Raw genomic sequence first — 53,408 nt, forward strand, 5'->3', positions numbered from 1 at the left:
TATTTCAAATCGAAAATCTTTATCCCTTTTTAAGGAATTGGACCTATTTTTCATCTTTAGTTAACAGATTCTTTATTTTTATTAATTTACTTTATTTACACTCTCCCCAGAAAAATAAAGTTTTAAGTTATTTATTGCTATTTTTAACAATCTTTCTCTTGATTCTTTTGGTGCCCAAGCTATGTGAGGTGTTATTATGCAGTTTTTAGCTTTCAAAAGAATATTCTCATCTAAAATAGGTTCTGTTGAAGCAACATCTGCAGCATAATATCCTATTTTCCCATTTTCTAAATACTTATACACATCACTTTCTTTAGCTAACTCTCCTCTTGAAGTATTAATTAAAATAACTCCATTCTTCATCTTCAAGATATTTTCCTCACGTATAAGTTCTTTAGTTTGAATTGTTAATGGACAATGAAACGTTATTATATCCGATCTCTTTAGTAATTCATCTAACTCTACTCGATATTTTTCTGAATCTTTATTTGAATATCGGTCATAAACTAAAACATTCATTCCAAAAGCCTTAGCTATAGGAATATTTTCTTTCCCTATATTCCCAGCTCCAACAATCCCTAAAGTTTTTCCCTCTAATTCGATTAAAGGATAGTCCCAAAAACAAAAATCTTTTCTTTTTTGCCATTCCCCAGATTTTACCTTCAAACTATGATCCCAAACATGATGAGCTATCTCTAATATTAATGCAAATACAAATTGAACAACAGCCTTTCTACTATACCCAGGTGTATTTGTTACCACAATCCCTTTTTCTCTTGCATACTCTACATCAACAATGTTATATCCAGCTGCTAAAACACCTATATATTTTAAATTTTTACAAGAATCTATAACAGATTTATCTATTCTAGTTTTATTTGTAAATATAATTTTACTGTCCCCTATTCTTTCTAAAACTTCCTCAGGAGAAGTTCTGTCATAAATAACAACCTCTCCCAAAGTTTTCAATTCATCCCAACATAAGTCACCAGGATTCAGTGTATACCCATCTAAAACAACTATTTTCATATATTAACTCCTTTTAAAAAACACATATTAAATCCTCATCTATATTTATGTGATGACCACTGTAAACTCCTGGAATTGTCTTTTTACACTCTTTGGCAACTTTAAGTAATTTTTTAAAATCAATTCCTGTATCTATATTCACTTTGTCTAGCATATAAACAAAATCTTCTGTTGATAAATTTCCAGATGCTCCTGGGGCAAACGGACATCCACCCATCCCTCCTATCGAAGCTTGAATGTGCTTAATTCCACTTTCTATTGCAACATAAGAGTTCAGCATCCCCATATTTCTTGTATCGTGAATATGTATATGAAACTCTATATTTGGAAACTTCTCTAATAAATTTTCTACAACATTTTTCACTTGAGTCGGATTTGCAACTCCAATTGTGTCACATAAATTTATTGTTGTTATTCCTATTTTTACAGCTTTTTCTACATATTTTTCAAGTTGCTCATAAGTAACCTCTCCATCAAATGGACATCCAAATACTGTAGCTGCGTCTAAATTTACATACATCTCTGGAAACTCTTCAATAATTTGTTTTAACTCTTCAAAAGATTCATCCACACTTCTATTTACATTGGCTTTATTATGTCCCTCCGAAACAGAAATTACATAAGTTATTTCTCTCAAGCCTATATCAAAAGCTCTCTTTGCTCCTCTATAATTAGGAACCAACGCAAAAAATCTAATATCTTTATATTTCTCTAAAAAGTATTTAACAATCTCTTCAGCATCTTGCATTTGTGGTATATGTTTTGGAGAAACAAAAGATGTTAGCTGCATTCTTCTCATTCCTGCATCTATTAATTTTTCAATTATCTCTTTCTTTTTATTTGTTGCTATAAATTCTGTTACATTTTGAAATCCATCTCTCGGACCTATCTCTATTATCTCTACTTCATTTCTGTAATTCATTGTCACTCTCCCTAAATAAAAAACTTAAAGTATTCCTAAAAAAATTCCGAATAATACCATCACAAAAGATATTATAAGTAGATATTTTAAGCTGAATTTTATATGATCTTTCAACTCTACTCCAGCTAAACCAATCGCTAAAAAAGTTGTTGGTACGCATGGATTTATTACTGTTCCAACGTTTTGTCCTATCAACATGGCTAACGCTATATTCTTTGGACTAATTCTGAAGTTTCCAACTGATTCTATTACAACCGGAACAAACGAATAATAATATAAATCTGAACTGAAAGCGATTCCAATCGCACTTCCTAAACTTCCCAAAACTCTACCTATTTGAGGTAAGAGAATTGTCGGAAATATATATATCAAAATATCTGCTAACGATTTAGTCATTCCACTTTCTTTAAATATTCCTAAAAATACTCCTGCTGCTAAAAATGTCCCCGCTGTGTTAAATGCTACAGCTGCATTTTTTTCTATGACTCTAACTTGATCCTTTCCATCGCTAAAATTCAACAATAAAGCCATACCGGTAGCAATTAAAAATATAAAATAGCTAGGTATTTTTGAAAATCTAATCATTAACAATATCGTAATTACTGTTAGACAAAAATTTTTACCCCAAGATAACCAATTGATTTTGTAAATATTACTTGACCCTTGACTTTCCTCATCTGCAACAGTTTTTAAACTCTCTATTCTTTTTTCTTTATTACCAAAATATATCGCAAATATAATTACCACAAGACTTCCAACTATTTGAAGTGGTAAAACCTCTTTCCACAACTCTTGAGGGGTTACCTCCACTCCAAAGCTTTGTAAAACTACAGAGGTTCTTATAACCGTTCCACCCCAAGGAATCATATTCCAAACTCCTGTTATTCCTCCAATTATTGTCAACATCGATAAAATATTCATTTTAAATTTTTTATAAATAGGTAACATAACTGGAATAGTTACTAAATATGTTGTTGCTGTAGCTCCATCTAATTGACCCACAAGAGCAATCAATGCTGTTGAGATATAAATCAAAATTTTATTTTTTCCTGAATATTTAACTAAAAAACTTATTATTGGATCGAACAATCCTTTCTCATTCATAATTCCAAAATAAATTATAGAAAACATAAATAAAATAGCGTTATTCATTGTCAATTTAACACCGTTTGTTGCCCAATTGACAACTTCAACCACTTGATAGCTCTTGCTTCCTAAAGAGACAAAAGTATCTGTAAACAAAACTACTCCTAAAACAGCTATAAAAGGAAATATTATAAACGCTACAATTGGAGAAGTTTTATTTTTTAATAGGCAAATAGTCATTACTACTAACATCAAAAATGCAACTATGGATAAAATCATTTTTTTCCCCTCTTCTTAGAAAACTTTTTCTTCTTTCAGTTTTAAAATTGTCTCCTCATCTAATTTCAAAATATTTTTTAATACTTCATCTAAATGTTCACCAAGAAGTGGAGCAGGCGTCTTTATTACAGCTGGTGTCTCACTAAACTTTAAATGATTTCCAGTTAGCTTCATTTTTCCAGCTATCGGGTGTTCAACTTCAACAAACATCTCTCTTGATAATACATGCGGATCTGCTACAACTTTATCTATCGTATTTATCGGTGCCGCAGGGATTCCTTTTGCCAATAACTTTTCAACTGTTTCATCAATCTCTTTATCTTTTAACCAATTTTCAATTATAGGCTTCAACTGAGCATGATTTTCAACTCTTTTAGAATTTATTACAAATCTTTCATCTGTTTTCAAATCTTCTCTTTTCATTATTTCAGTTAACAATCCAAAAAGTTTATCGTTTCCACAGCCGATTACTAAACTACCATCTTTCGCTTTAAATGAGTCATAAGGATATACAGATTCATATCTATTTCCTATTTTTTCTGGTATTTTCCCGCCAACTAAGTATATTTGTGTAATTATTTCCATAGATGATATAACCGAATCCACTAAAGCAACATCGACTTTTTGTCCTATTCCTGTCTTATTCTTATGATTAAGTGCACCTAAAACTCCAATAGTAACACTTAATCCTGCTAAAACATCTGCCATAGCTGTTCCTGTTCTTGTTGGTTCTCCCCCTGGCCATCCTGTAGTACTCATCAATCCTCCAACAGCTTGCCCTATGATGTCATATCCAGCTCTATTTTTATAAGGTCCTGTATGACCAAAGCCAGAAACACATCCATATACAATTCCAGGGTTTATTTTTTTTAAAGTTTCATACCCTAATCCTAACTTTTCCATTGTTCCAGGTCTAAAATTCTCTAACAAAATATCAGCATCTTTTAAAAGATCAAAAAATATTTGTTTTCCTTTTTCACTTTTTAAGTTTAAAGTTATTCCTTTTTTGTTTCTGTTTAAATTCATGTAATAAGCACTTTCTCCATTTACAAAAGGAGCAAAACTTCTACTATCATCCCCTTTCCCAGGAACCTCTATTTTTATTACTTCAGCTCCCATGTCAGCTAAAAGCATTCCACAATAAGGTCCTGCTAACACTCTTGTTAAATCTAAAACTCTAACTCCACTTAATGCACCCATTTATTACCTCCATTTTATTCTAGTCGACTAGTCGTCTTGATTTTAATATATACTACATAACTGATTCTTTTGTCAAATTTTTTTTATTTGTTGACTAATCATAATTTTAGAATATACTTTAAGTATAATAAATTTAATTTAAGGAGATCTTTCTTATGAAATTACTAGAACCTGAGAAAAATGAAAGTATCAAGCAGAACATTTATAGGAATTTGAAATATAATATTATGTCATTAACATTAAAACCAGGAGAAAAAATAAGCGAAAGCGAATTACAAAAACTATTTAATGCAAGCAAGTCTCCTATCAGAGAAGCCTTAGCTAAACTAAAAGAGGAAAATCTTATTGATGTTATCCCCCAAAAAGGAACTTTTATATCTAAAATTAATCTAAAATTAGTTGAAAGTACACTATTTATAAGAAAAGTTGTCGAAAATGAAGTATTATTTTTAGCAAAAACTTCCAAAAAAGATAAATTAGAATTTATTAAAAATTTAGATAAAAATTTTTTGGAAATGAAATCAATTATTTCTATCTGCAAAAAACCCGAAAACCTTTTAAATCTATTTGATCTTGATAAAGAGTTCCATAAAATTATTTTTAACTTTATTGACAAAGCAGAAGTTTGGGATATAATTTCTTCTTCGAGCACACATTATGAAAGATTTAGAGTTCTTGAAACTCCTGAGCTAAATAACATTTTATTCATCTTAGAACAGCATCAAAGAATTATCGACCTACTAAAAGGTACAAATGATGATAATATATCTTCTATAAGGGATTTACATGTAAAAAACTTTACAAACTCTTTCGAAAACCTAGTACAAAAATATCCAGATTATTTTTTAAAATAAAAAAAGGAGCTAAATCAGCTCCTTTTTTTACTCTTTAAAAAACTATAACCATAACATTTTCATCTGGTCTTTGATCATTTGATTTTCTATTTACTTTTCCGTTGGTTATCCAGTCAAATAAAAATTTAATATGTGCCTCAGAATTTCTAATACATTTTCTAGTTCCTTCAACCGTTCCCAAAGTACCATCTTTCTGCTCTAAGAAAAAATCTCTATTTATATTTTCTTCAAAATCGATAGGGGTTCCATGAATATATCCTCCACCAGAAAATCTGATTGCATATTTCGCTAATCCAGCCAACCTTCCATACTGGTCAGTATAAAACATCTCGTATTTAGCTACCGGAACTATAAAATTTCCTTTTGGCGTTTCAAATCCTAAAGTACTTTCTAATCCAGTTTTATTTAAAGTATAAGATATTAGTTCCCACTCTTCATTTTTATTTTTTTCAAATATTCCTTGATTTTCATTTTCTAAATCTATAACTATAACTTTTTTGAAATTTGAGTTAACCACGGGATTTCTTGACAAAACCCTCTTATGAACTTTTAATGGTTTTTCTGGAATTGAAAAAACATTCACATATGCGTAGTCTCCCTCTAGCGATTCTATCGACATTAAGGATCTATCAGGGATATATATTATTTCATCTCCATACATTCCCACAGCATTCTGATCTGCTGAAACTCCATATTTATCTTTCAATCGATTCATATTTTCATTTTTAGGATTTGGAATATATGTATTCGTTGAAACTAACTCTTTACCTAATTTTGCTTCACTTTTAAGGAAGTTTGATAAATCTTCAACTTTTTTATTCATTTTTTCAAATCTAAATTTTCTTATCGAAACTAAATTAGCAGAAACATAACCTATTACACTTTCTCCTGTCGTAGTTTTTATGGAAACTTTATACCAGTCATTTTTTCCAACTTTTATTTTTTCTAAAACTTTCATTTTGGTATTATATGGTAATCTCATAATTTCTTGAGAATTAATTGATGAATCTTTTCTTATTGGAGCATCTATTGTTTTTACAAATACATAGTTTAAAAACTCTGGTTCTGATTCATTATTTTTTATATTGACCTTTACACCAAGAGGTATTACTTCAGTGTATTTTTCTAACATAAGTTTTGATTCTGCATACAAAGTAGTCATAAAAAAAATATTGATTATTATAAGTTTTAAAATCTTAATCATTTTAACAACCCTAAATTATAAGTTAAAAATCTCTAAATATTTTTCTATAACTTCTTTAGGTTCAGCTCTTTTAGTATAATCGGCATCTATATATGCATAAACAATTTCTCTAGAAGAATTAACTATATATGTAGCTGGTATTGGCAGTATTCTATCCTTATTTCCTTGTGATTCCTCTAAGTCAATTCCAAATCCTTTATATACCTCTTCTATTGTCTCAGTGATATCAAATGCTAAGTTTAATTTTTTAGCAAGCTCATTATTAATATCTGAAAATACTTTAAAATTCAAGTTCGCTGTATCCACTGAACTATCTGGTTTTTCTGGAGATATTGCAATCATATTTACTTCTTTTTTATTTTGAAGTATTTTATTATAAGCTGCAAGCTCTAAATTACAATAAGGACACCATGTTCCTCTATAAAAACTTATTATGCTTGGTTTATTGTCTAAGATTTTTACCAACTCAACCTCTTCACTTAAGCTATTAAGTAATTTCGAATTTTCAATTTTATCCCCAACATTAAACGCTCTTTTTTCTACATCTTCGTTTTTTAAGTTTTGTGTTGCCTTTAACATCTTCGTCAATGTTTCCGGGGCAACTCTCTCTTTTGTTGCTTCTCTTCTTTCAGCTAATTTTTTTTCAAGAATTTCCATTTCAATCACCCCTTTTATAACTCACAAGCTGTTTTTTTTGATTTATTTACAAATTCCTGAATTTTATCTGTTCCAACGTAACTCTTTACCCCATCAATTTTACAAACTGTTACCAATGTTGGAACTGCTCTTACTCCATATTTAATTCCTAACTCTTCATTCTCCTCTATATCTTTAATTAGTAAATCAGAGGTATCTTTTAAAATTTCCTTTGCTGTTATACAGTGCTTACATGTTTTTGAAGTTAATAAAATTTTTTCCATTTTTTGCCTCCTAAGATTTAAATTTGTTATGCTCTTAGGATAATATAAAAAAAAATTAAAAACAACTAGTCACTATTTTGTTACCTAGTTACAATTTAGTTTCTACTTATATTTTCTTCAAATTTACAACCGAAAGCTTTCATGTCTACTAAAATTGGTAAAAGTTCGCTTCCACACTCAGTTAAATAGTAATATGATTCAACACTATTTTCTTTATAAACCTTTCTATTCTCAACAATTTTATGTAAAATAAGAAGATTTAATTGTTCAATAAGAATTTTTTTGCTACATCCCAAAACTCTTTGTAATTCCCCTAATCTCATCTCTCCATCTCTTAATTTAAAAAGTATAGTAGGAATCCATTTTTTGCCTAGAATTAGTGCTGTTAATTCAACAGGACAGTGATCTATTTTTTTTATTTCCATAAAATCTCCCCTCTTGCATCTTAATATTTTTTATTAAATTACTCTAATATTATCCTCATTATAGCCATATATCTCAAGTCTGTCAAAAATAATTTCGAACAGTTACAAAAAAGTAACTAGTTTACATTGTTTCTTAATTTGTGATATGGTAGAATCAAAAAGGAGTTGAGCTTTATGAAAAAAATTTTAATATTTAGTTTTTTAGTTTCTGCTATTTCTTTCGCAAACGAATCTATTGGTATTGGAAAAAACGAAAGATACGGTTATGAAATAAAATTGAAGGTTGAAAAGGATTCAGATGGCAAAATTAAAGATATTCAAGTTTTAGAAAATAATACAAAAAAAAGTATTTCACAAAAAGCGATTCCTGAATTAATCAAACGAGCTAAAACTAATAATTCTGCTGATATCGATTATGTTTCTGGTGCAAGCTATACATCCGATGTCTTTATCAAAGCTTTAAGTGATGCTTTAAAAAAATAGGAGAAAAAATTTATGAGAGAGATAACTTGCCCTTTAGAAGCTGTTTTTTTTATTTTAAGAGGAAAATGGATTCCTATTATCTTGTGGAGAATGAGATTAGGAAATCAACGTTTAACCGATTTAAAAAAAGTTATAGTTGGATGCAATGAAAAAATGTTAATACAACACTTAAATGATATGATTGAGTACGGTCTTATTGAAAAAATTGAGTATGATGTTTTTCCTAAGCACACTGAATATGTTTTAACCGAATTCGGAAAAGAGTTAATTCCCACTCTTGCAAAATTTCAAGAGCTAGGAATAAAATATTTGGGAAAAAATATTTAATACTAACAAAAAAGTGAGTTATTCATTAATAATCAAAAAAATGTTAACATAAAATCAATCTTAATACAAAATATTTAAGGAGGAGATTTTATGAAAAAAGAAATTATCACAAGTATTTTTGTTACAAGTATCTCTGCTTTTGGATTTAGTTTAGAGAGCTCTGGAGTTGAAAATGGTTTTATTAAAGAAAAGTATGGTAAATTTGGCTCTCAAAATATAAATGGAATGCCATCTCTTTCACTGCCTTTAAAATGGAAAAACTCACCTAAAAATACAAAATCTTTTGCTCTTGTTATGCAAGATTTAGATGCTATCCCTGTTACAGGTTTTTCTTGGATTCATTGGGTCGCTATTATTCCAGGAAACTATAACGAATTAAAAGAAAATGCTAGTTTAGAGGATAAAAATATTATTCAAGGTGTTAACAGTTGGGTTTCATCTATGGGAGGCCTATCTAAATCTGAAGCTTCTCATTTTGGAGGACCTGCTCCTCCTGATAAACCGCACACTTATAATATAACTCTTTATGCTTTAGACAAAGAAATTTCTTTTACAAATGGATTTTATTTAAACGATTTATACAAAGAGATGGAAGGGCATATTTTAGAAAGTGTCACATTAAAAGCTGATTACCGAAACTAATTATGCTATTAAAAACCATAAGGAAAGTCTTATGGTTTTTTTATTAAATATTTTATTTTTATAAAAATATTAAGAAAACTTTAGTTTATATAGTTTTTTATATTCAAAATTATCAACAATATTTTTTTATATTGATATTTAACTGAAAAAATTTTTTTATTAAATATTTTAACTTTTAATTCATTGCTATGATTACAGTAACAACTAAATTTAAGTTATTTTGAAGTTTAGTTGAAAAATTTTTGGAGGGGATTTAATGAAGTTTAAAGGATCAATTGGATTAAGTTTTTTTCTTTTAGCATCTTCTCTTCTTGCTAAAGAAGTAGTTGTGGCTCCTATTGTTGAAACAACATCTGAAGTTGTAACTGAAGAATTAGTTCTTGCTAAAGAAGTATCTATGATTCCAACAGAACAAATGTCATTCAAACCATCTGGTAGCTTCGGATTACAGTTAAAGTATTATGGACAAACTGAAGGTAGTAAGGCTGGGGAAGGAAAATGGAATAATAACAATGAATCTATGAGAGCACAATACTTACTAGATTTAAAAGCAACTGAAAAGACAAGAGTTCAATTCAGATTGAGAGATTATCAAGCTCTTAATTCAGAAAAAGAAGGGGATTTAGGTAGCGATAAACGTCTAAGAGTTTATCATGCTCATAACGATTTATTTACATCATTCTTTGAATACAGAGGTGCGACACGTTTCGTGGTGAAAAGTCACGACATGCTAAAAGTAGCTTAATCTTTAGCGAAATAGTAGAGAACTTTATTTCCGAAAGATGAAATGAGAGAGTAACGTCTTGAAGCATCTTCTCTAATACTCCGGCATGCATAGGTTGTACTATTTACAACTCTTTGTATGAAGCCCGGTGAAGTCAGTTGAAAACTTTCTTTAGAATTTAGTGTTCGTTTCCCGACGACTATAAAACTTATAATTAAAATATTTAATATACACTGTCCATGTCTTTTTGTATTTTATATATATTTTTAGAAAGTTGATAAACTGGGAGTGGAGCTCTATATGGTGAGTATGCAAGTTCCTTCACACTTGCTGACAAAGTTACGAATTAAAGAGTCTAGAATTCAAAATATAGTGATATATTTAATGTGGCGCTTTCCCATTTGTTTTATTAAGTACATATGTAAGTGAGGATTAGTAAGAATCTCTGTTATGAAAATCCTTGTTTTGTTATAGGCAATTCCAAGCTTACAGGCTCATAGTAACCACCTAAGTAGAGTTATATACATAGGAAATAAGGAACGTGGAAAGCAGAATACAACCATTTATATAAATTGTGGTTGGTAGATATAAGTGTTTTAACGAAATTCTTTTGATTCTGTGAGAGTAGGGGCATAGTACCTATGAAACCATGATAATAAGTGGTGGAGGGATGGCCCCAAGTCAATTTTTTTAATTTTATAGGTTTTATGCTAACTACTACTTTTAATGATTAAAAAAAATTGATGGAACGCCGTATGCGGTGAAAGTCGCACGTACGGTGTGGAGCAGGGGAAAAGATGGAGATAATATCAAATTCTTACCTATTGCTATAATTAGTTAATGATGTAAAAAGATTTACTTATGAAGGAAGATTTCAGTTAGTTGACAGATTGGTTGGTGCACCATTTACAGATTTCAAAATCGCACCTGGATTTAGACATACTATGGCTAAAGATAACGGTGGTGGATACTCTAATAGAGCTATTTTGAACACTTACACTTTCATGAAACTACCTCTTGGTATTGGATTTGAAAATAATCTTTATTTGAGACAAGACTTTTACAATCATGATTTTGAAAAAGCTCCTAATCAATATGAAGATAAAGAGTTCGCAGTAGACTTCGAATCATATATCTACAAATCATTCCCACTATACGAAATGAATAAAGTTGCCTTTTCTTTAAATTTTGAAGGTGGATATGACCCGTATACATTTAGACAATATGAACGTTACGCAATGAAAGATGGTGTAGCTAAATATACTGATAAAAACTCGTACTCTTTATATACTTTAGTTGATGTATCTATGGCTTATAAAATTACTGATGCTGTTACATTAACTACTGGTATTGCTGCTGAATATAGAAACTGGGATATTGAAGAAGAAAGTCGAGCAAAAAATTGGAGATGGCAACCTCAAGCATTTGCCATGTTAGAAACAAAATTTTAAATAACTAAATACTCCCTGCCAACTTAACTTTTGGCAGGGATTTTTATAAAAATCAAAAAGAAAGGAGGATCACTATTTTGTACAATCTAGTCTTAAACGAACTTGAAAAAACCTTAAAAAAATATGACATCAATCAATATAATCTATATACTAAGATTAGTTTTCTATACGAATTTTTAAATAAAAAAACAGATAAAAATTTTAAATTAGAGATTTTGGATATTTTTTATAATTTGAAAAATATGAATAATTCATCCTTAGATATCGAGACTTTTCTAAGAACTCATTACAAAGATAAATCTATCAACATCCTCTTTATATATCTTTGGTATAAAATTTTAAATAAAAATTATAATGAACAGACTATTTTTCAAAAAATTGAAACTGATTATAAAAATAGTAGCGAATATCGAACCTTTAAATTAAATTTACCTAAAATAAATGAAGTAATTGAATTACAAGACATCGCTTTTGACGAGATTGTGAATAATTCTAATCAGATTCTAAGTAATAAAATCGAGTTTACTAGCAATGAATTCTTTGATTTTGTTGAATTGGAATATAATTCTATCTGTCAAAAAATTGAAGTTTATAACTCAACCAATGAAATTATTGTTAGAATTTGTATTGAAGGATCTCTTTTTTATAGCCACAATAACTCTTCTGAACATGTTCTTTTAAAAAAAGGAGATGTATTTATTGTAAATCAATCTATTTTGAACGATGCAACTTTTTTAACCGAACAATGTAAGTTACTAATCTTTAAAATAAAAAGTCCATTTATTTTAAAAATTTTAAATACAAAATTTAAGAAAAATTCTATATCTCTAATAACGCTATATAGAATAGAACTTCTATTAAATGATTATGAATCTACTGAAAAGGATATTTTTCTTCTAAAAATTCTTTCAAACATTTTAAACCACCAACATGTCGAATCTACAGTGGATTCTTTTTACTGTTGCGACTCACAATTCAATGAAATCATTAAATACATTGATAATAATATCGATAAAGGATTAACAGTCAAAACTCTGGAAAAAAAATATAAAGTTTATAATAAAATTTTAAATGATAAATTTAAAAAATATTTAAATATACTTCCTTCTGAATATTTATTAGAGCAAAAATTATTGAGAGCTGCATTGATATTGAAAACAACTAATTATAAGATAAACTATATTTCAGACACTCTCTCTTTTACTTCAGCTAATAATTTTACTGTCAGCTTTAAAAATAAATTTGGCTTAACTCCTCTTAAATATAGAAATAAATATCTTTGATAGAAAAATTGCTCCCTTTACACTGATTAAAATTTATTTAATCAGTGTAAAGGGAGCTTTCTTATACATTAAGTGTATTTATTTTTTAATTTTAAAACTATTACTGTTAAAGGAAGAATATATAAATATAATGAGTATGGTATTATTTTATATGCTGGAATATCCAACATTAATGCTGGAACAGCTATTGCTATATTCCAAGGTATTAATGGACTTAATATTACACAACTATTTTCTATGTCTAAAGCTAATTCTTCATTTGAAAATCCACTTTTTTGATAGATATCTTTCATAATCTGGGATGTTAAAAGTATGGATGTCGATTGGCTTGAACTCGCTGCAGCTGTTATAATTGCAACAAAAATTGTATATAAATATATCTTATACTCATTTTTGAAGCTTCCTATTCTTTCAGAGAAAATCTTTAAAGCCCCTAATTTATCAACTAAATTTACTAAACCACAAGAAAGCAATGCCATAACCATTGCTGTTCCCATTGAAAATATACCACCTCCCTTTACTATATTAGACAATTCATTTTCAACAGGAAGCTTAAACCCATAAATCAAAGTTTCAAAAATATAAAGTATATTTCTGTCTCTATTTTCTTGTAAAAACCATCCTAAAATTAAACTTAAAAGAATACTTATAAATATTGTATACTTAATATTTTTCTTTAAAAGACACATTATTATAAGATAAACTAATGGAATAAATACTAAAAATTTAAGATAAAAATTTTGTTCTAATAAAACTAAAATATCATTTTCTATAAATCTTACATCTATATCCTTTCCAAAATAATAATATACTCCTAAAGTGATTAGATAAGGTATGATACAGGTTCTAAACATTCTTCGCACATTATCATATATATTTGTTTGTGTTAAAATAGACACAAAATTAGCACTCGATGACATTGGAGATCCTCTATCACCAAAATAAGCTCCTGATATCACACTTCCTGCAACTATATATAAATCTAATCCGATTCCTCTAGCTAATGATACCATCACCAAGCCAATTGTTCCAACAGTTCCAAAAGAGCTTCCAATTAAAAACGAAAACAAAGATGTTATCAAAAAAGAAAATAGATAGAAGTAATTTGGTTCAATAATCTTAATTCCATAATATATTAAAGCTGGAATTGTTCCCGAAATAAACCAGCTAGCTGATAGGGCTCCTAATAAAGCAAATATCAAAACCAATAGATATGATTTTTTTGTTCCTTCTATAACTATTTCTAAGCTCTTTTTCAATGTTTCAAATCTTTTTATTGAGAAGAGTAAGGTTCCTAAAAAAATCATTGATAATACAATCAATAATGCCGATTGTGTTTTAAAAGAATATACTATTGAAATAACAATAAAAAATAGATGAAGCATCTAATCCCCCTCCTTCATTCACTAATTTATAATTTAATATTTTCAGATGAAATACTATATATATAATGTAACATCTCTTCTTCTTTATAAATTTTGATAAATTCACCCTCAAGTTTCATCCCAACTCTTTGTGCGACTTTAGAAGATTTAATATTTTCAGGTCGAATTTGAGCTATAACCTTATTTACTTTTAGAATATTAAATGCATAGTCTATAAATACTTTTACAGCCTCTGTAGCATATCCATTCCCCCAATATTTTTTATCTATAATATATGCAACTCCAACATTTTTTTCTCCACCTATTTCTTCTATTAAAGGTCCCATAACTCCAATAAAATCACCTGTATTTTTTTGAATAACAGAAAAATAACTAAATCCTTCATTTTTATAACGAATTTTATTTTTTTCTATCCATTCTCTTGTTTCATCTTCAGAAAACCCATGTCCCCAAGCATACATAATCTCTTCATCTTTTAATATTTTATGAATTTTATTAAAATCCATATCAACAATCTTTCTAAATTTTAACCTTTCACTTTCTACTATGTATTCGTTTTTTAAATCCATGAATTTCTACCTCCTAGAAATTTAATCAATTTATAAGGTATAGTATCACGAATTAATCTGAAAACAAATATTTAGATTTAAATTTAAGATAAAAAATAGAGGGATTAACGCCCTCTATTAAAATCTATTAAAAATTAACTAGTTTACTTTGTCTTCATAAAGTGGACCTGGATTTTGCATCATTTCATAGTGCATTTGCATCATCTTTGTTTCGTTTGTCGCTCTAATATGAGCTATATCTCTATTTAGTTGCTCTACCTTAGCCCAATCAATCTTATCTTGAGTTAATGCTTTTGATATCTCTAGTTCTTTTTCTTGAATTGCAATTTTTTGCATCTGCATATCTTTTTTCATTTCAGGTGTCATCATCTTTGAAGTCATCATACCTTTTCCTCCAGCTCCCATCATAGGACATTGGCACGGCATTCCACTTTGCATCATCGGCATATTTTCCATTTTTCCGCCCTGCATCATACCACCCATTTGCCCTGCTGAAAATAGTGATGTTGACAATAAAACTGTTCCTAATATAAATAGTTTTTTCATTTTTTCCTCCTATTACTTTTTAATAAGAAAATTTGCCTTAAAGGCTTACAAGAACTTTACAAACTTTAATATCTCCTTCCTTCTTTCATTATAATAAATCTTTTTACTATTTTTGAATAAGCAGTCAAATTTCAGAAAAAATATATAGTTTTTTTTATTAAAATAAAAAAACTCTTTTATTTTTACATTTAATATAGTATCTTATATTAAATATTTTTATCAAAATAAAAAAAAGAAAATAGGAGTTTTTATATGAAAAGAAGAGAAAGATACATTATTAGCGGTTTAGTCATGTTCTTATGTATGGGAACTATCTATTCATGGGGAGTATTCCAAACCCCTTTAAGACAAACTTTAGAAACACTTTATGGAGAACCTGTTTCTCCTACTTTGGCAAGCATGCCATATACAACATTTTTATTTTGCTATGCATTTTCAATGCCTGTAGCTGGTTTATTTATTAAAAAAATCAATCCAAAAATTTTGGCTATAGCTGGTTCACTTTTAATATCTTTAGCTTGGATTTTGGCTTCATATGCTAAAAGTATTGAGTTTATAATTTTAACCTACGGGATTTTAGGTGGAATCGGCGTAGGAACTGTTTATGGGATTCCTATGGCCGTTGTAACAGAATGGTTCCCTGATAAAAAGGGATTTGCAGTTGGATTAACACTTTTAGGTTTTGGACTTTCACCATTTATTACAGCTCCTTTAGCTGGAGAATTAATAATTAAATTTGGTGTCTTTTCTACCTTTAAAATCTTAGGAATAGCTTTTGCTGTTATACTTACACTTTTATCTTTAACCTTAAGGTTTCCAAACAAAAGTGAAATAGTTGTAACTACACAAAAACATGAAGATTTAGGGTTTGATATCGGTCCTAAAGATATGCTTAAAACTACAAAATTTTATGCACTTTGGAGTTGCTATGCTATTGGAGCCTTTTCTGGGCTTTTAGCAATCGGAGTTTCAAGTTCATATGCTCAACAAGTGATTGGAATCTCTCCACTAAAAGCAGCATTTTTCACATCATTCTTTGCTATTTTTAACGGAATTGGAAGACCATTATTCGGAGCTATTACAGATAAATTAGGTTCTAAAAAAGCTATTTTAATATCATATTCATCAATTATTTTTGCAGCGGGATTATCTTTAACTTTTAAAGGTAATATTATCGCCTTCGTCATAGGTTTCTCAATCTTATGGTTAAATTTGGGTGGATGGTTATCAATAGCTCCTGCATCAACTGCAAATATTTTTGGAAAACCTCATTATACTGCAAACTACGGAATACTTTTCACAGCTTATGGTATTGGAGCTCTATCTCAAGGGTTTATTGGCGGATATTTTAAAGAAACTTTTGGATCATACATCTATATTTTTTATCCTGTTATTGTTGCTTGTATTTTAGGAATATTTATCTGCTTAATTTTTCTTCGAAATAAAAGTGTCAAAGGTTAACAACCTTTGACACTTTTACTTTTCTATCCTTATTATTTCTCCTGGCTTTTTTAAGCTATAACCATCTAACTCAGATATTTTTCTTTTAAAGAAATCAGATTTTAAAAACTCTATGAAACCATTAATCTTATCACTATTTTTTATTTTAGGATTAACTAAAAAATCGTACTCCTCTTCAGATATTGAGATAAAATCTAAATCTGCTATTTTAGCAGCCTCCATTATTCCAAGACCAACATCAGCAGTTCCATTTTTTATAGCCATCGCAACATCTAAGTGTGTAGATAACTCATAATCATATCCTACAATCTCTTCTGAATCGATCTCTTCTTTTTTCAAAAAATAATCTAAAAGTATTCTTGTTCCTGAGCCTCTTTGTCTATTTACAAATCTAACTTTTTGAGAAAAAATATCTTTTATATTTTTTATTTGAAGAGGGTTTCCTTTTTGAACCATTATCCCTTGAACTCTTCGAACACCTTTTATCAATAACATTTCTTGATTCGGGAAGTATTTTTTTATAAACGAAATATTGTAAACTCCACTCTCTTCATCCAACATATGAATTGGAGCTATATGGGCATTTTCCTGTTTTATAGCCAATATACCACCAAGACTTCCAACATGTGTTGAACAAAGCTTTATAGAATCCCCTATCAAATCCATGACAACATCATGACTTCCAATTGATATAAGATTATCATCAATCTCTTTTATAGGTTTTAAAAGTCTTACTTTAACTATCTCTCCAGCCCCTAATCCTTCTACAGCTCTTGGGATTTCCAAAATTCCATCAGCTTTTGATAAACTTGTCGTAATTCCAGCTCCTCTAGAAAGAGGCATAGCTATATACCCATTCTCCCCTTTATGTATAGTTACTCTCACAAGCTCTTTGTGCTTCAAAGATGAGTTTATATTTTTCCCCAACTTTCCTTCAATATACTTTGTTTCAGAAGAAAGTTTTGTCATATTTTCTAAAAGAGGTTTTAAAAATATATCCATCGCTAAATATGCTGATACAGGATACCCTGGAATTCCTATAACTGGTTTTTCATTTATCTTTCCCAAAATTGTTGGCTTTCCAGGTTTTATTGCTACACCATGAACAACAACCTCACCAAGCTCACTAATAATATATTTTGTGTAGTCTTTGCTTCCTGCCGATGAACCAGCATTTATAATTACTATATCGTACTCTTTTGAAAGTTCATCCAATCTTTTTTTCATCTCAATTGGATCATCCTTCAATCTATCTTTAATTTCTGGAACTCCTCCCCACTCTTTTATTTGAGCTGAAAATATATATGAGTTACAATCTATAACCGATCTCTCTTTAAACTCTTCTTTGAATATATCAATAACTTCATCTCCCGTTGGAACAATTGCAACTTGAGGTTTTTTATATACTTCAATCTCCTTTATCCCTCCTGTTATTAAAGCTCCTAAATCTTGAGGTGCTATTTTATGATTTGATTTTATCAACATATCTCCCGCTATAATGTCTTCTCCAATTGGCCTTATATGTTGCCAAGGCTTAGCATTTTTAATTACTTTAAACTCTCCATTTTCTAACTCAATAAGTTCCTCAATCATAACAACACAATTTCCACTTTTTAAATCTAAAGAATTCCCTGTATTGACATATCTAAAATCACTCTCTTTTAAGTAAACTGGAGTTGTTTCTGTTGCTGATTTTATTTTTTCTGAAAATATGAATATTCCATCCATTGCACTTGCTGGATAAGTTGGAGAACAATAGTTTGCAAAAACAGCCCTTGAAGTTACCCTTCCAACAGAATCTAGAACTGATATTTTTTCACTCTCTAAATTCAAAGATAAACTAGATAAATATCTATTTATTGCTTCGTCTACATCTATGTTATCTATATAAACATTTCTCTCAATCATTTAGTATCACCTCTACCACTTCACCTTTATAAAATCCTTCTTTATATTCTGGAATAATAATTATTCCATCACATTCTAATAGAGGTCTTATCATAGACGACTTGCTCGTAACTGGATATATTTTAACTTCTCCATTTACAACTTCTAATTTAGCATTTATAAAACATCTTTTTCCAGAATCACCATAAATATTTTGAGCTAACTCGCCATATACTTTAACTCTATCTCTATTTAAAAAAGTTGGTTCAATCAAAGCTTTAAAAACCGTCACTCCTGATTGAGGATGACCAGGCATACCAAATACAAATTTATCTTTGCACTTAGCAACTATAGTTGGTTTTCCAGGCTTTAAAGAAAGCCCATGAATAAATACTTCTCCACCAATTTTCTCCAATGCCGCAACAGTAAAATCCCTCATACCTACAGAACTTCCACCAGAAATTAAAACTATATCCGATTTCTCAAGAGCACTCTCTAACTTTTTAGACAATAACTCTAAATCATCTCTCACTAAAAATGTTTGAACAACTTCTCCAAACCCTTCTTCGATCAATGCTGAAAATATATGTGTATTTATATCATAGACCTCTCCAAGTTTTAAATCCTTTCCTAATTCTACAATCTCATCACCTGTTGATATTATCGAAAATTTAAGTTTTTTATAAACTTTAACTCTAGATTTTCCTATTGAAGAGAGTACTCCGATATGACTTGATTTTATAATCTCACCTTTTCTTATTAAAATCTCATCTTTTGTCACTTCAGTACCTTTTAAAATGATATTTGAGAGTTCTGAAACTCCTCGATTCACAAGTATCTCATCAGCCAAATTTTCACAATCTTCAATCATAACCACGGCATCTGAACCCTCTGGTAACATTCCTCCTGTAGGAATATACATACATTCTCCAGATTTTAAAAATATGTCCGTCTTCTTCCCCATCTCTCCCTCTCCTATATACGTTAAAGGAATTGGTGAAAACTCACTTGCTCCAAATATATCTTTTGCTTTTACTGCATATCCGTCAACTGTAGATCTATCAAAGGACGGAATATCTATTTCAGAAAATATATCCTCTGAAAGAACTCTATTTAAACTTTTCCATAAAGGTATCTCCTCTATCTCAATAACTTTATCTATTCTTTTTTTTATCTCATTTATAGCCTGATCTAAGGTAATTGTTTTAAAAAAATTCATTCCTCCTCTCCTTTTATATTTTTATTCTCTCTTCAAATGTATATATTATAGGTTCATTTTTTCCAACTCTTCCAATTAAGCAAATACCTAACTTTTGAGCTAACTCTACTGCAAGGCTACTTGGAATACTTATTGTTGCTACAACTGGAATCTTTGTTGAAACAGCTTTTAAAACCATATCCAAAGATAATCTTCCAGTTGTAGTTATAACTGAATTTCTCAAATCAAAATCTTTATCTAAAGCAGCACCAATAACTTTATCCACAGCATTATGTCTTCCTATATCCTCTCTTATAACAATCTCTCCTTGTAAATTACCAATAGCTGCACAGTGCATTCCTCCACTTTTTTTATACATCTCTGCTCCATCTAACATTTGAATAGCAACTTTTTTTAATCTGTCTAAAGATACTTCACCTGAATAATCTACTCTTTCCTTCTCCATAATTTTTTCATCAAAAAGAGCTCCGCTTCCACAGCCACTTAAAACAACTTTTGGAATTGTAAAAAGATCCTCCCTTACTTCTGAATGAGTACATGCCACAATAAGTTTTGCATCTTTGCACGCTCCAATACTTTCTAATTCCTCTTTACTTTTTATTACTCCTCTTGTATAAAGATGACCTAGCGCTAAGTCTTCTAAATCATAAGGTGAGCACATAAATGTAACTAATTTTTCTGTATTTACTCTTAATTCTATTGGTGCTTCGTCACATACATTAATTTTTTTTGACATATATCCCTCTTTTTTCCAAAATATTTCCTTCATCAATTTCAAAAATAGCATCACTTATTCTTAATGCTTGCTCATAATCATGAGTTATTATGAGAATTAGTTTCCCTTCATTTTTCATTTTTACTATTATATCTTCTACTAAGGCCGTGCTCTTCTTATCTAGACTCGCTGTTGGCTCATCTAAAAAAGCTATTTTCTTATTATAAAGAACTGTTCTTATAAATTGAACTTTCGCTTTCTCTCCACCTGATAAAGTTGAAATTAATGAAGTTTCTAGCTCTGATATTCCAAAAATTTTTAGAAACTCTCTAATTTTTGAAATCTCTATCTTTTCATCTCTCAATTTAAACGGCTCTATCAAATTATAAGCTACACTCCCTTTAAAAAACATTGGTTCCTGACTACATAAGATTACCTCATTCATATCTATTTCAATCTTTCCCTCATCGGATGTTAAAATCCCTGCTAAAATATTTAATAGTGTACTCTTTCCTGCTCCGTTTCTTCCTATTAAAGAATAAATTTTTCCCGTTTCTAGAATTAGCTCTGGAATATTTAAAATTAATCTATTGTCATAAAATTTTTTTAAGTTTTTAATTTTTATCATCTAACTCACCTTTTTTATAAGTATATTCAATGAAAAAGATAGTAAAAATAAAATTAAAGCTATTATAAGAGATGTATTATAATTTCCCATTGAAGTTGAAAGAGCTATATACGTTGTCATAACTCTTGTAGAACCTTTTATATTTCCACCTACTAGCATAACAGAACCGACCTCTGATATTCCTCTAGCAAAAGCTATTAAAAAAATACTTAAAAATCTTGTTTTTAGCTCTCGAAAAAAAACTTTTTTCAGTTGTGATTTTGGTATGTGTAAAATTTTACATGTCGTTAAAATCTTCACTCCGTCTCCCTCTAACACTTCAGAGCAAAGAGTTACAACAAGCGGTAATAGCAGTAAAAACTGAGCTATCACTATTGCTGTTGGTGTAAATAATAAATTTAGAGGTCCCAATAGTCCTCTTCTTGAAAGTAATAAAAGTACCAACAATCCAAAAATTATCGTTGGTACTCCTGTTAAAGCTCTAAAAAAATCTAGTATCTTTTTATATAATCTGTCTCTTCTAAAAAACAGCCATAAACTTATAAAAAAACCAACAATTGAGCTAAATATACTTGCGGTTCCTGTCAAAACTAAAGATAGTAAAACTATCTCTAAAATCTCAGCTTTCACCTTAATAACCTATATAAAATAGTGGTGTTCCAAACTCTGATTCACCAAACTTTCTCATTATTTCTTCTGCTTCTTTCGATTGCATAAACTTTATAAAAGTTTTTATATCCTCTTTTTTAGAATCTTTTACATTGCTTAACTCTAAAATAGAATATATATTCTTCAATGGTTCTTTCTCATCTAAAGGAACCTCTTGTAATTTAAAATTATCTTTAACTTTTAAAAATGTTCCGCTGTCTGATAAAGTAAATCCTTGTAATTCAGATGTTAGATTCAGTGTTTTTGCCATTCCTAAACCTGCTTCTTTATAATTTTTAAAATTCTTATCTATTTTTGCTTCTTTCCACATTGACAACTCTTTAGAATGAGTTCCCGATTTATCTCCTCTTGAAATAAAAACAGAGTTTTCTGTGGCTATTTTGTTTAATAGCTCATTTAAATCTCTTGGATACCCCGACAAATCTTTTTCATTATTCGTTACAATAACAAAATAATTATGCATCAATGGATATCTCTTCAGTCCATATCCATCTTCAATAAATTTAATCTCTCTTCCCGGATCGTGAGTGAAAAGAATATCCACATCGCCTCTTTTACCTAATTCAAGTGCTTCTCCAGTTCCTTTTGCTATCCATTTTAAATCAATGCCTGTTTCTTTTTTTAAATTTTGAGAAATTTCTGTTAAAAATCCTGTGTCATCTAATGATGTAGTAGTTCCCATTAAAATTTCACCAGCTTGAAGTGTCGTCCCTAGTAATAAACTGAATAAAAATATAGATTTTTTCATGGCGTTCCCCCTTATTAAAAGATGAGTAATTATACTACGTCCAGATATTTTTTACAACTTTTTTATAGCTTTTGTGTTTGGTTTCGAGATTTTTTTCACTAAAACAGAATGAAAATTGTTTTGTTTTACCTATTGATATTCTGGTCTTTATGAGGTATACTCGCATTAATAAGTGTTTATCATCAACTATATAATTTAGGAGGTAATTATGGTAACATCATATAACGGAAAGTTATTAAGAGTTAATTTAACAACTGAAGAGGTAATCTGTGAAACTTTGAATTTAGAACTAGCTAAAAAATTTATTGGAGCAAGAGGACTTGGAAGTAAAATTCTTCTTGACGAAATAGACCCCAATATCGATCCTTTATCTGCCGAAAATAAGCTTGTTATCATGACTGGACCTGTAACAGGAGCCTCTGTTCCTACAGGTGGTCGATATGTTGTAGTTACAAAATCTCCACTCACTGGTATGATTGCCTGCTCAAACTCGGGTGGTCAATGGGGGGCGAAATTAAAATACGCTGGTTTTGATGGTATTATTATAGAAGGTAAAAGTTCATCTCCTAAATACTTATATATAAATGATGATAAAATTGAACTTTTAGATGCAGAACATATTTGGGGTAGAACAAGCAATGAGGCAAATATATTTTTCAGTGCTATTCATCCAAATTCTTCTGTTTTAAACATAGGACCAGGTGGTGAAAATCAATCACTTATGGCTGCTATTATAAATGATGGCGACAGAGCTGCTGGTCGTTCTGGAGTCGGTGCTGTAATGGGATCAAAAGCTTTAAAAGCTATTGTTGTAAATTCAACTAGAACCTCTATTCCTGTGAATAATCCCGATGAACTAAGAAAAGAGCTAGTAGTCGCTATGAAAAAAATTAAAGAGGATGGGGTTACAGGAACTGGTCTTCCTACTTATGGAACTGCTGTTCTTGTTAATATAATAAATGAAACTGGAAGTTTTCCTACAAATAACTGGCAAGGTGCTCATTCCAAAGAAGCTGAAAGTATCAGTGGAGAAACTTTAGCAGAAAAATATCTAAAAAGAACCTACAACTGTCACAGATGCCCAATTGGTTGTGGAAGAGTTGTTGAAAGAGAGGGACAAGAGATTGGCGGTCCTGAATATGAAACACTTTGGGCTTATGGTGGTAACTGTGGTGTCTATGATATTCCTAGTATAAATGAAGCTAATTTCTGGTGTAATGAACTTGGATTGGATTCAATCTCTGTTCCTTGCACTATAGCCTCTGCTATGGAGCTATATGAAAAAGGACTTATAACTGATGAAGATTGTCAAGGTGTTCCTTTAAAATTCGGAAGTAAAGATGCAATTGTTGAATGGACAAAGCGAATCGGTTTAGGAGAAACTACTCTTGGTAGACTTATGGCAAAGGGGTCTCAAAGACTTTGTGAACATTATGGTCACCCTGAAATGTCTATGTCTGTTAAAAAACAAGAACTACCAGCCTATGATGCTAGAGGAATTCAAGGAATTGGTTTAAACTATGCTACTAGTAATCGTGGGGGATGTCATGTTAGAGGTTATATGATTTCTCCAGAAATTTTAGCTCATCCTGAACTTTTAGATAGAACTGCTACAGATAATAAAGCTGTTTGGACTAAAACTTTCCAAGATTTAACCGCTGTTATTGATTCTATGGGAATGTGTCTATTTACTTCTTTTGCTCTTGGTGCAGACGATTATAAAAATTTCTTAAATGCTGCAACTGGAACTGAACATTCTGTAACATCTCTTTTAGAAGCTGGTGAACGTATCTATAACCTTGAAAGAGTTTTTAATCAAAAAGCTGGTATGAAATCTGAAGATGACAGATTACCTAAGCGTTTAATTGCAGACCCTATTCCTGATGGTCCTTCTAAAGGGCATAAAAGCAAGCTCGATATTATGTTGCCAGAATATTATGAAGCTCGTGGCTGGGTTGAAGCTTTTCCTACAAAAGAAACTCTTGTTAGATTAGGACTTCAAGACTTATGTTAGAGATTCGTTTTTTTGCCACTCTTCGAAAAGAACGTGATAATTCTATTAAAATTGATTTTACTGAAGGAATAACTGGATATGAAATTATAAATTATTTTAATATCTCAGAAGCTGAAGTATCTATATTTTTAGTTAATGGCTTTCACACACCTTTAGAAAAAAATTTAAATGACAATGATATTATATCTATATTTCCACCTGTTGGGGGTGGATAATGGAACCTCGATATTCAAGAAACTTTGAATCTTTAAGTTTAGATGAACAGATGATTATTAGAAATCAAACTATTTTGGTAGTTGGAGCTGGGGGCCTTGGAGGCCTCCTTCTTGATCATCTTGCTCGATTGGGAGTAAAAAAAATTAAGATTATCGATTTTGATTGTTTCGACCTCAGTAATCTCAATCGACAGCTTTTATCTAATGAGAACAATCTTGGCTTTTATAAAGTTGAAGAGGCGAAAAAACATATCAATCTTGTAAATTCGACCGTTCAAGTTGAGATATTTTCTGAGAGATTTGAAAATTGTGACTTTAAAACTCTTTTCAAAGATGTAGACGTTGTTTTTGATTGTTGCGATAATATAGAAAGTAAATTTCATATTGAAATTCAATCTCAACTTTTTAAAATTCCTCTTATATATGGAGCTGTTGGCGGATTTTTTGGTCAAGTTGGAATCATTCTTCCTGGACACCCACTTCTCAATCAAATATATCCGCGAACAAATTTAAAAGGGATTGAATCTAAGATCGGCAATCTTTGTACCACAGTTTCTATTGTTTCTTCACTTCAAGTTTCTTTATTCCTTAAGTTAATTTTAAACAAGACTTTTAAGTTGAATGGCTTTTATTATATAGACACTCTATCTTTTGATTTGGAGTGGATTCCTTTTGCAGAATAATAAAATTTGACTTTTTCTAACAAAAATTTTATAATCTGAACAAAAGAAGGCTTTAAAAGCACACAAAACACTTTAAGGATGGTTTTATGAAAAATAATAGTTTTATGCAAAATAAAAGAAAAAGAACTCTTTTTTTTGCAAATATAATGATGATTGCATTTATAATATTTCAATTTTCTGTAATGGGATTTGATAGTCCTGATAGTAAAACATTTTTGATTTTCCTACTTGGAGATCTCCTTCTTCTAGGTTTTCAAATAAGAGAGATTATCAAAGGAAACAGACCCAAAATTTAATAAAAAAATGATGAAACTATGCTATAATTGATATATCTTAGATATTAAAAGGAGGAAATTATGGCAGCAAATACTATAATTTGTCATTGTAAAAATGTAGATTATATAACAATTAGAATGGCGATGGTTAAAGGTGCACGTACTTTAGAAGAAATAAAAGAGATGACTGGAGCTGGAACTGGTTGCGGGAGATGTACTGGCGAGATTGAAAAAATATTAGCTTCTGTTTGTGGATGTACTGGTGCCTCTATGAAAGATGTTATTGAGGCTGTTAATAACGGTGCTGACACAGCTGAAAAAGTAGCAGAAATAACTAAAGCAGGTGCTGCTTGTGGGAGATGTAAAGTTTTAGTTCAAGATATTATCGAAAGAAAATATTGATTTTTTATAAGAAAACGATACCAAATTTATTACTAACTTTTGGTATCGTTTTTTTATTTTAACTCTTCATCTTTTCGCTTAATTTTTTTTCTAAACTTTACTTTATCTCTCTTGCTGGTGAAGCTGGTAAAATAACCTCTACTTCTGAATGTGGTCTTGGAATTACATGTACAGAAACTAATTCTCCTACACGTTGTGCCGCAGCTGCTCCTGCATCTGTAGCTGCTTTTACTGCTCCAACGTCTCCTCTTACCATAACTGTTACTAATCCTCCACCTACATATTCTTTTCCAATTAAATATACATTCGCTGCTTTTACCATTGCATCTGCCGCTTCAATCGATCCGATTAATCCTTTAGTTTCTATCATTCCTAATGCATCGTATTTCATATTTAATTCCTCCTATTTTTTCTTTATATTTATTTTATTATTTTAACTTTTGAATTTGGTTCTATACCAAGTGCGTTGGCTTCTTCAGTATCTAAATGACACTCTAGTGTAAATCTTTTATCAACTCTAACACAAGTATTGTCATATTGCCCACCTCTGATTCCATCAATTTTAATACTTACAACATCTCCATTCAAAACTCCAAATCTCTTAGAATCCTCTTCATTCATATGAATATGTCTTTGAGAAACTATAATTCCTTTTGATAAAACTACTGTTCCTTTTGGTCCAATTAATGTAACTCCAGGAGTTTCAAGAATATCTCCAGACATTTTAACTTTACCTTTTATTCCCAACTTTAAACAATCACTTATAGAAACTTCTATTTGAGTCTCTTTTCTTGCTGGTCCCAAAACCCTAACTTTCTCTATAACACTTTTAGGTCCACAAATAGTTACAACTTCTTTTGCTGCAAACTGATCTTTTTGAGATAAATCTTTAAGTTTATTTAGTCGATAGTCTTTCCCAAATAAAATATCAATGTCATCTTGCTTTAAATGTATGTGTCTATTAGAAATCCCAACTGGAATAGTTAATTTTTTTTCTTCCACTGCCTCTAAAATTTTTTCTAATAATGTATCTAACTTATTCATTTTTACCCCTTTATTGAAGCTAATATCTCTTCCATAAGCTTTAATAACTCTGGATTTTCCACTAATTCCTTTTCTATAGAAGTTTTTTCTAATGTTTTCTCTACTCTTCCTTCAGAACCATAAACAGTTATACCTTTATATTCTTTTTCCTCGTCTTTTTTTAATTTATTGCAATCTATAAGACCAAAGGCTACTCTTTTAATATTTAAAAGATGCATTGGAGTCACATTTTCAGAAACAGAGCTTCCTCCCCATGTTCCACATCCTAAAGTAAACGATGGCATAAGTCCAGTGCTTGCTCCAGTTCCACCTTGAGATCCACCTGTATTAACAAGAATTCTAGCAGCTGGTTTCTTAGCAAATTTTCTCACTATATCTAAATCTTCAGTATGAATACTCATTGTATGTCCAATTCCATTCTGTAATAAAGCAATACTTAACTCACAAGCTTCATGCCAATCTTTAATAACATAAAATCCTAAAACTGTAGTTAACTTTTCATAAGATAAAGGATTTCCTACTCCTACTCCATCTTGTTTTCCAATTAAAACTTTTGTCCCATAAGGAACTTTAAATCCAGCGGCCTCAGATATAACATCGGCTGATTTACCCACAAATTTAGCATTCATTGTATGCCCTTGTTTAAATAAAAGCTCACAAACTTTTTTAGTTTCCTCCTCAGTCATGAAGTATCCACCTTGCTTTTCAAACTCTTTTATAACTTGAATCTCATTACACTCTTCACAAATTATCGATTGCTCAGATGCACAGATAGTTCCGTTATCAAAAGTTTTACTTGCTATAATATTTTCTACAGCTTTCTCTACATTTGCTGTTCTTTCTATATATGCTGGAGAGTTTCCTGCTCCAACTCCTAGAGCTGGTTTTCCAGAACTATAAGCTGCTTTTACCATTCCTGGTCCACCTGTTGCTATTATTAGTGCTACTTCTGAAGCTTTCATCAATTCATTTGTGGCTTCCATAGTACACATCTCTAAGCAACTAATTATACAATCTGGAGCTCCAACTTCTACTGCCGCTTCACACATTAGCTTTACTGCTTCTCTTGTACATTTTTGTGCTGATGGATGAGGGGTGAATACTATAGCGTTTCTAGATTTAACAGCAATTATAGATTTAAATATCGCGGTTGATGTTGGATTTGTAGAAGGAACGATTCCTAAAATAAGTCCCATTGGCTCAGCTATACTCATAACTTTTTTAGTTTCATCTTCCTCTATTACACCAATTGTTTTCATATCTTTAATTGAATCATATAGAACTGTTGAAGCTAGGTGATTTTTAAATGCTTTATCCTCAATTTTTCCAAATCCGGTTTCTTCAACAGCCATTTTTGCTAAGTACAACTCATTTTTATTAGCAACTTTAACCATATTTTTAATTATTTTTTCAATTTGTTCCTCAGTGTATTCAGAGATTTTGTTAGCTGCACACTTACCTTTTCTTGCTAAATCTCTTGCATGCTGAATAGATGCTAAGTCTTTATCAAACATTTTTATTTTTTCCTCCTAGCTACTTTTCGCTGTAAAACTTCCTCTTGAGCTTTTTCTTCTATCTCTTCAATAATCTCTTCTGGAATTACTTCACTTATTTCTTCAACAAGCTGTACAATAGTTTCTTCTATAATTTCTTTCTCAACTATCTCTTTTCTTAAAATATTTTCAATTTCATCATGAGGTCTTGCTATAATATGAACTCCAACTAAATGTCCAACTTGCTCTGCAGCAACAGCCCCTGCATCAACTGCTGCCTTTACTGCTCCTACATCACCAGTAATCATTACAGTTATTAATCCACTACCAACCTTTTCTTTTCCTATTAATGTCACATTAGCAGCTTTTGTCATAGCATCTGCCGCTTCTATAGCTCCAACTAAACCCTTTGTTTCTATCATTCCTAAAGCTTGCATTTTACCTCCCTACTTTATAAAAGGGGCTCACTCCAATTTAAATCTTTCGAGAAATATAACACTTTTGCCATATCTTTTGACCCTATTTTTATTTCAGTTTTTTTTGGAATATTTATTAAATCTCCGCTTTTTCCTAAATATTTCTTTCCATTTAAAACTATTTCAACTTCTCCATCTATTATAAAAAGATTTCCCTTTGATTTAGTTTTTTTTATGAAGTTATCTTTTTGAATTTTTATAATTCCTATTATCTCTTCATCTGTATTTATTAAATTTTGAGAATATATATTTAAATTTTTAAAAATTTTATCAAATTTTATACTCTCTCCTTTAATTAATGTAAAGCCATTGGAGTCACACTCTTTTTCAAACTTTTTTTCATTTAAAAGTATTTTCATAATAGCTTTTTGTAAACCTTGGTCCTTGGAAACAACTTTAAAAAACTCCATGATTTTATCCATATCAATATCTTTTAAAATTTCATTTTCCTCTTTTTTTTCTTTTATTAAAACTTTAATATCACTATTTTTTATAACATCTTTTGCTGATGGAGTTAAAATTGTATCTTTATCTATTCTAATCTCTTTCACTCCATTTTCTAAGATCTCTTCTAAATCTTTTGCACATATTAGTTTTTTCAAGTTTTTCTCCTTTCCAAACTACTTTAACTTACAATCTTCATCAATTATTCCAACTACAACTGCATCTACTGGAACACTTCTTCCGATCATCTCTCTTGCTGAAGAACCTGTACTTATAATAACTCTATCTCCAATCCCTGCTCCAATAACATCTACCGCTACTAATCTTTTTCTTGTTGCTGCTGCGTCAATCTCTTCTGCTAGCATGAATTTCAAACCATTTAGTTCATCTGCTTTTCTTGTTGCCCAAACATTATCTATTATTTTTGCTATAATCATTCTTTCTCCTTATAACTTTAATCTAATATTTCTTGTGTGCAACTTAAAGCTATTCCTAACGGTGTTACAAACATTGGATTTTTAGGTTTATATACATTTACTTCAACATTTTTTTGAATAACCTCTTCAATTCCAGTTAAACAAGCTGTTCCTCCAACTAGCACTACATTTTCAACATGATATCCTTCAATATGGCTGTTTATTATTGAAGCTACCTTTTCTATAACTGGCTTGAGAATAGGCAATAATTCTTTATGATTTTTTACATCTCTTTTAAACTCATCAGCTTCTTTAAATGATTTCCCATATGTTCCTGAAACTACTAAAGAAAAATGTGTTCCTCCTGTAGCTTCATCTGCAACAGATATAACTTCTTCATTTTTCAATATGGAAGTTCCTGTTGTTCCACCACCTATATCAACTACTGCTCCATTTTTTATTTTTAAAACTTGATTTGCTGCCGTAGGTTCATCTAAAAGATTTGTTAACTCAAACCCTGCCGCTTGAACTACATTCTTAATAGCTCCTCCATCTATAGTATCTGTTCCTGGTGGAATCGCTGCAGCTGCATATAAAAGCTCTGTATTTAATTTATCTTCGATCTCTTTTTTTAACTCTCTAACTATTTTTATAGCACCAATGTAATCAACTACCATTCCATCTTTTACAACATCAGCATATCTATAAGCTCCTGCTACTGGATTATAATCTTCATCTAAAACCGCTAACACTACACAAGCTGTTCCTAAATCTACTCCTGTATAATAAACAGATGATTTTGTTAATTTTGGATTTTTTATAACTTTTTCAAACTCAGCCACTAGGCTATCACAATAATCAAAATCTATAATTTTTTCTAAACTCATAACTCCTCCATCATATGAAGCAATACTTTTTCCATCTTACTAATTATCCGATCAACATTTTCAACAATATCCTCATTTTTTAAAAAGAGATCTTTACAAAGATGTAGTTCAAAAATTAATTTTTTTAAAGAAAATATATATCTTCCATTTTTAAAATATAGATAACTTTCATTTGGTTCTTGACTCTCACTACAAGAAATTATTTCCTCCTGAAGTTTTAAGAGTTCACACTTTCCCTCTAGGGTATCTGATACATTTTTTAATCTTTTACCTATTTCTAAAATTTCTGCAGCAATCTTTATATTCTTATTCAAAAGTTCACTTACCAAAGAGTAGATTTCCATCTCCAGGCTTCTAAGTCTATAAATATTTTTTTTATCTAAAACAACTTGAATATTTTTTTTATTTTCATCAAAATTTTCTATTTTTACTTTTTTATCTAATAGATACTGTCTCCCTCCAGGAGTTAATCTTTGGTTTTGCTCTATTTGAAAGCATTCAAAAGGCTCTTTTCTATATAGCTCTCTCAGATACCCCTCTGTTATAAATTTAAGCATCTCCTTCACCTTCTATAGTTTTAGACAACTAATAATTAATGACGTATAACTCTAACATGTAAATCATATTTTTTTATTAAATTCTCTATTTGGTCTAACTCATCATTAGTTAACTGAAAATCACCTTTCATCTCATAGTCCATACCTAACTGTTCATATTTATTTACACCCATCTTATGATACGGTAATAAATCCACACTTTTTAAATTTTTAAATTCTTTATATGGTAATAAAAATTTAATTAAATTATCTATATCTATACTTTCAGTGTTTACACCTTTTACTAATGGAATTCTAATCTCCACGTTATACTTATTTTCTAAAAGGTATTTTAAATTTTCTAAAATTCTTTCATTTCTAACTCCAGTCCAATGAAAATGTTTATCTGAATCTATTTGTTTTATATCAAATAAAAATAGATCTACATATTCCGCAACTTTTTCTATTACATCTAAAGTTGTATATCCGCAAGTTTCTATTGCTGTATTTAATCCAACATTTTTACAGACCATCAACAGATTTATAGCTGCCTCTGGTTGCATTAAAACTTCACCACCACCTAGGGTTACTCCACCTCCCGACATCTCATAAAATGTACGATCCTCTTCTATAACTTTTAATAATTCTGATATTCCTTTATCTTCACCGACTATTTTTAGTGCCTCTTGATTACATTCTTGTTCGCATTTTTTGCAACCAATACACTGTTTTGTCCTGTCAATAGTGTGAGTATTATTTATACCCACACCATGAATTTTAACAGGGCAAACATCTTTACATCTATTACAGTCAATACAACTATTACTTTTAAACATAACTCTATATCTTTTTTCTAGTCCTTCTGGATTAGCACACCATCTACATCTTAAAGGGCATCCTTGAAAAAATATTAAAGTTCTTACTCCAGGGCCATCATACATATTATATTTTTGAACATTAAAAATTCTTGCTTTTCTTTCAAAATGGTTATTTTCCATAAGTTTCTCCAAATTTTAGAAGTGTGTTAACACCGTTCTACTTATAATTTCATCTTGTACATCTTTACATAACTCAACAAAGTAAGCACTATATCCTGCAACACGAACTATTAAATCTCTATATGCTTCTGGATTTTTCTGAGCTGCAAGTAAAGTTTCATTATCTAAATAGTTAAATTGCATCTCTCCTAATTGTAAAGCACAAGCGCTACGCAGTAGAGTTATAATTCCATTTTCTCCCTCAGGAGTTTCAAGTAAACCAGATATTAACTTAAAGTTATGAACCATTCCTATGTTCATGCTATCACACGCCATTTTGGAAACTGATTTTATTATTGCAGTAGGTCCTTTTGTATCTGCTCCTTGAGTAGGACTTATTCCGTCTGAAAGTGGAGTCCAAGCTTTACGTCCGTTTGGTGTAGCTCCTGTTATTTGTCCTAAAGGAGTGTTATTTGAAATAGAAAGTGTTCCATGACTTAATATAGAGTACAGAGTTCTATATTTACGATGTTCGTTTTCTGTAAAGTTAATTAAATCTGTTGCTATATAATCTACATAATCATCATCATTTCCATATTTTGGAACTGTTAAGCAATCTTTTCTTAAAGTTTCATATCCTACAAAATCTGCTTTTAATGCTTCTTTTATATCTTTTAATGTATATTTTTTATCTTCAAATACAAGTTTTTTAATAACTGCCATCGAGTCAACATAAGTTGCTAATCCACTCCATACAACTCCTGGACCGAAGTTATACATAGCTCCTCCAGCTTCTACCCCTCTACCTTTTTCCATACATCCTTCATACATCATTGACATAAGTGGCTTTGGAGCTAAATCTTTATGAACTTTTTGAGTTATAACAGTAGCTATACTTGAAAGTTTTGTTATATATTTTATTTGATTTTTTACAGCTTCTTCAAACTCTTCATAAGTTTTATATCTATCTACATCTCCTAAGTCTGGACAAACTTTTTTTCCATACCATAGAGTTGCTCCATTATTTAAAACCAACTCAATACAGATTGGCCATTGAGTATAGGCTGTTGATGTCCACTGATATAATCTTCCTGACTTTTGAGGTTCAACACATCCCATTAAACAATAATCTCTTGCATCTTCAATCGAAACCCCTTTAGCTAACATCATTTTTATATGAACATCATCAAAATGACAAGCAGGGAATCCAAGACCAGCTTTTATAACTTGAACTATTTTTTTTAAATATTCATGTGGTGATGACTTATGAATACGACAAGCAAGTGATGGTTGATAAACTTTCACATGTCTAACTGCATCCATAAGCAGATATGTTAAGTCGTTTGTTGCATCTTTACCACATCTTGTAAGTCCTCCAACACACATATTTACAAAAGGTTGATATCCTGCAAAGAATTTAGACCCACCTTCACTAGTTAACCACATCATCTCTGACATTTTAATCAACATACATCCAGCTATTTCAAAAGCTTCATATTTTGACATTCTTCCACTTTCAATATCTGTTTTAAACATCGGATACATATATTGATCCACACGACCAATTGACATTCCAGTTTGATTTTCTTCTACAACTAAAAGTGATTCAATAGTCCATACTGATTGAACTGCTTCCCAGAATGTTTGGGGTTTATGCGCTGGAACTCTTGCATTTATTTCTGATATTTTTAAAAGCTCAGCTTTTCTTTTGGGATTTGACTCTTTTGCAGCTAATTGAGCGGCATACTCTGACATACGTTTAGCATATATCATAACTCCTTCTGCTGTATCTATTAATGATTTATAGAAATATATTTTTTCTATATCTTCTGGATTAGCATAATCTAAAGTTTCTAACTTTTCGTTAGACTCTTTAATTACATCTAACATCCCTTTATTCATTAAAATTACATCATAACCTGGGTTTGAATCTCCACCTCCATTTACAGCATGATATGAACAATCAGAAACAAATGATTCTCCAGACAATTCCCAAAGTCCAGCCTCACGGAATTGTTGCTCACAATACTCATCTACCGATTTCCCTGCCCAAAATGGAAAAATTTCATCTTTTAAAGTTTGTTTATCTGCTTCAGATATACAAAATGGATCCTGTGGTCTTTTTGAAATTGTTTCTAATTCAGTTTCTAGCCATCTCCAAGCTATATCTGGTGAAAATGCACCAGCTCTTGGAGCTCCATTTGGTGATCCTACAATTAATTCTCCATCTTGAATCACAAGTGGTGCTGTTTCACAACAATATTTAAAACTCTTTCCTCTTAATATTGCTTTTGGAAGTCCAGGGTTTTCTTTAGCTATTTTTGTTAAAGCTTTTGCTCTATAAATAGTTATAGATGGAATCTGTTTTAAATAATTTTCCTTTAATTTTGCCAATCTTTCAGTTATTTTTTCAGGAACTTCTTTACACTCATTCGTGTAATTGTAATTTTCTTTTTCATAGCTTTCACCTTTTATTTCATGGCTTATTCCTTGAAACATTTTTAGTAAAGCTTCTCTTTCTTCCACTGACATATTTTCAGTAGCTTTCATAAATTTATTTAAAAATTCTCGAATTTCCATATTACGCTCCTTAAGATAAAATATCTTTCAATATTTTTTCTAATTTTTTTAATATCTCTAGCTCTTCATCTCTTTTCTCTCTATACTTTTCTAATAAGACTTCAGAACTTTTTATTTCATAACCAACTTTTCTAATATATATTAAATTCATTGGAGAAACATTATCTGAAGTCATACCTCTTCCAATAACTCCACATCCTAATGTCATTGATGGAAATAGTTCTGTTGTTCCTCCCATACTTCCAAAACTTCCAGATGTATTTACTAAAACTCTTCCTACAGGTTTCTTTAAAGAAAACTCTTTAATAATATTTTCATCTTTAGAATGAATTACTAAAGTATGTCCTTGCTTCTCATTTAATAGAAGTTCTATGCATTTCTCACAAGCACTCATCCAATCTTGTTCTACATAAAATGAAAGTACTGGACATAATTTTTCTTTGGAAAATGGATTATCTAAAGATACATACCTTTCCTTTGAAATAAGTATCTTCACATTTTTTGGTATCGTTATTTCTGCTCGTTGAGCTAAAAACTGTGCATCTTTTCCAATATATATTTTTCTAAAATCACCTTTTGAATCAAATATAAGACTTTTTATTTTCTCACTTTCAATTTCATTTAAAAAGTAAGCTCCATTTAATTCAAACTCTTTTATTACTTCATTTAAAATAACTTTATCTACAACTACTGCTTGTTCTGCTCCTGGCATGACTCCGTTATCAAAAGCTTTACTTATAACTATATCTAAAATAGCTTTTTTTATATCAGCAGTTTTTTCAATGAATACAGGAGTATTTCCAGTTCTTCCATAAACTAAAGTTTTTCCACTTTTATAAATCTCTGGTAGAATTTCCTCTACCCCAGTGTTTAAAATCAAATCTACACCATTATGATTTAACAATTCTTTCGTTCCATTTAGAGAAATTCTGCTTAAATATGAAATAGCTCCTTTTGGATATCCAACCTCTTCAGCTGCTTCAATTATTAAATCCAATGTTTTCATCATTGTTTTTTTTGAATTCTTCTGTAAATTAAAAATTATTGAATTTCCAGATTTTACAGCTATTAAGATCTTATAAATTAATGTTGATATCGGATTACACTCAGAACAAAATGCTACAATAACTCCGATTGGAACTCCAATATTAGATATTTTATTATCTTGAGATATAATTCCTACACATTTCATACCCCTTAACTTTTCTATAACATTTTCTAAAAGTAAGTTTAACTTAGTAACTTTATCCTCTTTCACTCCAAAATCAATCTCTTCATATAGTTCAAAGGCTATCTGTTTGATATTTTCTTTTAGTTTTTTCTCTATGTTATTTATAACTTTATCTAACTGTTCTTGAGAAAAAGTTTTTAAAATCTTTTGAATCTCTTTAGAATTTTCAGCTATTATTCTAGCTTCTTGCATAGAAAGTAAATCATTATCTATAATCGTCATTTTTAATTCCACCTCTTATTTTATAAGTTTGGAATAGCATACTTATCAATTATCTTCTGTATATCATAGTGTGGTCTGGCTATAACTATTGAACTATACAGATTTCCATCCTCCATACTAGTTACTGCATTCACTCCTGCATCTACTGCTGCTTTACAAGCTCCAACATCTCCTGTCACTATAACAGTTATGTATCCCGATGCTACATTCTCATATCCTATTAACTCCACATCTGCTGCTTTACACATAGCGTCTGCTGCCTCTAAAGCAAAAACTAATCCAAATGTCTCTATCAATCCTATTGCTTCTCTTCTTAACATTCAAGTCAACTCCCCTTTGATTATTGATCTATATCATGAACTGTTACTATTTTCCCAATCTCATTTATAGGTCTTGGCATAACATTTTTAGCTGTTAACTTTCCTACTGCCGCCGCTGCTACCGCTCCTGCTTCAACTGCTGCTTTAACTGCTGCCACATCTCCCTTTACCATTATAGTAACAAGTGTTGACCCCACATTTTCATAAGATACTAATTCAACATTAGCAGCTTTTAACATCTTATCTGCCGCTTCTAAAGCTGGAACAAGTCCAAGTGTTTCAACTAATCCTAAAGCTTCATTTCCATAATATTTCATCTTATCCTCCAAACTTAATTATTGATCTTTTATAAAACTATTGATTATATCTTTACTTTCTTTATTAGCTTCATAGTATAAAACTAAGTTTCCGTTTTCATCTAAATCTGCATTTACTTCTTCAATTAATCCATTTGCTTCAGCTGTCATCAAAGCATTTATTATAGAGTTTTTATTAAAGGACTTAAAATTTTGGTAATCCTTTTTTAAAGACTCCATCACCTCATAAACAGATGAACTTTCATGCTTTGTAAAATATTTCAATATTGCATAGTTAAGTGGCATCACGATTATTCCTCCCTCTTTTTTAAAAACTCCAAAGGATTTACTGCAATTATTAAGATTCCAATAACCATTACTATTGCACCAATCCAAGCTACCATAGGAAGAGCCCATCCATCTATTCCAACGATAACTCCTAAGAATAACCAACAGAAGAATGGTCCAAAGAATGAATATGTTCCATTACATGCTGTTCCAAGACCTGCTCCACACATACTGTTTCCTGTATACCAGGCTGTAAAAGAAACAAATGTTGCAAGTCCACTTAATATAAACCAGAACATTGCTGGTGAACTAGAAAAAGCTTTCATCGTAAGTGTTATTGCTGTTGTTACATCCCCACTTAAGAACCCAAGTATAGGTAAAACTATAAATATATTTGTAAGTCCTGAAGTTAATTGTCTAACACATATTCCAATTTGTGGATCTACCATAGCTGATGCATATCCTGCAACACATCCTTCAAATCCCCAACCAAAAGCTGCTATTATTGCTATTAAAATTCCTAGTAAAACTTCTGTTGAAATCTCTTCTCCAACAAAGCTTGTACTTCCTATTAAAAAACTTGCAGATACACATATTAAAATTCCAAAAGCCATTCTTTTATTAATCTCTTGTTTATAAAATATTTTTCCTAAAATTGCTGCTATTGCAGGACAAAGGGCTGATATTGGAACTATTATTGATCCTGCCATTTGAAGAGCTATTACATAAGCCGTTCCAGCTATTGGTCCTCCCAGCATTGCTGCTAACATAAGCATTTTCCCAGGTTTTGTGTTTAACGTTCTTCCAAAGTCTCCAAGTTTTCCTTGATAACCAGCATTACCTAAAGCCCAAAATGCGCTACAAGTATCATTTATTGCATTTCCCAATGCTGCTAATAGATACACAATTACAAAAGTTGAAAGTCCTGTTAAATTCGGACCATACCAATCTGTCCAAACTCCTTTAGTCATTCCTAAAGTTAAAAAAGCTGTATAAATACCATAAGTCATTCCTGAAAATAATCCAATTTTAATACCCTTTTTTAAAAATTCTTTTTTACTTTGTTCCTTCAACATTGTAATTTTTACTTCTTTTTCTAAAAATTCAACTTCTGCCGTTTCCTTGAATATTGCTTCTGGCATAACTCCTCCTTCTCACTCTTTTTCATAATAAATTGGGGAATTTATTATTTTTTCCTTGTTATAATACAAGTATAAACCTTCCATATATGTTTAATGTCAAGAAAAATTTGTGTTTAATTTACAAATTTATAATCTGTATATAAAGCTATAATTTCGTTTTTAGAACTTAAATTATAAAAAAACAGGTTAGCAAATAAGTTTGCCAACCTGTTTTTTGCATTCCACTTTACTGGAACCTTTATTATTTTATATTCATTATTATTTCTGTTACAAATTTATCCTCATCTTTTGTGGTCCAATAATCCATCACATATCTTTCATAGCAACAATCTTCAAGTCTATAGTTATGAAGCTTTGCCCAATCACACATTTTTTTATACGTTTCTTTTATATTTCTATGAGAACCAATATGGTAGCAAGAAACAACAAGTTTTCCTCCAAAATCAGTTAAAAGTTCTGAATCACATTTTATAAGATTTTTTTGAAGCATTCTTATCTTTTGATTTTTTCCTTTTAATTTATTTTCTAAAGAGGAGAACTCAATTATAACAGGTCCTGTTATTGCATTTCCTATCTCCTCTATATAATTAGTAAAATCTATATTTATTACAGAACTTATATAATCTTCATTAAATTCTTGTGTGTGATATATATATCTATCTTTCTCTAAATATTTTACTTTTACATCTGTCAAATTATATTCTAAAACCATTCTGGCTTCTTTCACCAAAGAGTTCCAATCTTCAAGAGAGCGTTTTTTTAAAACTAGCTCCTTTTCCATCTTTTCTAAATCTTTTATTTTTTCTGAAAAACTTTCTTCAATATGTTGACAATTAAAGTCATTCATAACTTTTTTTATACTCTCTAGTGTAAATCCACTCTGTTTATAATATTTTATTACTGGTATTGTATATAAATTGTCTTTACTATAATATCTATATCCATTACTATTTATTTCAAAGGGTGAAAGTAGTCCTATTTTGTCATAAAACCTCAGAGTTTTTTTCGCTATACCACAAATTTTTTCAACTTCTCCAATATAGTACTTCTCTTTTTCCATTTTATCACTCCTAAACTTCTATCCCACAATATCTTTCAATAGTGCTTTCATATCCTCTTTCTTAATTTCTTTTGGATTTGTTTTTGTACATACATCTTTCATTACTATTCCATAAACTTCTTCTACATCCTGTAGCAGTGAACTTCCATCAACTTTTAATTCTTTTAAATTTTTAGGAATACCAACAGATTTTTGTAACTTCTGAATATAATTTATTAAGTTACTTGTGCTAATAACTGGATTAATCCCATGAAGACCAGCTATTTTTCCTAACTTTTGATATCTTTTTAAAGTTTCATTTTCTGAATCTAAGTATGATTTTTTATCTATATCTGAATTAAATTTAATTACGTAAGGAAGTATAATTGCATTTATTTTTCCGTGAGGAATATGAAATCTTCCTCCAATCATATGAGATAAACTATGAGTTAATCCCAGTCCAGCTGTGTTAAATGCAAGACCTGCTAAACATGAAGCATTATGCATTTTTTCTCTAGCATATATATCATTTCCATTTTCATAAACTTTTTTCAAATTTTTTACAACTAATTCAAAAGCTTTTTCTGCCAAAGCATCTGTAAAATCAGAAGCTTCCTTAGATACATAAGCTTCTATTGCATGTGTTAATACATCCATTCCTGTATCTGCAGTTATACTTTTTGGAACTGATTTTACTAACTCTGGATCTAATATTGCTATTGTTGGCAATAAATCCTCATTTGTCAAAGCATACTTTAAACTTTCTTTTTCATTTGTTATAACAGAATACTCTGTTACTTCTGAACCTGTTCCACTTGTTGTTGGAATAGCATAAAAATCTATATCTATATTTTCATCTATTCTTTTATAATACTCTCTTATAGCCTTAGCTCCATCTATTGAAGATCCTCCTCCTAAAGCGATTATCAAATCAAATTTTTTTCTCTTTAGAAGCTGCACACCTTTTGCAACAATTTTTATTGTAGGATCTGGTATAATCTCATCAAAAACTAAAACTTCACACTTTTCTAGTTTATCTAATATTTTTTTTAAAATATCAGATGCCCCTATAAATTTGTCACATACAATTAGTATCTTTTTATTATCTAACTCCCTTAATTTTTCTAGAGATCCTTCTCCAAAATATATAGCAGTTTCAATATTAAAACGTTTCATAACTAAACTCTCCTTAATACTTTGTAGTCAAAAATACTAATTTTCCCCAATTCAACTTATTTTTAAATAATAACACATTTTGTTTTTTTTTCAATCTTTTTTTATAACAAATGCATCTTATACTCAACGAAACATTTTAAAAAAAATATAAATTATAAAAAATATTATAATAATAGTATAAGATATAGTATTTTGTGTTTTAGCGTATAACTTTTTTTGAGATATTCCATTAGCAAGAGCTATCTGTTTAATATTTAACATAGTTAAAGTAGGAATTTCTAAACTTTCATAATATTTTTCTAATTTAAAAGAAACTAAATTCCCACCAATATTTATAAAATATTTTGGATTTGGATATTTCTCATAGTAAGCTATTCTTTTTTCTATATTGTCATTTAAATCTTTAAAATCTAATTTTGGAATATCTATCTTCTTTAATCTTTTTACTAAGTACTCTTTCGTATCTTCATCAAAATTTAACCCTTCATCTGCATCTCCACCTAAAGTATAAAGTTCTATATTATTTTTTATCATATTTTTATGTTTTAAAAGATTTGTCATTTCTAAAAATGTAAGCTCTTCGTTATTAGCTCCATACATTGATGATCCAATGGAATTTATTATAACTCCTCTTAAATTAAGAGTATCTAAAGCTGATATTAAAGATAGATTAAGTCCTGGAAATGAGCTCGACATATTTACATATACAACATCATCTTTTCTCAATCCTTTATTTTTCAATTCTTTCACAAAATAAGCTGCAAATTCTGGGTTTGTAGATATTCTCTTACTATCCAAATCTCCTAAAGTTGTAGTTATTCCTGTGAACTCCTCTCCTATCAAACCACTTTCTAAAATATCTAATTTCCTATCAATATTAATTCCTCTGTTTATCTTTTCATTGTATATCTCTCTAGAAAGTTTCGCCATTAAATTTTTAGCTTTTAACATCTCATTAAAACTTTCATGTTTATCTCCAAGCTCCATATCTCCTAAGATTAAAAATATTCCAACTAAAATCGCCAATAAATATAATGAATATTTTTTCATATAAAACTCCCACTTATTATAATAATACTTTTTATGACTCCTGTTAATATAAGAAGTGCTGGCAAAGTCTTTTTTACTCCGTTTCTATCCAAATCTTGAGCTAAAATTGCAGGTATAAGAAGCCCTATTACCTCTCCTCCAATTAAAATCTCAAAATCTAACTCTCCCATAAATCTTTTAAGCAAAAAAGTTATTATAATATATATTGCAAATCTACGTCTTCCATATATTATAAGATATTTTTCTAAAAATCTTACAGCTACTAATACTAAAAATGCGACTAATATAGTTGCTAATATTCTTTTATGATCATTTGAAAAAAGTGCAAAATATCCAGGAACAATAAGTCCTCCAGGAGATAATTCACTCACTTCATAAAATAAAATACTTAACAGTACCCCAATTATAACTATACTCTCATTCATCTATACCCCTACTTTCAATCACTTTTAATAATTCTTTTCCCTTTCCACATATATTCCCTACCGCAAAAATAACTGAATCTTCAGTTAAAATATCGAATTGTTCTACATTTTTTAAAATTTCAACTTTATTTATATTTTTATTAAGTTTTTTACAAAAAATATTTATACTCTCTCCTGAGATAAATATTTTTTCAAATTTTTCCTCATGTTTTTCAACAAAATTTACAAACTGTTCTAATCGGCTTAATCTATCTCTTCTATTATTAACCATAAGGTATTTTTTTCTAGTCCATAACTCTTCACTCTCAAATTTTTTTATAATCTTCTCACTAGAATCAGGATCATTGGCTGCTAAAAGATTTATAAAACTTATCTTTTTACCTTGAGAATTTAGAAATTTTATCTCTTTTAAAACTCCCGAGTCTTTTTTATACTTTTTCATTCTTTCTAATGCTACTTCTCTACTTACACCTAAATACTCACAAACTTTCAAAGCTACTGCTACATTCTCTATAAAGTCTATCTTTTTATAGTCATCTTTTAATTCGTCCATGAATAAAACTTTAGTTACTTTTGATTCAGCTTTCTCTTTAATTATATCTAAATTTTTCTCTTCTCCAGTTATTAAAATTCCATTTTGAGGTATCGTATTACAAAGTGAATTCGTAATTTTTTCTAAGCTTTCTCCCATCTCATCCAAATGATCATATCTCACATTAGTTATCACAGCTATGTCTGCTTTTACAATTTTTTCCTCTGATATCTTTTGTAACTCTGGCTTCACAGCCATACACTCCAAAATTAATATCTCTGTTTCACTTTTTGCAGCTTTTTTTATAATCTTTATCTGCTCTCTTATATTTGCTTTTCCTATTCTTTTTATATTTTTTTCTTGATTATTAATATCTATATATTTTGGTTCTGTTCCAGTAACCTTAGTAAATATTCTTTTTTTCCCATCTCTTAATCCTGCATCAATAAGTCTAGAAACTGTTGATTTACCTCTTATTCCATTTACATGAATAACCATCTTTATTTTTTTTCTAGCTTTTTCTAACGATATCTTTTCATAAATTAATTTTATAAAAAATATCCCTATGAAAGTAAAAACAACAGTTTCCATAACTCACCTCTTAATTTTTTGTCACTTTATTCAAGTAGTTTCCTATTCCGTTCTCTCTTATCTCTAAAATTGTTGGAACGTTTTCTATTATAATCTCTTTTTCAGGTTCATTTTCTCCCATCACTTTTATAAGTTCTACAACGCTTCCAACATGCCTTGATACTCTTTCGTCAAGAGGATGTCCCTTTTCATCAAATGGTACAAATAAACGACCTAACTTTTGTGCTTTTACATATGTCGGATCAACACCAGTTACAACTAAAGCTTCATTAGTTTTTCCTCTTAATCTACCTTGAGCTGGATTAGCTGTTTCCATCAAAATTGCATATGTATCTGTAAAATCTCCAAGCTCTCTATGAGTCAATCCTCTTAAACTCACAGGAGATGGTTCTAATCCAATAGCTACATCTTCAAACTCTAGATTCATTACTGTATTTGATGCAATTCCCATCGCTCTATCGTGAGCAACTATTGCATTTATAACTGGATACTCTGGTGAGGCTTCATGTAAATCTATCGTCATATCTATCTTTTCATTTTTTATTAGTTGAACTATTGCATAAGCAGCTTTTTCTGTAGATGTTCCATCTGCTCTTCCAGGATAAGCTCTATTTATATTTCTAGTTTCATTTCCTGATAACTGCTGCCCAGAACTTGCATGAATATATACGTCTGGATCTGGCCATTGATCTAGTGGATTAGTTGCACGTGACCCGTATCTAAACCATCTATCTCCATCTTTAGTTTTAATTGTAAACCTTTGAGGTGATCCCTCTTGGGGATCATTATGTGTGTATCCACTATTATTAGTTCTAGGAATTACATAGACAATTCCCTTATCAACTTTAGCATTTTCTATAAATAGAATTGCACTTAAAAGTCCTGAGGGTTCATTTCCATGTGTTCCACCTAAAATTAGTGTAGCCCCCCCCTCCTCTTTTCCTTTTAAAATATAGATCTCTGTATCCATATTAGTTCCTTTTATATCTGGAAAATACTCACTTAACATCTTTACTTCTGTAACTCCCTCTCCTTTTACAATAGGCTCCGGCTCTCTCATTTTTTTAAACTCTTTCCCTGCTATAAAAGCTATCAATAAAGAACAAGCTAAAAGTATAGCTCCTGTAGTTTTATTTCCTTTCATACAACAATCTCCTCTTTATTTTATCATTAATAATCTCAATATTAAAGGAATTATAACTAACGCCGCATTTAACTGACTAAAAAATCTTTTCTCTTCAAAAAGATTTAATACGACCATGATTAATGTATATAGCGTTATTCCTAAATAAATAAACATCATTTTTATCACTCTCCTCTAATATATTATCGAAGCTATCTCTTTAGAGAAAACTATAAACAAGATAGAGTAAACTATAATTACCAAAGCTGGAACCATTGATTTTTTTAAAACTAACGAATACTCTTTTAATCCAACTACCTGAGCAGCAAATATTCCTGCTAGAGCCGTAGGTGGCATCAGATCTCCCAATCCAGCTATAAAAGAGATTGATGATGCTGTTATTATCTGGTTTTGTGCTAAAAATACCATCAAGAATGGAACTCCTAAAACTGAAGCAGCACCAAAAGATGATACTGCTCCAAATAGCGGAATTGTTATTGCCATAGCTACATATATCATTGCTGGTGGTAAACTTAAACTATTTACAACTATAAATCCCCTAACTCCTGTAAGAGTCATTACTTGAATAAACATTCCAACTCCCATTAAAATTCCTAAAACTGGTAATGTTTCTTTTATCGCTTCCTTAGAAACCGATATAAAGTTAATTTTTTTACCACAAAATAATCCAACTACAGCACTTATTAAAAATATTAAAGGCATTCCTAAATTAAATATTGTTGGCACAACTTTTCCTAAAACCATTAAAATAACACCTAATATTATTGGCAAATAAAGTTTCCAACCATATTTCTCAATATCTTCTAAATTTATTTTAGACTTTATTTCATCATAATTTATTTTTTTTACATATTTCAATCCTAGATAAAGTACTGTAAAGATAGCTACTGGAATTGTTAGTAAAAGAAGAGGAATTGTAAATCCTACATAAGGCATATCTATTCCTCCACCAATTATCATTGCTGGTACATTTACAGGAGGAGCAATCATTCCCAATATTCCACCTATTGCAATAATTGTTGCAGTTTCAACAATTGGTATTCCAACCAACATAAGTATTGGAGCTACTATACTTCCCGCTGTTAACACTGCTGCTGTTGAAGACCCTGTTATCATTCCTGGAAACATACTAACAATCATTAAAAAAATTAGTAAAACCCAGGGGATTGAATGAAATTTTTTTAATATTGATGCACTCAAAGCATTCAATGTTCCTATCTCTTGAATAGTTTTCATAAAAATCATAGCTGTTGCTATTACAAGAATAGTATCGATATATCCAAACATCCCTTCAACTAAATGTCTTACAGGAATTCCATTACCACTTATTAATGTTCCTGTTATAGCTGATAAAACCATAGCTATACTCACAGGTAATTTCAGCTTAAAACATGAAAATGTAAAAACTATTATCATTCCTAAAAATATTATCAATTCTTGCGACACTTTTTCCTCCTTTGAATAAAAGCTGCTAAAAATTTTTAGCAGCTTTTTTATTTGCTTATTAAAAAATCTCTTTTAGAGGCTCTACTGCTCCACTTATTTTAGGAACAAGAACTAAAGGTATTTTCTTTTCTTCAGCTACTTTTGTAAATAGTTGATCTTTATTTCCATCTTCGACTACGATTAAATAGTCACACTCTCCAACAGTTGCGTTTACAAATTTATCAGATAATTCTCCTCTTCGTTGCTCTCCACCAACATGTAATCCAACTATTTTTATTCCTTTTTCTTTAGCAATTTTTAGCAGTTGTTCAGTTCTCGCTAGCTCATCTTCAACTTTTATCCCTGCTGCACCAAGTCCCTTTGAACTTCCTCCAATTGCTATTACAACTGTCTTGTCTATTCCTAGTTTATCTCCAGTAATATTTTTATCTAAAGTTGCTTCTACTCCAGCTTTTTTTAATAGCACACTTACCATTTGTACATCAGCACTTTGCCCTACTGAAGTTAATAACACAGGTTTTTCAAATTTTTCTCCAAAAGCTAAAACCCCTAAAATAAAAAACAATATTGTTGTAAAAAATCTTTTCATCTATTCATCCTCCTCTTTTAAATACCTACTGCTTTTCCATCTCTTCTTGGGTCTGCTCCGCCTTCTAATGTTCCATCTTTTTTATACAATACTCCTTGAACTGATCCCATTCCTCTATCCCACTCTGATGTTCCATTCACCTCATGTCCTAGAGATTTTAGCTTATCTACAGTTTCAGGAGTAATTCTTGTCTCAACATTAATTTTATTAGATGTATTATCAAACATTCTTGGAGCATCAATAGCTTCTTGCATTCCCATATTATGATCCACTACTTTACTTATTACTTGTGACACTGTACTTATAATCTTTGTAGCACCTGGTGATCCTAACACCATAAATGGCTCGCCATTTTTAAGTACAATTGTTGGTGACATTGAACTAAGAGGAGTTTTTCCTGGAGCTACTGAGTTCGGATGCCCTTCTCCTGTAACAAAATCATCCATCTCATTATTTAAGACAAATCCATATCCATCTGCTACTACTCCATTTCCAAAAATTCCATTTACAGTTTTAGTTACTGAAACCATATTCCCCTCTTTATCTGCTATAGAGTAATGAGTTGTATCATCCGATTCATACTGCCATGGGTCATGAGCGATACTTTCTTTTGATTTAGACATATCAATTTTTTCAGATAAATCTTTTGCATATTTTTTAGATGTTAATCCCTTTAAAGGTACTGGAGTATAATCTGTATCTCCCATATATTTTGCTCTATCAGCATAAGATAACTTAAATGCTTCAGAGAAAAGGTGTAAATACTCTGGAGAGTTTACTTCCATATCTCCAACCTTAAAGTTTTCTAAAATATTTAATATTTGTACAACTACTGCTCCTCCTGAACTCGGAGCTGGTGATGATATAATCTCATATCCTCTATAATTTCCTACTACAGGTTTTCTAATTCTCGGTTCATAATTTGCTAAATCTTCCATTGTGAATACTCCACCATACTTATTTAAAGTTCCAACAATAGATTCAGCTACTTCACCTTTATAAAATCCATCCTTACCATTTTTTATTATTAAATCAAGTGTTTTAGCCATATCTTCATTTTTAAAAGTATCTCCTGTTTCATAAGGAAATCCATCTGCTGTTAAAAAAGTTTTTCCAAACTCAGGATATTTAATCATCAAGTCATATTTATTTTTCATATCTCCTGATAATGTTGGTGTTACAACAAAACCATTTTTTGCTAAGTCTGCTGCTGGTCTAATTACATCCTCTCTTGACATAGTTCCATATTTCTCTAAAGCATATAGTAGTCCTGCCACTTCTCCTGGAACTCCAGCTGCTTTTCCACCTTCAACCTTTTCGTTATCCACTACTTTTCCATCTTTATCTAGTACCCACATTTTTGGTGCTGAATTTTTTGGTGCTCTCTCTCTAAAATCAATAAATACTGTTTCCCCTGTCTTAGCAATTCTTATTAGCATAAATCCACCTCCACCTAATCCAGATGAATTTGGTTCTGCAACACCTAAAGCAAACCCTGCTGCTACTGCTGCATCAATTGCATTTCCTCCTTTTTTTAAAACATCCATTCCAATTTTACTAGCTTCATACTTACTTGTAGAAACTATTCCAACTTTCCCCTCTGCTCCTCTACCAGTTCTAATCATATTCCCATTTTCATCAAATGGTTTAAAATCAGCTTTTAAACTGCTAAAAGAAAAAAATGTTACTGCAACTGCTCCTAATAAATATCTTTTTTTCATAACTCACTCCCCTTTCATTTCTATTATTTATACTCTATGAATTTTTGAATGTAAATAAAACATCCATTTTTCTCTTTTTTCTCTTTTTTCTCACAAAAAAAATAAACCCTCTTTGCTATCAAATAAAACAATTTGGGTTTATATCTCTATTTTAGTTTATACTCTTTTTTAGGTCTTCCGATTTTTCCATAAATATTATTTAAAATAACTTTCTCTTCATTCAAAAGATAGTTCATATATCGATTTACTGTTTTTGTAGCAACTCCTGTTAAATTAGATATTTCATCAACATCCATATATTCTTGCTTATTATTTAAGCATCCTAAAACTATATTTAGAGTATTTTTATCTATCCCTTTAGGAAGTCCTTTAGATAGTGAATCCTCATCTTTTAAAGGTTTTTTATTATTCAAATGAACATTCACCCTTGAAAAAAGATCAAGCATTTTTATAGGTTTAATTGCAAAATCATTTGCTCCCGCTTCAAAAAAACTTTCTGCTACAATCTCTTTTCCCTCTACTGTTAAAGCAATTATTGATACCTCTTTATCTAATGTTCTTATTAGCTTCGTACCAATAGCTCCATTTATATAAGGCATGTTATAATCTATCAAAATTATATCAAATTTTCTATTTTTCATTATTTCCAAGGATTTCTCCACACTATTAGCAGTTTCTACACTCCATCCCTTATATATAAAAAATTCAGATATTGCAAAACATATATCCTCTGAATCATCTATAATTAACATACTATTCCCCATACTCATCCCCCTTTAGAATGATATAAATTTTTGTTCCCATTTTTGTTTTTTTTATAAAATATATTTTTCCATCCATCTCTTTTATAGTTTTCACTACAAAAGCTAATCCTTTTCCTGATGATTTTTTTGTAGATACTCCCTCTTTTATTAATTCATTTATATTATCAATATCAATTCCATCACCATAATCGTCAATTTGGATTATTAATCTCCTTTTATAATCTTTAACCATTATATTTACAACAGATGAATTTGCCTCCCAAGAGTTAACAATAAGATTTATTATTACCCTAGATAATAAAATTCTATTTCCTTTTAGTTTATAATCTTTTTTTAAATAACTTTTATAAGTTATCCCCTCAATGTTTTTATGAACTGATAAAAATGAAAAAATAAATCTCATCATCTCTTCAATTTCTATTGGTTTCTCAGATTTTACAGATAGTATTTCACCAATCATAATATTTGTTTTTTCTATTGAATCTTCCATCTTTTTCAAATAAAGTTTTTTTCTCTCATCCTTCTCTTGAAGGGTGAGAGTTTCTAATAGAGCTCCCACTGAAAAAATCGGTGTTTTCAAATCATGAACCAATAGTTGAACCTCTTTTAAATGTCTATTTTCCATCTCTGATCTAGATCTTGCAATTCTTTCCTCTTGTCCTTTAAAAAAATGTAGCAATAAAATTGAAAATAAGGTAAAAAAGCTGAAGAAACTAATACAAATTAAAGTTACAATCACATCCGCTTCCATAAAATTTATAGCTTTATTTAAATCCGATGTAATCTCTCCTACACCTAAAAAATTAAAAAATTTACTTACATCTAACCATTGTAGCCCTACAATAAAGGATAAAAAAACTAAATATTTTTCTACATATGTTATGTTTTTTAAATCAAATTTTACATAATAACAAAACCATAACACTCCTAAAATACTTGTCTTCCCAACAGGAAGTTGAATATCATAGAAAATCTTTATTAAACTGTAGGCTATAGGAATTATTGGTAGTATTAATAATACTTTCTCAAAATTCCTTTTCCTTCCATTTTTTATAATCTCTATTGAATCAAAAAGTAAAAAGATCGCTATATACATCGGTATTGATCTTAAAGTATTCATTATAACTAACTTTAACATCCCAATTAAAAGGTGTTCTTTATCCCATAACTCCAATGCCTTAGTTATGGATTCGTAAATCTTAAAATTTTGATGCGTTAAAAAAATAGGAAAAATCATTCCCAAAAAAAGTACAATTAATACCATTTTTAGTTTTTTATATTCTAATTTAATCTCCATATTCTCTCCCTTGGATTTACTCTAATTATATCATTATTTTATTTAAATAGAATAATTTTTATCTAAATAAAATAATCACATAAAGTTTTATTGAATAGATTGAGATAATATACTATAATAGTCTTAATAACTATCGTAAATGAGGTGTTTATATGAATGATAAATGGAGCAAATTAAAAAATATAATTCAAAATAGTGATAATATCGTTTTCTTCGGAGGAGCTGGTACGTCAACAGAAAGTGGCATTCAAGATTTCAGGGGAACTGGTGGCCTTTATAGTCGTGAATACAAAGGATATAATCCTGAAGAGATTTTACATATAAATTTTTTCTTAAAAAATAGAAAAATCTTTAATGAATTCCTGAGTGAGAAAATGAACTTTAATGGTATAAAACCACATAAAGGTCATTATGCTCTTGTAGATTTAGAAAAAGATGGAAAATTAAAAGCCATAATTACACAAAATATTGATGATCTTCATCAAAAGGCTGGTTCTAAAAATGTATTAGAACTTCATGGGAATATATCTCATTTTTATTGTCTATCTTGTGGAAAAAAAGAAAAAGAAAACTTTAGCTGTCAATGTGGCGGGATAACACGGCCACCTGTTACATTATATGGTGAAAATCTAAATGAAGAAATTACTGAACTGGCTATTAATGCCATTAAAAAAGCTGATACACTTATCGTTGCTGGAACAAGTCTTACCGTTTATCCTGCGGCATACTATATACAATATTTCAAAGGAAAAAATCTTATTATCATCAATGCTGATGAAACTAAATACGATCAATATGCTACTTTAGTTATCAGAGATAGCTTTGCAGAAGTTATGTCTTATGTGACACAAAAATAAAAGGAGAATCTATGATAAAAAAACTATTACTATTAACAATACTTATTTCAAATCTACTTTATTCGGCGGATTTAACTGTTATAATTAACAATGGAGAATTAAAAGGAACTGCATATCTTGCACTTTATAAAGGAAAAGAGGGGTTTTTGAAAAAAGATTCTGTATTTAAAGGAGTTAAATTCGATTTAGTACCTAATGAAACTATTATCAATATAACTGAACTTCCAGCTGGAGATTATGCTTATATCGTTTTTCATGATGAAAATGAAAATGGAACTCTTGATACAAATTTTATGAAAATACCTAAAGAACCTACTGGATCTTCAAATAATTTCAGACCTAAATTCAAACCAAACTATGATGATTTTAAATTTACTCTAGATGAAAAGGTTACTCAAAAAATAGATTTAAAATAAAAAATAGCAGCTCAATAAGTAGCTGCTATTTTTTATATTCAAAATTTCAGAAAATTAAATTAAAGAACTTTTTTGAACATAGCTCTTTTCATTTGTATGTATATACAGTAATCTTCCATCCTTTATTTTATTTATAACTTTATCTGATATCTCTTTCGGTATAGCTGGACATCCTAAACTTCTATCTAGTTTTTTCGCTCCTGGTTTCGGTTTAGCATACTGTGATCCATGAACTACTATCGCTCTTTCTTTAGCTTTATCATTGATTCCTTTTTCTAATCCCTCTAATCTTAATGAGTACCCATATTCGCCATTATAAGTATTTTCTGTTTTATAAAATCCAGGTGAACTCTTAAAAGAGTTTATAGTATTTGAAAACTCTTTAGGTATGCTCTCACCACTATTTTTTCCATGCATAACATATGTTGAAAATAGCGTTTTTTTATTTTTTAGATCAATTACAAAGAATCTCTCTTTAATTGAAGATTTTGTAAAATCAACTATAGTTATGACATCCTCTTTTACACCCTTTATTTTTTTCATCCCCGTAATCGCATTTGAAAAGGTTGTAAATTCCATTTTATTTGTTAAATTTAATTCTTTATATAGACTCTCTATTGAGTTATTTGGTGAAAAAGCAAAATTATTTCCATTCTTCAGTTTGATGTTGTCTATCGAAAGAGTTGGATCTAAATTTAATTTTTGATTGATTGAATAACTTCCTACCGAAGCCATAGTAGAGCTAACTAAAGTCAAGAAAATAAATACAATATTCTTTACCATTAATACTCCTTAATATTTTTCTATTAACTTAGATTATATATGAATATTTATAATTAGTAAAGGGGTTTTATTCTTACATCAAAAATATCTTTTTTAAAAATTTTGCTACTCCATCTTCATCATTAGTCTCAGTTATATTCTTGACTTTATTTTTTAAGACTTCATGAGCATTTCCCATCGCCACACCTATACCAACAGATTGTAGCATTTCCAAATCATTGTGTGCATCTCCAAACGCTATACATTCAGACATTCTAATTCCTTTAGTTTCTAAAACATTTTTAAGTGTTGCTCCTTTATTAACGTCCTTATTTAGTATTTCTAAATACTTATCTTGAGAATATGTAAAATAAACTGTATCCTCTAACTTGTCTTTTAATTCTTTCTCAATCTTTTCTAATATGTGGTTCTCATCAATTATAATACTTTTAATCATTTTGAAATCACTGAATGTATCAAAAGATTTTAATACAGGTTCTAATTTAGAATTATTTTTATAATATTTAGTTCCATAACTTTCTAAATTTTCCACATACCATATATCATTTTGAAAAAGATTTAAATCTTTTTTATTTTCTCTACAAAACTCTATAATTTTAAGAACTTGTTCTTCTTCTAAAACTTTTTCATAAATTATTTCATCTGTTTTAAGATTAATAACTCTAGCACCATTGTAACATATTACTGAAACTGGAAAATCTAAACTTTGAGCTATTTTTTTAGTCATTGGATATGGTCTTCCTGTAACAATTAAAATTTCAACTCCGTTGCTAGATAATTTTTTTAATATTGCTCTATTTTCTTGAGATATTTCTTTTTGACTATTTAGTAATGTTCCATCTAAATCTAAAGCAACAGCTTCCATAAAACCTCCAAATTAAAGATTTTCTTTTATTACTGAAATCAACTTATCTGCTGTAAGTTCATACTTCTCTAATAACTCTTCAGCTTTTCCACTTTGACCAAACTTGTCATAGATTC

Annotated in this window: 60 protein-coding genes and 2 pseudogenes; 15 read left to right on the forward strand and 47 right to left on the reverse strand. The window is 29.9% G+C overall.

From position 1 onward, the window contains the following. Nucleotides 1–81 precede the first annotated feature (81 nt). From L992_RS07445 to L992_RS07460, 4 genes are read right to left on the reverse strand one after another with little or no spacing between them, the layout of a single operon-like run. On the reverse strand, nt 82–1,029 hold the full coding sequence (locus L992_RS07445) for a D-2-hydroxyacid dehydrogenase (protein ID WP_047382069.1): 948 nt from the start codon (nt 1,027–1,029) through the stop codon (nt 82–84). 13 nt (nt 1,030–1,042) lie between these two features. Next, complete coding sequence (locus L992_RS07450; protein WP_047382070.1) at nt 1,043–1,951, reverse strand: hydroxymethylglutaryl-CoA lyase; 909 nt, start codon at nt 1,949–1,951, stop codon at nt 1,043–1,045. 24 nt (nt 1,952–1,975) lie between these two features. Continuing rightward, nucleotides 1,976–3,316 (reverse strand): SLC13 family permease, encoded by a 1,341-nt coding sequence (locus L992_RS07455; protein ID WP_047382071.1) that lies wholly within the window; start codon nt 3,314–3,316, stop codon nt 1,976–1,978. A 15-nt stretch (nt 3,317–3,331) separates the two neighbouring features. Continuing rightward, nucleotides 3,332–4,516, reverse strand: a complete 1,185-nt coding sequence (locus L992_RS07460) for a CaiB/BaiF CoA-transferase family protein (RefSeq protein WP_047382074.1) — start codon at nt 4,514–4,516, stop codon at nt 3,332–3,334. 155 nt (nt 4,517–4,671) lie between these two features. Here L992_RS07460 and L992_RS07465 point away from each other — a divergent pair, with 155 nt between their 5' ends. Next, a complete protein-coding gene (locus tag L992_RS07465) occupies nt 4,672–5,370 on the forward strand; it encodes a GntR family transcriptional regulator (protein WP_047382076.1) in 699 nt (232 codons plus the stop codon). Between the two features lie 34 nt (nt 5,371–5,404). On the opposite strand, the gene L992_RS07470 is transcribed toward L992_RS07465, so the two are convergent. The 4 genes from L992_RS07470 to L992_RS07485 form a co-directional block, all read right to left on the reverse strand. Beyond that, complete coding sequence (locus L992_RS07470; RefSeq protein WP_052191693.1) at nt 5,405–6,574, reverse strand: L,D-transpeptidase family protein; 1,170 nt, start codon at nt 6,572–6,574, stop codon at nt 5,405–5,407. A gap of 15 nt (nt 6,575–6,589) precedes the next feature. Further along, a complete protein-coding gene (locus tag L992_RS07475; RefSeq protein WP_047382078.1) occupies nt 6,590–7,231 on the reverse strand; it encodes a peroxiredoxin-like family protein in 642 nt (213 codons plus the stop codon). Nucleotides 7,232–7,245: 14 nt separating this feature from the next. Further along, nucleotides 7,246–7,494: a thioredoxin family protein gene (locus L992_RS07480; protein WP_047382080.1), complete on the reverse strand. Its 249-nt coding sequence runs from the start codon at nt 7,492–7,494 to the stop codon at nt 7,246–7,248. Nucleotides 7,495–7,589: 95 nt separating this feature from the next. Beyond that, nucleotides 7,590–7,919, reverse strand: a complete 330-nt coding sequence (locus tag L992_RS07485) for a helix-turn-helix domain-containing protein (RefSeq protein WP_052191694.1) — start codon at nt 7,917–7,919, stop codon at nt 7,590–7,592. A gap of 174 nt (nt 7,920–8,093) precedes the next feature. Here L992_RS07485 and L992_RS07490 point away from each other — a divergent pair, with 174 nt between their 5' ends. From L992_RS07490 to L992_RS07515, 6 genes are all read left to right on the forward strand, one after another. Continuing rightward, entirely contained in the window at nt 8,094–8,402 is a 309-nt protein-coding gene (locus L992_RS07490) for an FMN-binding protein (protein ID WP_047382082.1), read from the forward strand. A gap of 12 nt (nt 8,403–8,414) precedes the next feature. Then, on the forward strand, nt 8,415–8,729 hold the full coding sequence (locus L992_RS07495) for a helix-turn-helix domain-containing protein (protein ID WP_047382085.1): 315 nt from the start codon (nt 8,415–8,417) through the stop codon (nt 8,727–8,729). A gap of 90 nt (nt 8,730–8,819) precedes the next feature. Continuing rightward, nucleotides 8,820–9,371, forward strand: a complete 552-nt coding sequence (locus L992_RS07500; protein WP_052191695.1) for a YbhB/YbcL family Raf kinase inhibitor-like protein — start codon at nt 8,820–8,822, stop codon at nt 9,369–9,371. 256 nt (nt 9,372–9,627) lie between these two features. Next, nucleotides 9,628–10,116 (forward strand): hypothetical protein, encoded by a 489-nt coding sequence (locus L992_RS07505; protein WP_047382086.1) that lies wholly within the window; start codon nt 9,628–9,630, stop codon nt 10,114–10,116. An 869-nt stretch (nt 10,117–10,985) separates the two neighbouring features. Then, on the forward strand, nt 10,986–11,546 hold the full coding sequence (locus L992_RS07510; RefSeq protein WP_052193939.1) for a hypothetical protein: 561 nt from the start codon (nt 10,986–10,988) through the stop codon (nt 11,544–11,546). A gap of 77 nt (nt 11,547–11,623) precedes the next feature. Continuing rightward, a complete protein-coding gene (locus tag L992_RS07515; protein WP_047395387.1) occupies nt 11,624–12,829 on the forward strand; it encodes a helix-turn-helix transcriptional regulator in 1,206 nt (401 codons plus the stop codon). A 68-nt stretch (nt 12,830–12,897) separates the two neighbouring features. Here the strand turns inward: L992_RS07515 and L992_RS07520 are convergent, their stop codons facing one another. The 3 genes from L992_RS07520 to L992_RS07530 all read right to left on the reverse strand — a co-directional run bounded on the left by L992_RS07520 (nt 12,898) and on the right by L992_RS07530 (nt 15,329). Next, nucleotides 12,898–14,214, reverse strand: a complete 1,317-nt coding sequence (locus L992_RS07520) for a Na+/H+ antiporter NhaC family protein (RefSeq protein WP_047395390.1) — start codon at nt 14,212–14,214, stop codon at nt 12,898–12,900. Nucleotides 14,215–14,240: 26 nt separating this feature from the next. Beyond that, a complete protein-coding gene (locus L992_RS07525; protein ID WP_047382092.1) occupies nt 14,241–14,783 on the reverse strand; it encodes a GNAT family N-acetyltransferase in 543 nt (180 codons plus the stop codon). A gap of 138 nt (nt 14,784–14,921) precedes the next feature. Further along, complete coding sequence (locus L992_RS07530) at nt 14,922–15,329, reverse strand: hypothetical protein (protein ID WP_047395393.1); 408 nt, start codon at nt 15,327–15,329, stop codon at nt 14,922–14,924. 252 nt (nt 15,330–15,581) lie between these two features. On the opposite strand from L992_RS07530, the gene L992_RS07535 reads away from it, so the two are divergent. Further along, nucleotides 15,582–16,790, forward strand: coding sequence for an OFA family MFS transporter (locus L992_RS07535; protein WP_047382110.1), 1,209 nt, complete (start codon nt 15,582–15,584; stop codon nt 16,788–16,790). 15 nt (nt 16,791–16,805) lie between these two features. Here L992_RS07535 and L992_RS07540 read toward each other — a convergent pair whose 3' ends face one another. Genes L992_RS07540 through L992_RS07565 form a run of 6 tightly spaced genes read right to left on the reverse strand, consistent with a single transcriptional unit; the run spans nt 16,806 to nt 22,656 of the window. Continuing rightward, nucleotides 16,806–18,698 (reverse strand): molybdopterin biosynthesis protein, encoded by a 1,893-nt coding sequence (locus L992_RS07540; protein ID WP_052193940.1) that lies wholly within the window; start codon nt 18,696–18,698, stop codon nt 16,806–16,808. Further along, complete coding sequence (locus tag L992_RS07545) at nt 18,691–19,896, reverse strand: molybdopterin molybdotransferase MoeA (protein ID WP_047382112.1); 1,206 nt, start codon at nt 19,894–19,896, stop codon at nt 18,691–18,693. The genes L992_RS07540 and L992_RS07545 overlap by 8 nt, the downstream gene beginning before the upstream one ends. 13 nt (nt 19,897–19,909) lie before the next feature. Further along, nucleotides 19,910–20,632 (reverse strand): formate dehydrogenase accessory sulfurtransferase FdhD, encoded by a 723-nt coding sequence (fdhD, locus tag L992_RS07550; protein ID WP_047395396.1) that lies wholly within the window; start codon nt 20,630–20,632, stop codon nt 19,910–19,912. Then, nucleotides 20,616–21,239: an ATP-binding cassette domain-containing protein gene (locus L992_RS07555; RefSeq protein ID WP_052193941.1), complete on the reverse strand. Its 624-nt coding sequence runs from the start codon at nt 21,237–21,239 to the stop codon at nt 20,616–20,618. Before L992_RS07555 ends, fdhD begins: the two co-directional genes overlap by 17 nt. After that, complete coding sequence (locus tag L992_RS07560) at nt 21,240–21,869, reverse strand: ABC transporter permease (RefSeq protein WP_197053401.1); 630 nt, start codon at nt 21,867–21,869, stop codon at nt 21,240–21,242. 1 nt (nt 21,870) lies between these two features. Beyond that, the gene (locus L992_RS07565; RefSeq protein ID WP_047382119.1) at nt 21,871–22,656 is read right to left on the reverse strand and encodes a substrate-binding domain-containing protein; all 786 of its coding nucleotides are present in this window, start codon (nt 22,654–22,656) and stop codon (nt 21,871–21,873) included. Nucleotides 22,657–22,864: 208 nt separating this feature from the next. Between L992_RS07565 and L992_RS07570 the strand changes: the two genes are divergently transcribed. The 5 genes from L992_RS07570 (at nt 22,865) to L992_RS07590 (ending at nt 26,245) form a co-directional block, all read left to right on the forward strand. Further along, a complete protein-coding gene (locus tag L992_RS07570) occupies nt 22,865–24,670 on the forward strand; it encodes an aldehyde ferredoxin oxidoreductase family protein (protein ID WP_047382121.1) in 1,806 nt (601 codons plus the stop codon). Continuing rightward, the gene (locus L992_RS07575; RefSeq protein WP_047382125.1) at nt 24,664–24,885 is read left to right on the forward strand and encodes a MoaD/ThiS family protein; all 222 of its coding nucleotides are present in this window, start codon (nt 24,664–24,666) and stop codon (nt 24,883–24,885) included. Before L992_RS07570 ends, L992_RS07575 begins: the two co-directional genes overlap by 7 nt. Beyond that, nucleotides 24,885–25,568 (forward strand): ThiF family adenylyltransferase, encoded by a 684-nt coding sequence (locus L992_RS07580; protein WP_047382128.1) that lies wholly within the window; start codon nt 24,885–24,887, stop codon nt 25,566–25,568. The genes L992_RS07575 and L992_RS07580 overlap by 1 nt, the downstream gene beginning before the upstream one ends. Nucleotides 25,569–25,654: 86 nt before the next feature. Further along, on the forward strand, nt 25,655–25,864 hold the full coding sequence (locus tag L992_RS07585; RefSeq protein WP_047382130.1) for a hypothetical protein: 210 nt from the start codon (nt 25,655–25,657) through the stop codon (nt 25,862–25,864). Between the two features lie 60 nt (nt 25,865–25,924). Then, the gene (locus L992_RS07590) at nt 25,925–26,245 is read left to right on the forward strand and encodes a (2Fe-2S)-binding protein (protein WP_047382131.1); all 321 of its coding nucleotides are present in this window, start codon (nt 25,925–25,927) and stop codon (nt 26,243–26,245) included. Between the two features lie 97 nt (nt 26,246–26,342). Here L992_RS07590 and eutM read toward each other — a convergent pair whose 3' ends face one another. From eutM to L992_RS07720, 27 genes and pseudogenes are all read right to left on the reverse strand, one after another. Next, the gene (gene eutM, locus L992_RS07595; RefSeq protein ID WP_047395399.1) at nt 26,343–26,636 is read right to left on the reverse strand and encodes an ethanolamine utilization microcompartment protein EutM; all 294 of its coding nucleotides are present in this window, start codon (nt 26,634–26,636) and stop codon (nt 26,343–26,345) included. Nucleotides 26,637–26,665: 29 nt separating this feature from the next. Further along, nucleotides 26,666–27,289 (reverse strand): phosphate propanoyltransferase, encoded by a 624-nt coding sequence (gene pduL, locus L992_RS07600; RefSeq protein WP_047395401.1) that lies wholly within the window; start codon nt 27,287–27,289, stop codon nt 26,666–26,668. Nucleotides 27,290–27,291: 2 nt separating this feature from the next. Next, the gene (locus tag L992_RS07605) at nt 27,292–28,803 is read right to left on the reverse strand and encodes an acetaldehyde dehydrogenase (acetylating) (RefSeq protein WP_197053402.1); all 1,512 of its coding nucleotides are present in this window, start codon (nt 28,801–28,803) and stop codon (nt 27,292–27,294) included. Nucleotides 28,804–28,955: 152 nt separating this feature from the next. Next, nucleotides 28,956–29,219: pseudogene (locus L992_RS07610) on the reverse strand (BMC domain-containing protein); the annotation flags it as partial. A gap of 14 nt (nt 29,220–29,233) precedes the next feature. Then, nucleotides 29,234–29,860, reverse strand: coding sequence for a hypothetical protein (locus L992_RS07615; protein WP_047395407.1), 627 nt, complete (start codon nt 29,858–29,860; stop codon nt 29,234–29,236). Between the two features lie 18 nt (nt 29,861–29,878). After that, the gene (locus tag L992_RS07620; protein ID WP_047395410.1) at nt 29,879–30,139 is read right to left on the reverse strand and encodes a EutN/CcmL family microcompartment protein; all 261 of its coding nucleotides are present in this window, start codon (nt 30,137–30,139) and stop codon (nt 29,879–29,881) included. A 17-nt stretch (nt 30,140–30,156) separates the two neighbouring features. After that, nucleotides 30,157–31,005 (reverse strand): ethanolamine utilization protein EutJ, encoded by an 849-nt coding sequence (gene eutJ, locus L992_RS07625; RefSeq protein WP_047395413.1) that lies wholly within the window; start codon nt 31,003–31,005, stop codon nt 30,157–30,159. Then, nucleotides 31,002–31,562 (reverse strand): hypothetical protein, encoded by a 561-nt coding sequence (locus tag L992_RS07630; RefSeq protein ID WP_047395415.1) that lies wholly within the window; start codon nt 31,560–31,562, stop codon nt 31,002–31,004. Before L992_RS07630 ends, eutJ begins: the two co-directional genes overlap by 4 nt. Before the next feature lie 35 nt (nt 31,563–31,597). After that, nucleotides 31,598–32,539 carry a choline TMA-lyase-activating enzyme gene (cutD, locus tag L992_RS07635; RefSeq protein ID WP_047395419.1) on the reverse strand — a complete coding sequence of 314 codons (942 nt, stop codon included), beginning with the start codon at nt 32,537–32,539 and terminating at the stop codon, nt 31,598–31,600. Nucleotides 32,540–32,554: 15 nt separating this feature from the next. Then, a complete protein-coding gene (gene cutC, locus L992_RS07640; protein ID WP_047395422.1) occupies nt 32,555–35,098 on the reverse strand; it encodes a choline trimethylamine-lyase in 2,544 nt (847 codons plus the stop codon). Between the two features lie 10 nt (nt 35,099–35,108). Then, the gene (locus L992_RS07645) at nt 35,109–36,551 is read right to left on the reverse strand and encodes an aldehyde dehydrogenase family protein (protein ID WP_047395425.1); all 1,443 of its coding nucleotides are present in this window, start codon (nt 36,549–36,551) and stop codon (nt 35,109–35,111) included. A gap of 20 nt (nt 36,552–36,571) precedes the next feature. Continuing rightward, a complete protein-coding gene (locus tag L992_RS07650) occupies nt 36,572–36,871 on the reverse strand; it encodes a BMC domain-containing protein (protein ID WP_047395428.1) in 300 nt (99 codons plus the stop codon). Between the two features lie 20 nt (nt 36,872–36,891). Then, nucleotides 36,892–37,188, reverse strand: a complete 297-nt coding sequence (locus L992_RS07655; protein ID WP_047395431.1) for a BMC domain-containing protein — start codon at nt 37,186–37,188, stop codon at nt 36,892–36,894. Nucleotides 37,189–37,206: 18 nt separating this feature from the next. Continuing rightward, nucleotides 37,207–37,476: a hypothetical protein gene (locus L992_RS07660; protein WP_047395433.1), complete on the reverse strand. Its 270-nt coding sequence runs from the start codon at nt 37,474–37,476 to the stop codon at nt 37,207–37,209. 2 nt (nt 37,477–37,478) lie between these two features. After that, nucleotides 37,479–38,597, reverse strand: coding sequence for a DMT family transporter (locus L992_RS07665; protein ID WP_197053403.1), 1,119 nt, complete (start codon nt 38,595–38,597; stop codon nt 37,479–37,481). Nucleotides 38,598–38,838: 241 nt separating this feature from the next. Next, nucleotides 38,839–39,657, reverse strand: a complete 819-nt coding sequence (locus L992_RS07670; RefSeq protein WP_047395437.1) for a MerR family transcriptional regulator — start codon at nt 39,655–39,657, stop codon at nt 38,839–38,841. Between the two features lie 18 nt (nt 39,658–39,675). Next, nucleotides 39,676–40,812 (reverse strand): 1-propanol dehydrogenase PduQ, encoded by a 1,137-nt coding sequence (locus L992_RS07675; protein WP_047395440.1) that lies wholly within the window; start codon nt 40,810–40,812, stop codon nt 39,676–39,678. 123 nt (nt 40,813–40,935) lie between these two features. Beyond that, on the reverse strand, nt 40,936–41,862 hold the full coding sequence (gene pgsW / locus L992_RS07680) for a poly-gamma-glutamate system protein (RefSeq protein ID WP_047395443.1): 927 nt from the start codon (nt 41,860–41,862) through the stop codon (nt 40,936–40,938). Continuing rightward, on the reverse strand, nt 41,859–42,287 hold the full coding sequence (gene pgsC, locus L992_RS07685; RefSeq protein ID WP_047395445.1) for a poly-gamma-glutamate biosynthesis protein PgsC: 429 nt from the start codon (nt 42,285–42,287) through the stop codon (nt 41,859–41,861). Before pgsC ends, pgsW begins: the two co-directional genes overlap by 4 nt. Next, entirely contained in the window at nt 42,280–43,410 is a 1,131-nt protein-coding gene (gene pgsB, locus L992_RS07690) for a poly-gamma-glutamate synthase PgsB (protein WP_047395448.1), read from the reverse strand. The genes pgsC and pgsB overlap by 8 nt, the downstream gene beginning before the upstream one ends. A 10-nt stretch (nt 43,411–43,420) precedes the next feature. Then, nucleotides 43,421–44,554 (reverse strand): succinylglutamate desuccinylase, encoded by a 1,134-nt coding sequence (locus L992_RS07695; RefSeq protein ID WP_047395450.1) that lies wholly within the window; start codon nt 44,552–44,554, stop codon nt 43,421–43,423. 15 nt (nt 44,555–44,569) lie between these two features. Next, entirely contained in the window at nt 44,570–44,713 is a 144-nt protein-coding gene (locus L992_RS13650) for a hypothetical protein (protein ID WP_197053404.1), read from the reverse strand. Nucleotides 44,714–44,728: 15 nt separating this feature from the next. Beyond that, the gene (locus L992_RS07700; protein ID WP_047395452.1) at nt 44,729–46,000 is read right to left on the reverse strand and encodes a TRAP transporter large permease subunit; all 1,272 of its coding nucleotides are present in this window, start codon (nt 45,998–46,000) and stop codon (nt 44,729–44,731) included. A 58-nt stretch (nt 46,001–46,058) separates the two neighbouring features. Further along, nucleotides 46,059–46,589: a DUF6305 family protein gene (locus tag L992_RS07705; RefSeq protein ID WP_047395454.1), complete on the reverse strand. Its 531-nt coding sequence runs from the start codon at nt 46,587–46,589 to the stop codon at nt 46,059–46,061. A 17-nt stretch (nt 46,590–46,606) separates the two neighbouring features. Next, entirely contained in the window at nt 46,607–48,310 is a 1,704-nt protein-coding gene (gene ggt / locus L992_RS07710; protein WP_047395457.1) for a gamma-glutamyltransferase, read from the reverse strand. Between the two features lie 146 nt (nt 48,311–48,456). After that, nucleotides 48,457–49,074 carry a response regulator gene (locus L992_RS07715; RefSeq protein WP_047395459.1) on the reverse strand — a complete coding sequence of 206 codons (618 nt, stop codon included), beginning with the start codon at nt 49,072–49,074 and terminating at the stop codon, nt 48,457–48,459. Continuing rightward, nucleotides 49,064–50,371, reverse strand: a complete 1,308-nt coding sequence (locus L992_RS07720) for an ATP-binding protein (RefSeq protein ID WP_047395462.1) — start codon at nt 50,369–50,371, stop codon at nt 49,064–49,066. Before L992_RS07720 ends, L992_RS07715 begins: the two co-directional genes overlap by 11 nt. A 152-nt stretch (nt 50,372–50,523) precedes the next feature. Here L992_RS07720 and L992_RS07725 point away from each other — a divergent pair, with 152 nt between their 5' ends. Both L992_RS07725 and L992_RS13135 read left to right on the forward strand, forming a co-directional pair. After that, nucleotides 50,524–51,228 (forward strand): NAD-dependent protein deacylase, encoded by a 705-nt coding sequence (locus tag L992_RS07725; protein WP_047382132.1) that lies wholly within the window; start codon nt 50,524–50,526, stop codon nt 51,226–51,228. A gap of 11 nt (nt 51,229–51,239) precedes the next feature. After that, entirely contained in the window at nt 51,240–51,644 is a 405-nt protein-coding gene (locus tag L992_RS13135) for a DUF2141 domain-containing protein (protein WP_052193942.1), read from the forward strand. Between the two features lie 54 nt (nt 51,645–51,698). Here L992_RS13135 and L992_RS07735 read toward each other — a convergent pair whose 3' ends face one another. The 3 genes and pseudogenes from L992_RS07735 to L992_RS13495 form a co-directional block, all read right to left on the reverse strand. Next, nucleotides 51,699–52,427 (reverse strand): murein L,D-transpeptidase catalytic domain family protein, encoded by a 729-nt coding sequence (locus tag L992_RS07735; protein ID WP_081982772.1) that lies wholly within the window; start codon nt 52,425–52,427, stop codon nt 51,699–51,701. A gap of 73 nt (nt 52,428–52,500) precedes the next feature. Beyond that, nucleotides 52,501–53,292 carry a Cof-type HAD-IIB family hydrolase gene (locus tag L992_RS07740; RefSeq protein WP_047395466.1) on the reverse strand — a complete coding sequence of 264 codons (792 nt, stop codon included), beginning with the start codon at nt 53,290–53,292 and terminating at the stop codon, nt 52,501–52,503. 12 nt (nt 53,293–53,304) lie between these two features. Continuing rightward, a pseudogene (locus tag L992_RS13495) lies at nt 53,305–53,408 on the reverse strand (transketolase family protein); the annotation flags it as partial.

Source organism: Cetobacterium sp. ZOR0034, assembly GCF_000799075.1.
GTDB lineage: Bacteria > Fusobacteriota > Fusobacteriia > Fusobacteriales > Fusobacteriaceae > Cetobacterium_A.

Excerpts from the sequence above, each read along its gene's own strand:
- L992_RS07505 (WP_047382086.1), top strand. The coding sequence starts at position 9,628 with ATGAAGTTTAAAGGATCAATTGGATTAAGTTTTTTTCTTTTAGCATCT.
- L992_RS07450 (WP_047382070.1), bottom strand. The coding sequence starts at position 1,951 with ATGAATTACAGAAATGAAGTAGAGATAATAGAGATAGGTCCGAGAGAT.
- pduL (WP_047395401.1), bottom strand. The coding sequence starts at position 27,289 with ATGAATAAGTTAGATACATTATTAGAAAAAATTTTAGAGGCAGTGGAA.
- L992_RS07485 (WP_052191694.1), bottom strand. The coding sequence starts at position 7,919 with ATGGAAATAAAAAAAATAGATCACTGTCCTGTTGAATTAACAGCACTA.
- L992_RS07585 (WP_047382130.1), top strand. The coding sequence starts at position 25,655 with ATGAAAAATAATAGTTTTATGCAAAATAAAAGAAAAAGAACTCTTTTT.
- L992_RS07520 (WP_047395390.1), bottom strand. The coding sequence starts at position 14,214 with ATGCTTCATCTATTTTTTATTGTTATTTCAATAGTATATTCTTTTAAA.
- L992_RS07665 (WP_197053403.1), bottom strand. The coding sequence starts at position 38,597 with ATGCCAGAAGCAATATTCAAGGAAACGGCAGAAGTTGAATTTTTAGAA.
- L992_RS07475 (WP_047382078.1), bottom strand. The coding sequence starts at position 7,231 with ATGGAAATTCTTGAAAAAAAATTAGCTGAAAGAAGAGAAGCAACAAAA.
- L992_RS07720 (WP_047395462.1), bottom strand. The coding sequence starts at position 50,371 with ATGGAGATTAAATTAGAATATAAAAAACTAAAAATGGTATTAATTGTA.
- L992_RS07650 (WP_047395428.1), bottom strand. The coding sequence starts at position 36,871 with ATGTTAAGAAGAGAAGCAATAGGATTGATAGAGACATTTGGATTAGTT.
- L992_RS07575 (WP_047382125.1), top strand. The coding sequence starts at position 24,664 with ATGTTAGAGATTCGTTTTTTTGCCACTCTTCGAAAAGAACGTGATAAT.
- L992_RS07725 (WP_047382132.1), top strand. The coding sequence starts at position 50,524 with ATGAATGATAAATGGAGCAAATTAAAAAATATAATTCAAAATAGTGAT.
- L992_RS07480 (WP_047382080.1), bottom strand. The coding sequence starts at position 7,494 with ATGGAAAAAATTTTATTAACTTCAAAAACATGTAAGCACTGTATAACA.
- L992_RS07740 (WP_047395466.1), bottom strand. The coding sequence starts at position 53,292 with ATGGAAGCTGTTGCTTTAGATTTAGATGGAACATTACTAAATAGTCAA.
- L992_RS07470 (WP_052191693.1), bottom strand. The coding sequence starts at position 6,574 with ATGATTAAGATTTTAAAACTTATAATAATCAATATTTTTTTTATGACT.
- L992_RS07525 (WP_047382092.1), bottom strand. The coding sequence starts at position 14,783 with ATGGATTTAAAAAACGAATACATAGTAGAAAGTGAAAGGTTAAAATTT.
- L992_RS13135 (WP_052193942.1), top strand. The coding sequence starts at position 51,240 with ATGATAAAAAAACTATTACTATTAACAATACTTATTTCAAATCTACTT.
- L992_RS07545 (WP_047382112.1), bottom strand. The coding sequence starts at position 19,896 with ATGAATTTTTTTAAAACAATTACCTTAGATCAGGCTATAAATGAGATA.
- L992_RS07620 (WP_047395410.1), bottom strand. The coding sequence starts at position 30,139 with ATGATTATAGCAAAAATAATAGATAATGTTTGGGCAACAAGAAAAGCA.
- pgsB (WP_047395448.1), bottom strand. The coding sequence starts at position 43,410 with ATGGAAACTGTTGTTTTTACTTTCATAGGGATATTTTTTATAAAATTA.
- L992_RS07535 (WP_047382110.1), top strand. The coding sequence starts at position 15,582 with ATGAAAAGAAGAGAAAGATACATTATTAGCGGTTTAGTCATGTTCTTA.
- L992_RS07590 (WP_047382131.1), top strand. The coding sequence starts at position 25,925 with ATGGCAGCAAATACTATAATTTGTCATTGTAAAAATGTAGATTATATA.
- L992_RS07530 (WP_047395393.1), bottom strand. The coding sequence starts at position 15,329 with ATGAAAAAACTATTTATATTAGGAACAGTTTTATTGTCAACATCACTA.
- L992_RS07695 (WP_047395450.1), bottom strand. The coding sequence starts at position 44,554 with ATGAAAGGAAATAAAACTACAGGAGCTATACTTTTAGCTTGTTCTTTA.
- L992_RS07465 (WP_047382076.1), top strand. The coding sequence starts at position 4,672 with ATGAAATTACTAGAACCTGAGAAAAATGAAAGTATCAAGCAGAACATT.
- L992_RS07645 (WP_047395425.1), bottom strand. The coding sequence starts at position 36,551 with ATGACGATTATAGATAATGATTTACTTTCTATGCAAGAAGCTAGAATA.
- fdhD (WP_047395396.1), bottom strand. The coding sequence starts at position 20,632 with ATGTCAAAAAAAATTAATGTATGTGACGAAGCACCAATAGAATTAAGA.
- L992_RS07490 (WP_047382082.1), top strand. The coding sequence starts at position 8,094 with ATGAAAAAAATTTTAATATTTAGTTTTTTAGTTTCTGCTATTTCTTTC.
- L992_RS07675 (WP_047395440.1), bottom strand. The coding sequence starts at position 40,812 with ATGAAACGTTTTAATATTGAAACTGCTATATATTTTGGAGAAGGATCT.
- L992_RS07445 (WP_047382069.1), bottom strand. The coding sequence starts at position 1,029 with ATGAAAATAGTTGTTTTAGATGGGTATACACTGAATCCTGGTGACTTA.
- L992_RS07455 (WP_047382071.1), bottom strand. The coding sequence starts at position 3,316 with ATGATTTTATCCATAGTTGCATTTTTGATGTTAGTAGTAATGACTATT.
- L992_RS07670 (WP_047395437.1), bottom strand. The coding sequence starts at position 39,657 with ATGGAAAAAGAGAAGTACTATATTGGAGAAGTTGAAAAAATTTGTGGT.
- L992_RS07580 (WP_047382128.1), top strand. The coding sequence starts at position 24,885 with ATGGAACCTCGATATTCAAGAAACTTTGAATCTTTAAGTTTAGATGAA.
- L992_RS07605 (WP_197053402.1), bottom strand. The coding sequence starts at position 28,803 with ATGTTTGATAAAGACTTAGCATCTATTCAGCATGCAAGAGATTTAGCA.
- L992_RS07460 (WP_047382074.1), bottom strand. The coding sequence starts at position 4,516 with ATGGGTGCATTAAGTGGAGTTAGAGTTTTAGATTTAACAAGAGTGTTA.
- L992_RS07540 (WP_052193940.1), bottom strand. The coding sequence starts at position 18,698 with ATGATTGAGAGAAATGTTTATATAGATAACATAGATGTAGACGAAGCA.
- L992_RS07500 (WP_052191695.1), top strand. The coding sequence starts at position 8,820 with ATGAAAAAAGAAATTATCACAAGTATTTTTGTTACAAGTATCTCTGCT.
- L992_RS07735 (WP_081982772.1), bottom strand. The coding sequence starts at position 52,427 with ATGGTAAAGAATATTGTATTTATTTTCTTGACTTTAGTTAGCTCTACT.
- L992_RS07495 (WP_047382085.1), top strand. The coding sequence starts at position 8,415 with ATGAGAGAGATAACTTGCCCTTTAGAAGCTGTTTTTTTTATTTTAAGA.
- ggt (WP_047395457.1), bottom strand. The coding sequence starts at position 48,310 with ATGAAAAAAAGATATTTATTAGGAGCAGTTGCAGTAACATTTTTTTCT.
- L992_RS07555 (WP_052193941.1), bottom strand. The coding sequence starts at position 21,239 with ATGATAAAAATTAAAAACTTAAAAAAATTTTATGACAATAGATTAATT.
- cutC (WP_047395422.1), bottom strand. The coding sequence starts at position 35,098 with ATGGAAATTCGAGAATTTTTAAATAAATTTATGAAAGCTACTGAAAAT.
- L992_RS07565 (WP_047382119.1), bottom strand. The coding sequence starts at position 22,656 with ATGAAAAAATCTATATTTTTATTCAGTTTATTACTAGGGACGACACTT.
- eutJ (WP_047395413.1), bottom strand. The coding sequence starts at position 31,005 with ATGAGTTTAGAAAAAATTATAGATTTTGATTATTGTGATAGCCTAGTG.
- cutD (WP_047395419.1), bottom strand. The coding sequence starts at position 32,539 with ATGGAAAATAACCATTTTGAAAGAAAAGCAAGAATTTTTAATGTTCAA.
- L992_RS07570 (WP_047382121.1), top strand. The coding sequence starts at position 22,865 with ATGGTAACATCATATAACGGAAAGTTATTAAGAGTTAATTTAACAACT.
- pgsC (WP_047395445.1), bottom strand. The coding sequence starts at position 42,287 with ATGAATGAGAGTATAGTTATAATTGGGGTACTGTTAAGTATTTTATTT.
- eutM (WP_047395399.1), bottom strand. The coding sequence starts at position 26,636 with ATGAAATACGATGCATTAGGAATGATAGAAACTAAAGGATTAATCGGA.
- L992_RS07715 (WP_047395459.1), bottom strand. The coding sequence starts at position 49,074 with ATGGGGAATAGTATGTTAATTATAGATGATTCAGAGGATATATGTTTT.
- L992_RS07705 (WP_047395454.1), bottom strand. The coding sequence starts at position 46,589 with ATGAAAAGATTTTTTACAACAATATTGTTTTTTATTTTAGGGGTTTTA.
- L992_RS07630 (WP_047395415.1), bottom strand. The coding sequence starts at position 31,562 with ATGCTTAAATTTATAACAGAGGGGTATCTGAGAGAGCTATATAGAAAA.
- L992_RS13650 (WP_197053404.1), bottom strand. The coding sequence starts at position 44,713 with ATGATGTTTATTTATTTAGGAATAACGCTATATACATTAATCATGGTC.
- pgsW (WP_047395443.1), bottom strand. The coding sequence starts at position 41,862 with ATGAAAAAATATTCATTATATTTATTGGCGATTTTAGTTGGAATATTT.
- L992_RS07655 (WP_047395431.1), bottom strand. The coding sequence starts at position 37,188 with ATGAAATATTATGGAAATGAAGCTTTAGGATTAGTTGAAACACTTGGA.